Consider the following 57,372-nt stretch of genomic DNA (forward strand, 5'->3'; position numbering starts at 1 on the left):
GCCTGCTTGGTGATTTTGTCCCAGCTCGTCAGCATTGCCTGACGCCAGGAATTGCCCGCGTAATTGTTCGAAAGCGCGATTTTTTTAGCCGAGGTATCGGCGTGAGCGGTGATCGGCAAAGCTGCGCATGCGACAGCGGCCGATGCCAGAAGCATCTTTCTGAAAGCCATTGATTTTCCTCCCTGGTGGCTTGCCCTTTTTGAGCTCGGAACCCGCTTTCCCGCAAATCTCCTCGGCGGCAGGCGGAATTCCTTTGCACTGGAGCTCCTTTCCCCAGTAAAAGCGAGAATGACCAAGAAGGTTTGGCTTGTACAGGCGGATAACGGCAATCTTCCTGCGGGTTTCCGCAGAAAGGATGCGGGAACCCGCAGGACGAAACGCCACCGCCGGGCGCAGAATAGCCGATACGGGGCAGGTCGCGCCGCCACAAGTTGACAAGGCAGGCGCTTGGGAGGGTGTCCGCACATGCTGGATACGCCGAAAAGCGCTCTTTTCCATCACTACATGGGCATTTCGCGGCTGCTCGCCGGGCAGCTCGAATTCAACGCCATCATTCAGGCGGTCGCTACCGAAATCACCCATATAATTCCTCACGTCCACATGGATGTCTGCATCAAGCAGCTGGATGACAAATTTCACATCGCCTATGAAAGCGGTCTGGCAAGCGCCTGGAGCCGCCAGCCGCCCGCCCTTCTGTCCGGCAGTCCCATCCGTTCCGTGCTCTCGGGCGAGGTGGAATATCTTTTGAGCGGCGATGCCTGCGCCGATCCGCGCTTCCATTTCGAAGGCGCATTTTCCAGCCCGATCATCGAGCTTGAACTGCATAGCCGCCTGCACGTGCCGATGAAGGTGCATGGCGACATTATCGGCGCGCTCAGTTGCTCCTCGCACCAGTCGGATGCCTATACGATGGAGGATGTCGCCAATGCCCGCGCGGTTGCGGATTTGCTGGCGCCCTATTTTTACGCCATCCGCGCCGCCGAACAGGCCAAACGGTCTGCGATCGAGGAGGCGCGCGCCAATGCCCGCGAGGAGGGGTTGCGGCTGGGTGCCCTGCAATTGACCGAAGCGCTGGAGGCCGAGCGACAGCGGATCGGCATGGATTTGCACGACCAGACGCTGGCGGACCTGACGCGGCTTGCACGGCGCATCGAGCGGATGAGCCACGCACCGGACGTGTCGGGCGAGATGCTGGAACCGGTGGTGCGCAGCCTGCAGCACTGCATGCAGGATCTGCGCGAGATCATTGAGGAGGCGAAACCCTCCATCCTGCAATTGTTCGGCGTCGTGCAGGCCATCGAGACCTATGTGGATCGCTCCGTGCGCGACAGCGGCTCTTCTATCGACTGGTCGGTTACGGACGAGACGGACGGTCTTGTTGAGACACTCGACAAGACCGTTGCCATCTCGCTGTTCCGCATCGTGCAGGAGGCGGTCAACAACGCCATCCGTCACGCGCAGCCGGAAACGATTGCGGTGACACTGTCGTTAACGGATGGCGGGTTGCGGGTGACCGTGAGCGATGACGGTAGCGGCCGTGGCGAGGGGGCTGTCTCTGGTGGACTAGGCATCGGCAACATGAAGACGCGGGCACGGCTGATTTCAGCCAGATTCGATATTGGTGGCAACGGCAAAGACGCTGGAACCCGCATTACCGTGACGTTGCCGGAAGGCGCTTTCGACCGGCGGGAGGAAATATGACATGGATGTGCTGATCGTTGAGGACGATGCGCTACACCGCGCCTATCTGAACGAGGCGGTGAGAGCCGCCCTGCCGGAATGCGACAAGGTGCTGGAGGCGGCAAACGGCAGAACCGGCGAAAAGCTGGCGCGGGAAAACCGCGCCGCCCATATCGTCATGGATTTGCAGATGAACGAACGCAACGGCATCGAGGCGGCGCGCACCATCTGGAAGGAGCGGCCGGACACCCGCATCCTGTTCTGGTCCAACTATTCCGACGAGGCCTATGTGCGCGGTGTTTCCCGCATCGTGCCCGAAGGTGCTGCCTATGGCTACGTGCTGAAATTAGCATCTGACGACCGGTTGCGGCTGGCGTTGCGCAGCATCTTCATCGAGGCGCAATGCGTGATCGACAGGGAAGTGCGCGGCCTACAGGAAAAAAGCCTTGGCAAGGCGCATGGCTTCACCGATTCCGAATATGAAATCCTTGTTGATGTTGCGCTGGGCCTGACGGACAAGGCGATTGCGCGCCGCCGTAACCTTTCGTTGCGCAGCGTGCAGAACCGGCTGCAAAGCCTCTACGAAAAGCTGAACGTCCATCAGGCGGCCGGTGATGACGAGGCGGAAGGCCGTTATAATCTTCGAACCCGCGCCGTCACCGTCGCTTTCCTGCGCAAGCTGTTGAATTACAGCGCGCTCGAAAGGGCCGAGCGGGAATTGGGCGAATGGGCGACTGGCCGCTGATTATCACGGCAGGAAGGCAAGCAGACGTCTTTCATCGGCCCTGAGGCCCGAGACCGGCTTTGCGCGCACCTTCAGAATACGGCCAAGCTTCTTCTGCGCCTTCTCCTCCGTCGCTATATCGAGAACGGTAGGATGTACGTAGCTCTTGCGGCAAATGGCGGGTGTGTTGGACAGTTCCGTCGCCGCTGCCTGACACATACCCTTGATGCTGGGTTTTTCACCCGCAGCCACATGTTCCATCGCATGACAGAAGGCCGCAAGCGTTCCGCCCCAGGTACGGAAAGTCTTGGCAGAAATGCCTTGTCCGCCGATGCGGGAAAGATAGGCGTTGAGATCGCTTGAATCGACGGAGTGAACCCGGTTTTCACTGTCCTGCCAGACAAACAGCTCCTTGCCGGGCAGATCGGCGATTTCCTCGAGGATTTTTTGAAGGCGCGGGTGGCGCAATTGCCGTTTCACCTTCTGCCCGCCCTTGGCTGCAAAGCGCAATTCGATTGTCTCGCCGAAGGACACGTGGCGCTTGAGCAATGTGGTTGCGCCATAGGTACCGTTGGTTTCAAGATAAGAACGGTTGCCGACGCGCAGATAGGCGGCATCGAGAAGCAGCGTCAGGGCCGCCAGTGTCATGTCCTGACCGTGATCCTGTTTTGCAATGTCAGCCATGGCGCGTCGCCGGATGGCAGGCAGCGCCTTGCCGAAGCTTTTCAGCTGAAAGAACTTCGTCTCACCGCGCAATGCGTGCCAGTCGGGATGGTAACGATATTGCTTTCGCCCGCGCGCATCAAAGCCCGTTGCCTGCAAATGCCCGGATGGGTCGATGCATATCCAGACATCTTTGTAGGCAGGCGGGACGCCGAGCGATTTGATGCGCTTCAACTCCACGTTATCGGACAGAAGTTCGCCGCCCGGCAACCGGTAACAGAAACCGCGCCCGCGCCTTTCTCGGGCTATGCCCGGCTCCTGATCGTTGACATAGGCAAGTCCGATTTTGGCAAGAAGGCGGGTGGGCGGTTGTGGCATCGTTTTTTCCGGCAGGTTTAAGGTTGCAGGAAACGAGAAACAGGCCGCCTTCGTTCCGGCGGCCTGCTGTTCCGGTCATGACTTTCTCAGCCGGCCTTGGCGATCCGCAAAATTTGCGAGTTGCCGCCGCCGCGCTCTTCGGTCACGGCATAGACGGCGCCATCCGGACCCACTTTCACATCACGAATGCGCGCTTCCAGCGGCAATCGGCTTTCCGTCGCAACCTTGTCGCCGTCAATGTGCAGGATGACGAGGCCCTGGCTCACCAGACCGCCTACGATGAAGGCTCCCTTCCACTCGGAAATCTGGTCGGCGTCGTAAAAGGCCATGCCGGACGGGCCGATGACGGGGTCCCAATAATAAACCGGCTGTTCCATGCCTTCCTTGGCGGTGGCACCTTCGCCAACGGACCGACCGCTATATTCGACACCGTAGGTGATGACCGGCCAGCCATAATTGAGGCCCGCCTTCGGCAGGTTCATCTCGTCGCCGCCTTTCGGGCCATGTTCCACTGTCCAGAGCCTGCCCTGTCCATCCAGTGCTGCCGACTGGAGGTTACGGTGGCCATAGCTCCATATCTCGGGGAGGGCGTTCTGCTGGCCGGCGAAGGGGTTGCCCTCGAAGGCCTTGCCTTCGGCATCAATGCGGAAGACCTTGCCAAGCCCGCTCGACAGGTCCTGCGCCTGCACACGCGGCGTTGCGTCTGAACGTTCACCGACGGTGACGTAGAGCTCGTTGTTCTGGCCGAAGACCAGGCGGGAGCCGAAATGCTTATCGCCATCATAGGTCGGCATCTGGCGGAAGATCACCGAGACGTCTTCCAGTTTTGCTGCTCCACCCTCTTCGGTCAACTTGGCCGATGCGACGGAGGTGCCGTTGCCGCCATCCCGTGGCTCGGAAAAAGAGAAGAAGATTTTACGGGAGGTTTCGAAATCGGGAGCCAGCGCGATGTCGAGCAGACCGCCCTGTCCGTCGGACGCTACCTCCGGCACGCCTTCGATCGCTGGGCCAGCTTTGCCGTCTGCGACGATGTGCATTGCGCCTTCCTTGGCCGCCACGATCATGCGGCCATCGGGCAGGAATTCCATCGACCAGATATGCGGTAGGCCCTCGGCAATGACGGTTTTTTCGACATCCGGCTGAGTGGCGGCTTGCGGCGCACGGGTCTGACCCTCGAAAGCCGGTTTCTGATCCGGCGCATTGGGCCGTTTCGTCTCGACTGCCGGGGCGGTCTGTGCGTGGGCGCCGCCGGCAAGTGGTACGGCCAGCAGCGCGAATAGCATCGTCGAACTCAGAAATCGGTTGTTGCGGAACATGGGTCTCCCTTCCTTTGTCTGCATCGGGCAGAGAACCATTTGGGGAGGAATTCGTTTCTTGCGATAGTTTCAAGAAAACTTGATGAGGCCGTGTACGGGCGGCATCCTCTTTTTTCATCCATGTAAACTTACAGGGAACCGCAAGCCCACGCCTACGTTTTCCCCTTGGTTACACGGAGGGCGCCGCCATGCAGATCATCGACAACAAGAACATAGACGGGAACAGAGCCAAGCCAATTCTCAATGTTGCGGAGTTTTGCCGCCGTTACCGGCTGGACAAGGCCGAGGAGACACGGTTGAGAAGGCTGTTCGGAGAATTCGCATCCCGGCACGAGCTTTTAATGAACGCTCAGCGCAAGCCGAACTTCCGCTGATCAGTCCTCCGGATCGAGAGATTTTCCGAAAATCATGAAAACATCATATCGGGTGTTCTTTCCCGTTATCTGGTGCGAAGGCTTGCGAATGCCGGGCATAGGTTCGGCGCGCAGAGGCCATTTTAGAACCACCCGCTTCGTCGCATGTTCAAGCGCAGCCTCCATAAGCTCTACCTGATCGGGATCGGATCCCACCAGTTCCCGCAGCACCCGCATCTCCTTTTTCACCAGCGCCGTGTTGTGGCGCGGCGGATGCATTGGGTCGACGATCACCACCTCCGGTGAAAGTTCTTTCAGCAGAAGCCGGGAATCGCCCTGCAGCAGCGTCATGCGGGAGGCAGCCTCGGCATAGGCTCCACCCGCCTCCAATGCGCGGCGAATGCCGTCAGCAAGGTGGGCGTGCATACCGGGTGAACGCTCTATCAGCGTAACTTCGGCTCCGAGTGACGCCAACAGAAAGGCATCGCGCCCGAGCCCTGCCGTAGCATCGACGATTTTTGGCGTGCGGCCTTTGGTGAAGCCCGCGGCCTTCGGCAGAGCCTGTCCGCGCCCCTCGCCGGAGCGGAAACGGTGACCGACCGCACCGCCAACAAAATCCACCACGAAGCTTTCGTCTTGTTCTTTCATCGCAGGCCTCAGAAGGGGCAGGGCACGGTATAGGTGACGTCGCGGCCATCCGGGTGACGAAAGCCCACCGCCTCGGCATGCAGCATAAGACGCGGCGCGGCGGCGAGCGCTTCACCTTCTGCATAAAATTCATCGCCAAGGATAGGGTGGCCGAGAGCCTTCATATGCACCCGCAATTGATGGGTGCGGCCGGTGAGAGGGGCAAGTGCGAGCCTCGTAGCGGGAAGCGGCAATCTTTCCAGCACGCGCCAAAGGCTTTGCGCCGGCTTGCCATGGTCGTGGTCCACCCGGTGGCGGGGCTTGTTCTCGGGGTCGATCGCAAGTGGCAGGTCCACCTTGCCCTCTTCACCCTCGACTTCACCCCAGACGACGGCAACATAGGATTTGCGGGTCTGGCGGTTCTCGAACTGGGCGGCGACGGTCGCGTGCGCCTTGCGGTTCAGGGACATCAACACGATGCCTGATGTATCCTTGTCCAGCCGGTTGATCATCAGTGCTTTTGGAAACTGTTTCTGCACGCGCGTCAAAAGACTGTCGGAGAGCGCGGGATCGCGTCCCGGCACCGAAAGAAGTCCGCTCGGCTTGTCCAGCACCAGTAGATCGTCATCCCGGTGCACGATAGTGAGCCACGGTTCGAGCGGCGGATTATAGACGGGGTTGGAAAGCTCAGATGACATTGCGCTTCCTTAGCACAAATCGGGCATGGGGCCAGATGCCCACCGCGCAATATGATTAGTCCGGAATATGAAGATTGACGCGGCCACTGGTCAGATCGCTGATGAGCCGTGTCAGACGCTCGGCTTCCTCTACGGGAACCGAAAGCTGCATATCCGCGCCGGTGCCGGTGAAGTCCTCCTTTTCCACTCGCAGGTTTTGCGTGGCGGCGAGGCGCGATTTTACCAGGGCCAGATCGGAGAACGGGCAGCTCAAGGTCGCGCTGACATAGGCGATGACCGGTGACGTCTCGCCAAGCCGAAGGCAGGCCGCCGCCGTGCCGCCATAGGCGCGCATGAGGCCGCCGCTGCCGAGCAGAATGCCGCCGAACCAGCGGATGACGAGGACCGCGACATTGTCCAGGGCCTGACCGTCGATAGCCTGAAGGATTGGCTTTCCCGCCGTGCCGGAAGGCTCGCCGTCGTCACTGAAACGATAGGTCTGGCCGGTTCGCCATGCCCAGCAATTGTGGTTTGCGTCGAAGTCAGAATGCGCCGCAAGGAAGCTTTTCGCATCCTCCTCGCCAGTGACAGGTGCTGCAAAGGCAATGAAGCGGCTTTTCTTGATATCCTGCGAAAAGGTGACGGGTCGGTCGAGCGTGAACATGCGCGCTTCAATATCGCATATATTCGCGCGCGGAAATCGGTATAAGGCCACAATGGCAAAGATGCGATGGAGCGGGTTTTGAAGAAGGCAAGGCAGGTCGCGATTGTCGGCGGCGGGCCAGCGGGCCTGATGGCGGCCGAAGTGCTGTCTGCGGCTGGCCATGCCGTAACGGTGTTCGAGGCCATGCCGACCGTCGCGCGCAAATTGCTGATGGCCGGAAAATCCGGTCTCAACATCACCCATGCCGAAGACTACGACATTTTCCTCCACCGTTTTGGCGACGCGGAGCAAAAGCTGCGCGCCGCCCTCGATGATTTCACGCCCGGCGCGCTGCGTCACTGGGCGCAAGGTCTGGGGCAGGAGACCTTCGTCGGCACGTCAGGTCGGGTGTTTCCGACGGTCATGAAGGCCTCGCCGCTGTTGCGGGCATGGCTTGCCCGGCTGGAGGCACACGGCGTTATCATCAAGACGCGGCATCGCTGGATGGGTTTTTCCGCAGACGGGCTGGTTTTCGCGACACCGGAGGGCGATGTCTTCATGAAGGCCGATGCCGTTCTTCTGGCGCTCGGCGGCGCAAGCTGGCCGCGTCTGGGTTCGGATGCGGCATGGGTGCCGGCACTCGCGGCTGAAGGCGTGGAGCTTAACCCTTTCCGCCCCGCCAATTGTGGCTTTGATGTCGATTGGAGCGATGTCTTCCGGCAGCGTTTTGCCGGTGAGGCGTTGAAATCCGTCACCACCATTTCCCCGGCCGGAGCGTTTCAGGGTGAGTTCGTGGTGACGCAGCACGGCATTGAGGGCAGCGTCATCTATGCCCATTCCGCCGCACTTCGCGACCAGCTGGAACACACGGGAAAGGCGACACTCGCTGTCGATCTGGCGCCGGGACGTACCGTGGAGCGCCTTGGCCGGGATCTGGCAAAGCTTGGCCGCAAGGAGAGTTTTGCAAACCGGTTGCGGAAGGCCGTGGGCCTCTCCGCCGTCAAGGTCGGACTTCTGCGGGAAATCTTTCACGATATCTCGGCGATGCCGGATGATCTGGTCGCCGCAAGAATCAAACATGCGGAGATACCGCTTGCACGGACGAGACCGATTGCCGAGGCGATTTCATCGGCTGGGGGCGTTGACTGGCAAGGTATCGATGAGAACTACATGCTGAAAAAACTCCCCGGCATTTTTGCTGCCGGGGAAATGCTGGACTGGGAGGCGCCGACCGGCGGTTATCTGCTGACCGCCTGTTTTGCCACTGGCAAGGCCGCCGCCAAGGGCATGACCAAATGGCTCGACGGCTTGGCCTAACCGGCCTCGGCCAGTTTTTTTTCCGCGCTTGGCGTGGTCCTGACGAGGCAGCGCATGATGGCATCCGTGGTGACGGAGCCGAGTGACTTGCCGTTTTCGCCGATGATCACGGCACTGCCGACATCCTCCCTGACGAGCGCGCGCAAGCCTTCCTCGACGGTCATGTCCGCATCGAGCTGAAGACGCGACTGGCCGGTAAACTCCGGCTGGACGATGGCGCCGAGACGAATGACCCGGCCACGGTTGACCTCTTCCACGAAGGCTTCGATATAGCTGTCTGCCGGACTCATGACAATTTCGGCGGCCGTACCCTGCTGGATGATCTCGCCGTCGCGCAGAATGGCGATCTTGTCTCCCAGCCGAAGAGCCTCATCCAGATCGTGGGTGATGAAGACGACGGTTTTCTTCAGCTCTTTCTGCAATTCCAGCAGCACTGTCTGCATGTCGACGCGGATGAGTGGATCAAGTGCCGAATAGGCCTCGTCCATCAGCAGGATTTCGGCGTTGTTGGTCAGCGCGCGGGCGAGACCCACGCGCTGCTGCATGCCGCCTGAAAGCTGGTTCGGATAATGGCTCGAAAAGCCTTCCAGCCCCACCCGCTTGATCCAGACGTCGGCTTTTTCTTCCCGCTCGCCCTTGTCGACGCCCTGCACCTCAAGGCCATAGACGACGTTTTGCAGCACGTTGCGGTGCGGCAGCAGGCCGAATTTCTGGAATACCATCGCCGTCTTGTGGCGGCGGAATTCCAGAAGTTCCGCTTCGTTGAGGCGACAGACATCCGTTCCGCCATAAAGGATTTCTCCCGCTGTCGGGTCGATCAGGCGGTTGACGTGGCGGATCAGCGTCGATTTTCCCGAGCCGGAAAGGCCCATGATCACGGTGATCTGCCCGCCCGGCATGGTGATGTTGATGTCGCTTAGGCCGAGCACATGGCCGTGCTTGGCGTTCAGTTCCGCCTTGGACATGCCGCCCTTCACGGCGTCGATGTAGTTCTCCGCCTTGGAGCCGAAAATCTTGTAAAGGCTGCGGATTTCGATCGATTGACTAGCCATGCGCCACTTCCCGGTGTTTTTGCAGGCGAAGGCCGTAGGCCTGGCTGATGCGGTCGAAGATGATGGCGATGCCGACGATTGCCAGGCCGTTGAACACACCGAGCGTGAAATACTGGTTGGCGATGGCCTTCAGAACCGGCTGGCCAAGGCCCTGAACACCTATCATGGAGGCGATGACGACCATGGCGAGCGCCATCATGATTGTCTGGTTGATGCCCGCCATGATGGTGGGGAGTGCAAGCGGCAGCTGCACCTTGAAAAGCTTCTGGCGCTTCGAGGAACCGTAAGCGTCTGCCGCTTCCAGCACGTCCCGGTCAACCATGCGGATGCCGAGATTGGTAAGCCGGATCATCGGCGGAATGGCGTAGATCACCACGGCGATGACGCCCGGGACACGGCCGATGCCGAGCAGCATGACGACGGGAATGAGATAGACGAAACTCGGCATCGTCTGCATGACGTCGAGAACGGGGTTCACGATACTCTGCAGGCGGTTGGACCGCGCCATGGCGATGCCAATCGGCAAACCGATCACGATCGAGAGCACGGCGCAGACGAAGATCATCGAGATCGTCTTCATCGTGTCTTCCCACATGCCGAACCAGCCGATGGCAAAGAGAATACCGCAACATAGTCCAACAATGGTGGCGCTGCGGCTGGCAAACCAGGCGAGTACGCCGACAATAAGAATAACGACCGGCCAGGGGGTGCCGATCAAAAGCCTTTCCGCCCAGATGAGGAAGCTTTGGAGCGGTGTGAACAGCCCCTCTATCGTGCCGCCATAGGCTCTGGTGAAACCCCGAAACCCCTCGTCGATCACTTTCTTCAGCGCACGCAGGGCATCGTCATTCATGGTCGGAAATTTGAAAAGCCAATCCATATCCTGTTCTCCACGACGAACCGGGGCCGGCGGGCAATATCCGCCGCGCTCCGGAACTTAAAAACGGCCGGGCGCCGCCATTGGCGGGCCAAGCTGTCGACCACATATGTCGTGCCACCCTTTTAGAGGGCAGCCTTGACCTTTTGCGCGACGTCGGGGGAAACCCAGCCCGTCCACAGAGCCTCGTTTTCCTTCAGGAAGTGTTTCGCGCCATCTTCGCCGGTTGCCTGATTGTCGGTCATCCAGGCGATCAGCTTGTTGACGGTGTCGTTGGTCCAGGCGCGTTTGTTCAGATAGTCCATGGCCGGGCCGGCGCGGTCGGCAAAGGTCTTGCTGACCAGCGTCTGCACGTCGTCAACCTGCCATGCATTGGGCTTCGGGTCCGCGCAATCGGCAACCGAGGTGCAGCGCTTCCATTCGGCAGAGTCATATTCCGTGCCGAAGCCGAGCTTCACCATCTCATATTTGCCGAGCAGCGAGGTCGGAGCCCAGTAATAGCCTACCCACGGCTGTTTCGCTTCGTAAGCCTTGGCGACCGAGCCGTCGAGACCTGCGGCGGAACCGGTGTCCACCAGGGTGAAGCCGGCCTTTTCACCACCAAAAGCCTTGAAAAGCTGGGCGGTGACGACGGTGCCGCCCCAGCCCTGCGGGCCGTTGAAGACGGCGCCCTTTGCCTTGTCTTCAGGCGAGGGGAAGAGCTCGGGATGTTTGAAGAGATCAGGAATGGTCTTGAGATCGGGGTTGGCATCGGCGACATATTTCGGGATCCACCATCCCTGCACAGCGCCGTCCGACAGAATCTTGGCGGCCGCCACGACCTTGCCGCCCTCAAGTCCCTGTTTGACGATTTCCGGCTGCAGGCTGACCCAGGCCTCCGGCGCGATATCAGGCTGGCCCTTTTCGGCCATGGAGGTCAATGTCGGTACGGTGTCGCCTGTGACGATTTCAGCGCTGCAACCGTAACCCTTTTCCAGAATGATCTTGTCGAGATTGGCGGCGACTTCAGCGGATTGCCAGTTCATGCTGGCGATCGTGACGTTTCCACAGTCCGCAGCAAAGGCTGCACCGCCTGTAAGGGCGAAGCCGGCGGAAAGAATTGTGGCACCCAAAAGTATTTTCATTTTTGTTCCCTCTGGTCGCGGTGTGCGAAGACCCGGGCGCTGACGGCACCGCGACCGCCAGCACCCGCATTGAGCGTTAATAATTACTTTGTTGCCGTTCCGTTTGCGGCAGTTTTTGGCGTATTGAGGATGGCAATCGTCAATCAATCATCACGCTTGTGGGGTGCTTCTGCGAAATTTGCGGCGTGCGAATTCCCCAGTCTTGCCGGTCGCGCTTCTGAAAAGCCGTGAACAACAAGCAGAAGTTTCTGTTTTCTTGGACATTTATTCCGTTCTGTACTACGGAAAATTTCGTCTCTTTTTTGTGGTGATATTGAATGACCAATCTTCGTGCTGCCCCGGTATGGCCGATCGGCGGCGGTGAAACGGGTGAGCTTGTGCGTGGCTTCGACTGGTCGAAGACATCGCTCGGTCCGATTAGCGACTGGCCGCAGAATTTGAGGCAGAAGGCCAATTCCGTCGTCAACTCTCCCATTCCGCAGGTGCTGATGTGGGGTGCGGATCATGTGATGATCTACAATGACGGCTATGCGGAAATTGCCGGCAATTATCACCCGCGGGCGCTGGGCGGAACGGTGCCAGGTATCTGGCCCGAGATCTGGGACTGGAACAGCCGCATTCTGGAGGCTGGCTTTCGTGGCGAGGTCATGGCTTATCGCGACCAGCCGATGACGCTGATGCGGCACGGTCAGCCGGAAGAGGTGATCTTCGATCTGTTCTATACGCCGATCTACAATGATGGCGGCGCGGTGGACGGCGTCCTGTGCACGGTGCTTGAAAACACCGAAAAGGTGAAGGCCGTGGAGGCGCTGGAGCAGAGCCGCAAGGAGCTGAGCCGGCTTACCAATGCCCTGCCAATCCTGGTGGGATATGTCGATCGCGACTATGTCTATAAATTCGCCAATGACGGTTATCTGGAGTGGTTCGGCCGCAGCGCCGAGGAGGTGATCGGCCGTAGCGTTCCGGAAATTGTTGGAGACGCGTTCTTCAGTTCGCGCAGGGCCTATCTCGATCGTGCGCTCGGCGGCGAAAAGATCGTTTCGGATACGGTGATCAGCAGGCCGGATGGCAGCAAGCGAGCCGCCGAAATCCGTTATGTTCCCCGCTATATCGCAGATGGTTCGGTTGACGGCATTTATGTGCTGATCATCGATATCGAGGACCGGAAACGTTCCGAGCACGAAATCGTGCTTAGCAATAACCGTTTCCGCGCCGCTGTTGATGCGGTCCACGGCGTGCTTTGGACCAATACCGCCGACGGCATGATGCTGGGTGAGCAGCCTGCGTGGGGTGCACTTACCGGGCAGAGCTTCGACGAGTATCAGGGGTTCGGCTGGGTCGAAGCGGTTCATCCCGAAGACAGGGACCATTCGCTGGAAAGCTGGACAAAAGCCGTTTCCGCGCGGGCGACCTATATTTGGGAGCATCGCGTTCGCCGCCATGACGGCGTCTACCGCACATTTGCGATCCGTGGCGTTCCGATTTTCGACAATTCCGGTGATATTGCGGAATGGGTGGGTGTCCACACGGATATCACCGAACAGCGGCTGGCCGAGAACACGCTTAAAGAACATGCCAGCAATCTGGAACGCGAGATTCGCCACCGCATAAGAGCGGAAGAGCAGCTTCGCCAATTGAATGAAGGGCTGGAAGCGCGGGTCGAGACGGAAATCGCCGAGCGCCGCCAGACCGAAAGAGCGTTGCAGCAGGCGCAGAAAATGGAATCCATCGGCCAGTTGACCGGTGGCGTCGCGCATGATTTCAACAATCTTCTTCAGGTAATCGCGGGCAATCTGCAATTGCTGTCAAAGGACGTGATTGGCAACGAGCGTGCCGAACGGCGGCTGGAAAATGCGCTGGCCGGCGTTCATCGCGGTGCCAAGCTTGCAAGCCAGCTTCTGGCCTTTGGCCGTCGTCAGGCGCTGGAACCGCGCGTTATCAACATCTCCCGCTTCGTTACCGGCATGGACGATCTCCTGCGCCGTTCGCTTGGTGAGGCGATCGAGGTTGAGGTCATCACCTCCGGCGGCCTGTGGAATACCTATGCCGACCCCAACCAGGTGGAAAACGCTCTCCTTAATCTGGCGATCAATGCGCGTGATGCCATGGAAGGGCACGGCAAGCTGACAATCGAGGTCGGCAATGCGGTTCTCGATCGCGATTACGCGCGCAAGCATTCGGAAGTCTCGCCGGGGCAATATGTCATGCTGGCTGTTACCGATACCGGATCGGGCATGTCGCCGGACATTCTGGAAAAGGTGTTCGAGCCGTTCTTTTCGACGAAACCGGAAGGCAAGGGCACCGGTCTCGGCCTTTCGATGGTTTACGGTTTTGCAAAACAGTCCAGTGGCCATGTCAACATCTATAGCGAGGTGGGGCAGGGCACGACGGTGAAGATGTATCTACCGCGATCCGCCGCCGACGAGGACAGGGAAGTGGTGATACCGACCGGCCCCGTCGAGGGTGGCACGGAAACGATCCTTGTGGTGGAGGATGACGAGGAGGTGCGCAGCACCGTCGTCGAGACACTGAGCGATCTCGGTTACCGCGTGCTCACTGCCCGCGATGCGCAGGCTGGTTTGACGGTGGTCGAAAGCGGCATTCCGATTGACGTAATCTTCACCGATGTGGTGATGCCGGGACCTTTGAAAAGCCGGGAAATGGCGCGCCGGGCGCAGGAAAGGTTGCCTAATCTCGCCGTTCTCTTCACATCCGGTTATACGGAAAACTCCATCGTGCATGGCGGCAAGCTGGATTCCGGGGTGGAACTGCTCTCCAAGCCTTACACGCGCGAAGCGCTGGCGCGGCGCATCCGCCATGTCATCGCCAATCGCAAGCAGGTTTCTCTCGCCAAGACGAGGCCGGTATCATCACCGCGTCATTCCAAAACCCCCGAATCCGCGCAGGTCGTCGGAGACGAGACCAGATCGGTTTGCGTGCTTCTTGTTGAGGATGACGAGTTGATCCGGATGAATTCGACCGAGATGCTGGCCGATAACGGCTTTGCCGTCGTCGAGGCCGGAAATGCTGTGCAGGCGCTAAAGGCGATCGAGACGGAAGAGATCGATGTTCTCGTTACCGACATAGGCCTGCCGGACATGAAGGGCGGCGAGCTGGCGGTTGAGGCATTGCGCCGGAAACCGGGACTAGCCATCGTGTTTGCCACGGGAGACAACCAACTGCCGAACGGGGCGCCGGAAACGGCAGTGCTTTTGACCAAGCCCTATGACGAACAGCAGATCGTCTCAGCTGTCGAACTGGCCCATACGGCAAACACGATGGCGGGCGAATAAACCGCCCGCCATCCTGTCTCAATAACCGCGCGTCATATCGACCGTTTCCGGCAGCGTACCTGTTTCACGCCATGTCTTGACATTGCCTGCCACTATTTTCGCTGAACTTTCCCGGCTTGTCGGCGCGGAAATATGTGGCAGGACGGTCACTTTCGGGTGCTGCCAGAATGCGGAAGCGTGAGGTAGCGGCTCCTGTTCGAAGACATCGAGAACCGCATGCGAAAGCTGGCCGGAATCAAGCGCCGCGATCAGGTCATCGGCGACGACGACGGCTCCGCGGGCGAAATTGATGAGTGCGACTCCCTTTTTCATGGCGCCGAGACGGTCGGCATTCAGAAGGCCGCGCGTCGCATCGGTCAGCGGCACCAGACAGACGAGAATGTCGCTTTTTTCCAGCAAGTCCCCCAGCCCGTCATCGCCCGTCAGCGTTGCCACTCCCTCGATTGCCTTGGCCGAGCGGCTCCAGCCGGAAACGTTGAAGCCTGCATGAAGCAGGCGTTGCGCCGCAGCCGTTCCGAGCGCGCCGAGGCCGAGGAGGCCGACGGTCATCTCGCCCGGATGCCGATAATCGAGTTCCTGCCAGAGGGCTTTTTGCTGGTTTACGCGATAGGCCGGCATGTCGCGTTGCAGGTAATATGTCCATGCCAGCACGGCTTCCGCCATCACGCGTGAAAGCTCCGGGTCTTTCAGCCGCACGATCGGCGGCGCCTTGTCTCCCAGTTCCAGAACGAGCCGTTCGACACCCGCCCACAGGCTGTGAATCCACGAAAGACCCGGCAAGGCTGCAATATCGGCTGGATCGGGATTGGCGACGATGGCGAAGTCCACCGCGCGTTTCTGCTCCCCGCTTAATTCGGAAAAGGAGAGGATTTCCTCTTCCGGCATGGCGTCGCGAAGCGCTTGCTTCCAGATGGCTTCCGCTTGCGCATTCATCCGCGAAACAAGGGCGATGGGTGATGGCATGAAACTGGTCCTGCTTGCTGGCGATTGGTTGGTCGCCATCAATGCGTAATTTTGCGGGCAACGCCATAGGCTGGATAGCAAAATTTGAGCTGCAAAAAAAAGCGGCCCGGTTTGCACCGGGCCGCTACACCATTCAGGCGTTTTCCTTCACCGGCGGTTTGGCGTCGCCGTAATAGGCCGCGAATGTCTCGTGATAGTGCTCAGAACCACCGGGGCCTGCATAACGCTGCAATTCCGTCATATCGGTCTTGTTGAGCACGATCCCCAACGTCTTGTTGGCAATCTGCGGTTCGTTGGCCATCAGGTTCTGCACCATCTGGATCGGCGTCTTGCCCCATTCCGTAACGAAGACGAAACCATCGACCTGCGGTGCGAAGGCTTTAGCGTCGATGACGGGAACGACGGGTGCAAGGTCGACAATGATGTAGTCGCAGGCCTCACGCGCCGATTCGATGAATTTGCGCATGCCGGAGGAGGCAAGAAGCTCGCTTGAATGGGCAAACTGGTTGCTGGTGGAAACCGGCAGGATGCCCATTTTCGTGCGGGTATCGACCTTCACTGCCTGCGTCCACGGTATCTCGTCAAGCACGACCTCCACCAGACCGGCGGATTGCCGCGTTGTCAGCATGCGGCTGAGGCCGGGGTTGCGGATGTCGGCATCCACCACAAGCGTGCGCTTGCCGGTGGAGGCGATCAGACCGGCGAGATTGAGCGCCACGACCGATTTACCCTCGTTCGGCAGGCATGAGATGACGCCGATTACCCGGCACTGGCGTTCCTGGATAACGACATCAGCCGTCAGCTTCACGTTGCGCAGCGTCTCGGCAAAGCTTGAGCGCGGGCTGTCGACGGCAAGGCGCAGCATTTTCTGGAACGAGACCTGACCGTTTTCGTCGATGGTCGTGCTCTCGCTGCCGGGGGTGGCGGCAGGGGTACCCGACTTTGCGGTTTCTGCACCCCGTTCCCCGATAAAGGGCAGGTAGCCCAGAAAACGCATGCGCAGATTGTCGCGCACATCGTTGCCGGTGTGGAAAAAGCGATCCCGGAACTCAAGAAGCGCTGCGATGCCGCCGCCCAGCATAAGGCCGAGAATGACGGAAAGCGCCATGGTCATCGTCTTTTTCGGGCTGGACGGAGCTGTCGGCAGACCCGCTTCGGAGATGATGCGGGCCTTGGCGATCGGCAGCGACTGCTTCTGGGATGCTTCTTCGAAGCGGCCGAGGTAGGACTGGTAGAGTGTGCGCAGAGCGGTTGCCCGCTGCTCCAGCTCACGCAATTGCACCATAGTGATATTGGCTTGCGAATTGCGGCCCGCCACGCGGTCGATATTGTCGCGAAGCGATTGCACACGGGAATTGGAGACGTCGTATTCGTTCTTCAGGCTGCCCGTAACCTGCTGCAGTTCCTGGAATATCTGCCTTGCAATTTCTTTCTTCTCACTCTCCAGCGCTACCGCCTGAGGGTGGTCGGCGCCGAATTGCTGGACGACGCCCTGCAATCGGTCAGAGATCGTGATGTAGCGCTTGCGAAGGTCCTGAATGACCGAGTTATCGGCATCCCGTGCGGAAACGACTGCATTGTCAACCGCTGCATCCGGTCCCCGGTCGATGATGGATTTGTACTGGCCATAACGTGCAGCAGCCGTCGCGACATCCGCCTGCGCGGCAATCAGCTGGCCGTTGAGATCGGCCAACTGGCCTTCCGACATGAGCTCGCCGCGCGAAGAAACGATATTATTGTCCGTCTTGAATTTTTCGACGGCAAGCTGGGCGGCCTGCGCACGCTGGTTCAGGTCGCTCATGCGCTCCTGAAGCCACACAGAAGCGCGCTCGCTGGCGTCGAAATTGGCGTTCAGCTGTTCGGTCAGATAGGCCTGCGCATAGGTCTTGGCGATGAGCGCGGCAAGCTGCCGATCCGTCGAACGGGTGGAAATGGCGATGACCGAACTGCGGCCGACACGCTCTACGATCAGCGATTGTTGCAGCACGGCGGCTGCCTTTTCGCGGCGTCCGGCGCGGATTGCCGCTTCGGAGGCCGGCGGATCTCCGGGCAGGATGAGATCGACGATACCGCGCACGGAAGATTTCACGAGATCGACCGGCGACAGCGACGGATTGACGATGGTGTCGTTCTCGTCGAGCTTGGCCTTGTCGACCACGGTCAGCGCCATTTCCTTGGATTTCAGAATTTCCACAGCACTGGCGATACGGTTGTCGACGATCTGGGCGGCAGGTACCGGCGATTCCTCTTCCGCGTAACGGGAAAGGCTTTCATCCAGAAGCACCTGAGTCATCGCGGTGTAAACGGGGGTTGCAAGCACCAGATAAAGGCCGGCCAGAACCACAGCGGCGATGACCGAGGCGGCAATGACATTGGCGCGGCGCACCACGGCTGCCCAGAGGCGATCGAGGTCAATAAATGTGTCGGCATCCTTGCCGGGATCCGGAAAACCGATGCTGGATTTAAAGGTCTTGTGGTGCATGGACCTACCTTGTGAATTAAAAATGGTACGCGGGAAGCCGAGCAACGCTCGGCTTCCCGCCCCCCGTTATTGATGTGCCGACCGCCTCCCCGGCAGCACGATTAAAGTCAGGCCGCCTGAACGCGGCTTTCATGGTTTGCGACGAGTTCCTTGACGGAAGCGAGAACCTGCGCCTCCATGTCGGCACGCATCAGCGAGAAAGCGACATTGGCGGCGATGAAGCCCTGCTTGCTGCCGCAGTCGAATGTGCGACCGCTGTACTTCTGCGCATGGAAGGCCTGCTTCTCAGCGAGCCGCTTCATGCCGTCAGTCAGCTGGATTTCGTTGCCCGCGCCACGCTCCTGTTTGGCGAGAATGTCGAAGATTTCCGGCTGCAGAATATAACGGCCGTTGAGATAATAATTCGAAGGCGCCCTGGATGGTTCCGGCTTCTCGACCATTTCAGTCACCGCAAAGCCGTGATTGACCTTCTGGCCGACACCAACGACGCCGTAGGATGACACTTCTTCCGGCAGGCATTCCTCAACACCGAGGATATTGCCGCCGACTTCGTCGTAGAGTTCCATCAACCCGGCAATGCAGCCGCGTGCGCCATAGGAAACCATATCAGGCAAAAGCAGCGCAAAAGGCTCCTTGCCCACCAGTTCGCGCGCGCACCAAACCGCGTGGCCGAGGCCGAGCGGCACCTGCTGGCGGGTGTAGCTGACTGTGCCTGCGACTGGCAGCATCTTTTCAAGCTGCAGCACCTGCACCGTCTTGCCGGAGCGGGTGAGCGTGTTGATAAGCTCGGGCGCGCTGTCGAAATAGTCTTCGATGGCGGTCTTGTTACGGCTGGTTACGAAAATAATGTGCTCGATGCCGGCCTGCATGGCCTCATCGACGGCATATTGCACGACCGGCCGGTCGACGATCGTGAGCATTTCCTTCGGCATCGCCTTGGTGGCGGGCAAAAACCGCGTGCCGTTGCCGGCTACGGGAATGACGGCTTTTCTGACAGTTTTGTTCAGGTCCATCGCGTTCTCCTTCATCAAGGTTTGATCTGTCCCCAGTCCGCTTGCAGATTTTTCGCGTACAGATTTGTCCGCTCACAAATTTTACGAAATCTGCCTTTTCACCCCAGTATTTGCCGCGGGCGCAAACATCGCGTTCCGCAACCTCTTCAGCCGCACGGCAATGGGCATTCTCAAATGCCCCAGCACGGCGGGATCTCTGATCGTTGTCTTCAGCGCGCCGATAATCGAGCGGCGCTTGATGTCTTCCACCAATGTCAGGAAGTTACGGGCCAGTTGCAGGCTACGGCTTCTGGCCTGCTGCGCATCCATGGCGGCGGGCAACAGCGCGTAGTGGCTCAGAAACTCCTGGTCCGCCCGCATCATTCCTTCGACGTGGTGGATTTCGAGGACGCGCGAGATCGAACCCTCGCGAATATTATAGATGTAGCCCGGTTTCGGCTCGATGACGCAAAGGCCGCCGGCGGCAAGCGCCGAGGCAAGCAGGATGTAATCCTCGCCGATGCGGATGTCCTCGCGAAAACGCAATCCCTCGCTATTTAGGAAATCGCGCCGGAACATCGGCTTCATGTAGCCGAAGTTGAAGGTGGAGCGGAAAAGGATGTTGGAGGAAATGAAGTCCTCAAGGGTAAGGACGGGTCTTTCCTCCAGAAACTCCTCTGCGAACATCGTTTCCATCGGCCTGCCGTCCGTATAGGCGACATCGAGATTGTCGACAGCGATCACCGCATTGGCCGCATCTGCCCGGCACATCATGCAGGCGGAACGGTCGGGGCGGATGACGTCGTCCGAATCGAGAACTGCGATAAAGCGTCCGGTTGCTGCGTCGATACCGGCATTGCGCGCGCCTCCCGGTCCGAGGTTCTGTTCAAGCGCAAGCAGCCGGACACGCGGATCGTTGGCCGCAATGGCCTCGACGAGCGAGATCGTCTCGTCGGCGGAGCGGTCGTCCACGACGATCACCTCCAGTGTCACGCCCTGCTGTTCAAGCGCACTTTGAATGGCGGCTTCGATCGTCTCTGCGGCATTATAGGCGGCAATGACGAAGCTGATATCGGGCTGAGGGTTAAGGTTCTCCATCAGGTTGCCTCCACCGCGCCGTATTGGCGGATTTCGCGCACTCCGAAGGCGCCGCTTACCGAGCCGAGATGCAAGGCGCCGCGCAGGGCATAGCGGTTGCGGCGCACGGCGTTGAAACCGTTCAGCGCGGCAAAGACGGCGCAATAGAGAACTTTCGATCCTGCCTTCAGCACCTGCATCACGCGTCTTGCGCCGGGTTTCTTTTCGGCAAGCACACGGCCATGGGTCTGGCCGGAGCGGAAGCGACGTTTGGCAAGCCACATGAAACGGGCGCGGTTTTCCGGCACCGGCTCGGAGAGCACGGCCTTTTGCGCAAAGACGATGCGACCGCCCGAAGCATGGAGATGCGAGAAGAAATGCGTGTCCTCACCGCCGCTCTGGCCGAGCGCCAGCGCAAAACGCCGGTCCTTTACCGATGGGGCGTCCATCTTGAGAAGCGTGTTGCAGGTGTAGCCGGTGATGATCTCGCCATTCACCCAGACGGGCACGGTCGAGTGAAAATCGCCACGTTTCATCCAGCCCGGCGCATTCTCACGGTAAACCGCCGTCACTGGGCCAAGAACGACATCCGCGCCGGTTTCGCCTGCCTTTTCCATAAGTGCGGCCAGCCAGTGCGGCGGGGCGGTCTCATCATCGTCGATAAAGGCCAGATAGTCCGCCCGGCTCTCAGAGAGGCAGGCGTTGCGGGCAATCGAGATATTCGATTTCGGGCAATGGACATAGGCGATCTCGAAAGGCGAAGTTTCGCGCAGCCGATCCACACTTGCCTTGGCACTTGGTTCCTCATCATTGTCGGCAACGATCAGGCGAACTGTCACGCCTTCGGGCACTTCCAGTTCGAACAGTGACAGAAGTGTGGCGACCAGCGCCGGACGTCTGTAGGTACAGATGCCGATATCGACGGTCTTTGAATTGTGTGGTTCGGTGACGATGAGGTCGGTCATGAGACAGCCTTTTTTCCCCGGAATTTCAGGAGTTCCAGCCAGAAGCCGGTGGACCACGCCAGATGCATCACCATTGCGGAAAAGGCGGCGAGCGGGCCGTATGGGTTTTTCTGACCTATTGCCATCCACAAGCCATAACCCACACATGCGGCGATCCAGAGGCCAAGCGGAATAAGTGCTGCCCAATGCACAAGCGACAGCAGGGCAAGCACGAAGACCGGCAGGACAGCCAGCGGAATCATCTGACGGATCTTCGGGATCGAGCGATGTTTCAGCAGGTTCTTTGCCCGGCCACGGCCATAGGCGAGATATTGCCTGAACAGAGGCATGACGCTAGCGCGCGGATAATAGGTCATGCGGGTCTTGTCGGTCATCCAGATACGGAAACCGGATTTGCGCAGCCGGAAATCCAGTTCGGCATCCTCGTTGTGGCTGAAGCTTTCATCGTAACCACCGACCGCGTCGAAGGCGGCGATCCGCATCAACGCGTGGTGGCCATGGTCGATCCAGTGTCCCTTGGCGCCTTCGCGGTGCTTTGAGCCGCCATTGCCGAGTTTGGAATTCTGCGCAATCGCCGTCGCCTTCTGGAACAGGCCGTGCCCGACCGTATCCATGGCGACCACGACGGAATCCGCGCCGGTGCGATCCGCGTCTTCAATCAGCCGCTGGCAATAATCATCCGGATAATCGCCATGGGCGTCGATGCGGATGAGGTAGTCGAAATCCTCGCCGAAAGTGGATACGGCCAGGTTTATGCCGGCGCTCTGGATGCGCTTGGGATTGGGAAGGAGCGTAACGCGGTCATCCGTTACGGCGAAGGCGGAAACGATGTCGCGCGTGCCGTCCGTGCTGCCGCCATCGGCAACAACGATGCGGAAAATACGCCCATCCATCGCGCCGGTGAATTTTCGCAGCAACGCCTCGATCGTCTTTGCCTCGTTGAGGCAGGGAATGACGATCAGAGTTCTGATGCCGGAATGACCAAGACCTTCCATGATTTGCCCCCTACGCACTACACGGGTGAAAACGCAGCTTCACGGGCATGGCCGGAAGCGGATTTTGTAAGAGAGGACAATTGCTGGACCAGCTGACGGCAATCGTCGCGGTCGGTCAGCCATTGTTTCTTATCGAGTGCCGAGAGGGCGTCGAAGGCGTCCGTATACGTTTGTGGAGTCATAGTGTTGAAAAGAGCGGCCAGATCATCTGCACCGGCATTTTGCAGAACAAAACCGATATTGCGCTTTTCGATGAAACGAGCCGTTTCCGTGCCTGCAAGTGCAATCGGCAGGGTGCCGTAAAGGCATCCCTCATAGAGCCGATTGGGCAGCAGCCAGCTTGAATTCTGGCCTTCCTCGAAGAAGTCGATCGCCCAGGTGAACTGCACTTCATTATAGATGGTGGCCAGATCTTCAGGGTTTTTGTAGGCCCCGTGGAAATGCACATGCGGCGCGGCAGCCACGAAACCATCGAAATCCGCAAATTCCGAATAGGCCGGCCGGCCGCGCAGGATGATTTCGACCTTGCCATCCATGCGCCTTGCAAAATCGGCGAGGATTTCGAGCGATTTGCGGCAGCGAAGCGCCCCAAACCAGCCGATTTTCCACGGTTCGCCGGGGGCAGGTGGGCGCGGTTGTGGGGTGGCTGCTACAGCGGCATCAAGCGCCAGCACCCTGTTTTCCTGCAACAGCACGGGAAGGTTCAGGCCGGAAACGGGTTTGAAATAATGCTCGACGAAAGCTGGAGAACTCGTCACCAGCAGCTTGGCATCCCGGGCGAAATAGCGCTGGGCCGCATTGAGAAGCTGCCCCGGCTTGCCCTCATTTAGAAGCAGGCGGTGAATGTCGAGACATTCGTAAACCAGTGCCGGCTGGCGGTCGTAAAGCGACATGGCCCGTTTTGCGAGAGCCAGCATTTCCAGGTTTCTGGCAAGAATGACGTCGGGCATGGGGATGCCGCGTAATGTTTTGCCGAGCGAGAGGCTGGCTTTGGCGACGGCTGCCATGCGCTGAAGAAACCGCCCATCGGCGGTTTCTCCGAGAATGACCGGCACCACGCCCTCGATCTCTGCAAGCCGGTTCTGTCCGCGCCGGAAGCCCGCCAGCGTGACCCGCGCGCCGCCCGCAAGCAAGGTCAACACCCGCCGGCGAATGGCGGGGTCCGACAGATCATTCGCGAGATAAAGAACATGGATCATGCATGGGTTCCGGTTGGTTTCATACGTCAAGGACGCCGAGGCTCAGGTTTAAAAAAGCAATCAGTTAAGGGCGCAGGCGATGGATTCGGGAAACTGGCATTTGTCGCCGAGCGCCGTGAAGGCGAAGCGGTCAACAATCATCTGTGTTGCGCCGGAATAGGAAAAGGCACCCATCCAGTCCTTCAACGTGTCGGTTCCCCACAGGCTGAAGAAAATCTTCTGGGCATTCTGCGGAATCTTGGTCTCATCCGTGACTTCGTGAACGAGCTTGCCGTTGACGTAGTAACGCAGGCGCTGAGGCTCCCACACGAAGGCGTAATCGTTGAAGCCAGCATCAGCTCCGCCTTCTACCGGCACCAGTTTCTCATTGCCGCCCTTGGCGGAAATATACTGGTTCAGCTGTACCTTGCCCGTATTCTTGCCCAAAACCTCGAAGTCGATTTCATCATGGGGCTTTTTGTCGGTCGGGCCGATATAGGTGAAGAAGGCGGAGTTCAATCCGGAGCCGGTAGCGGCTTTCATCCGTGCTTCATAGGTGCCGTAGCGATAACGCCCCTTGGTCTGGATTTCACCGCAGGCGAAGTTGCGGTCGCCGGACTTTGCTTCCTCAAAACCAAGCGTCAGCTGGCCGTTTTCCACCGTGGCCAGTTTCTTCGACCAGGTGCAGTTCTGATGCGCACCGTTGTTCCAGCCGTCGGAGACGTACCAGAACGACCGGTCCATCTGATCGAAATTCTCGATGAAGGATGCACCGTTGCCTTCTTGTGCCTGGCTCGGTGTCGTGAAGGGTGTCGCCAGCAGGGCGGCGGCGAGAAGAATGCGTGTCTGAACGCGGGTGACAAATGTTGTCATTGGTTCACCTCTGTCGTTGCGAATAAAGTGTTTCGGATGTGGGCGGGCCGATCATGGAGGCCCGTTTTGCAGCGAATTCGGACGTTGTCTTGCGTTTGCCGTTCCGGCTTCCGGTCAGCACGGCATAGACGGCCGGCAGGTATTTGCGGGTTTGTGCATTGCTCACCACCAGAATGACAAAGGCGGACAGCGTGGCGATGACATAGAAGGCGGGGTAGAAATCGGGTCCGCCCTTGTTCCAGACCATCCACATGATGACGAGCAACGGATAGTGAGCGCAGAATATCCAGAAGCTGAGGCTTCCGGTTTCGGAAAGCCGCTTGCCGAGCCTGCTGCGGATCAAAAGCGCCGACGACGCCCAGAAACCGAGCGCGCCGAAAACAGCGAGCAAATTGCGAGACATGTTCAGCCAGAAGGTAAACTCCGGGCCGGTGAAATAGAGGCCTGTTGCCAGCATGGCCGCAGCGACAAAGGTCAGCGCCATGATCGGGAAGGCGTAGGGATCGAGTGCCTTGACATCGACGCGGTGCAGCGCAAGTGCGATGCCCAGTGAGAAGCTGAACAGGATCGATTTCTTCTGGACTATGAAGATCGTCAGATCAGGCATGGCGGTTATGAAGAGCAGGATAGCGAGCGTTGGCAGCGCAAAGCGGCGCATGAGAAATGCGAGCACCGGCGACAGCAGGATGCAGACGAACAGGTCGCGCAGGAAATAAAGCGGCACGTTTACCGGCAGTTCTTCGAGCGCCGTGCCATGGCTGATGATTTCACGCGGGCTGGCGTTCCAGAGGTCCGGGAAATAACCCACACCAACGTCAAACAGCTGGATAAGCAAAATTGCGGCAAACAACGCGCCATTCCACAGCAGGAAGGGCAGCAGCACCGTTTTCGACTTCGAACGGATCGTCGCCGGATAATCGAACCCGCTCATGCCGCGACGAAACAGCAGATAGCCGGATATCGCGCTGAGACAGGGCACACCGATGCGAAACAGGGCGTCGCCCAGAAAAACACGCAGCCAGTCGAAGAAGCCGTAAAGGCCAAGAAAAGGGCTGGTTTCGGCATCGTGCGGCACATGGACGAACACGATTCCAGAGATCAGCAATATACGCATCAAATTGATACGGGAGGATAGGTTCTGATCGACAGTCACATCAGTCACCCCTATTGGGCGGCGTCCACCCACGCCGCGTTGCAACCAGAGCGAACTTAAGCCCGCACTCGTAAGTCTGGTTTCGACTTTAGGGTAAAATGTGGCGACGCGGGAAAAACACAAGCTTAGATATTGCGGGTGATTGTCTGGCGTTCCGGCATTCCGTGCGACTTTAAAAAATTAAGCAACTGAAAATATTTAATTTTTTCTAGATTTAAGTCGTCACTAAAAATCGCCAAAGGAAGCGATATTATCATTGTACGCGATATTGCACCGCAAAAAAATGGCTTTGCCATGCCGTCACGAAACACATATCCGTGACGGGTGAGACCTGTTAACGGCCGAAATGAGGCGCTTTCGGTTACGAGACACTAACCTTGGGTTGCGTTTTCACGCATTCGCCGCGATTTGACCATCCCGAGGATTTTTCCAAGCAGGGCGCGTTCGGTCAGCAAAATCAGCGCCGCATAGATGACGCCGCCGACTGCGGCGCCAACGAGCACCTGAAGCGTTGCGCTGGGGATGCGTTCGGCAATGATGTGAAGCAGGTAACGCACCGAAACGGCCATGACCAGCGCTGCAATCATCGGTCTGCTGCTGACATAGAGGCCGCTGAGAAAGGGTGTATCGCTTGCCTTGAACACCGCCCATGAGTAGGCAACCAGCGTCACCGCATTGACGATGCAGAGCCAAATCATCGCGTCGATCAGGCTGCCGTAGACGGCTGCAGCCCAGACGGCAACTGTGGTGACGATGGCGCGGATCGTGGCCGACCAGAACAGAACACGCCCATAGCCGGCACCCTTGAGATAGGGGATAAAGGTGCTGCATGGGGTCAGAATGGCTTTCGAGAGGGCAAGGAGACCGAGAACCTGCCAGGCATAAGCCCAGTTCTGCCCGAAAATCACCAGCATGGCCGGTTCGGCCACCGCCCAGAGGCCGAACATCATCGGCGCAAGCAGGACGGTCAGAACCTGCGTGCTGAACATCAGGGCATCACGCCGGCGCTGCGGATCGTCCATCATACGGCTGAAGGCGGGAAACAGCACGCCCATGACGGCCGACAGCACGACCTGATTGGGAATGCTGGCAAAACGGTTGGAGGCGGAATAGGCGCCCGCATCGGCAAGGCCGAGATGCCGGGCGATCACCACCATCGGCGACTGGAAGGTGACGAAATTGGCGATTTCCGATCCCATCAGGCCGGAGCTGAAACCGAGAAGCGGCACCAGACGGCGCGGTTTCATGACGAAACGCGGGCAATAGCGGGAAACGGCATATAGCCCGACAAGCCTGATGAGTGCGGCGGCGAAAAGCTGGATGATGAGCGCCCAGACGCCGAAGCCGAGAAGCGCCATAGCCACGGCGACAACCGCCGCGATGCTTTCAGACGCCATGCTCCACAGCGCATCCTGGCTGAAGTTCATGCGCCGGGCAAGCAGTGAATAGGCGACATCACCCGCAAGTTGCAACGGAATGAGAAAGGCCATGATACGCAGCAGATAGGCACTTTCCACCGCACCCAGAAGCCCACCGAAGAACTCCGCGAAAATGTAGAGCGCAGCGGCCATGGTGCAGGAAATCGCCAGATTTGCCCAGAAAACGGTATGGATTGTATCCATATCCTCTTCTTTCTCGACGATCAGCGCCGAGGTCAGCCCCGCTCCGGCTATCATGGTCAGGAATTGTACAACCGTTAAGCCGACTGCAACCACACCAAATTCTTCCGGTGTCAGCAGTCGTGCAAGAATGGGAACGGTGACAAATTTAAGCCCGAATGTCCCTGTCTTAGACAAGACGCTCCAGCCGACATTCGTGGTGATGGTCTTTACATTTGGAGCTGGGGGCATACAAGCATCCTGTTTCTGGAGGCCGGCGGGGAGGAACGCCGGTGGGGAGTTGCCGATACCATCGGGGCCGCTTTTAGGATCGGGCCCGACACTTCTTGATCAACGCAAGGGGCGAAACAATGGCAAGATTTACTGTCGTCATTCCCTATTACCAAAAGCAGCACGGAATTCTTGGACGTGCGCTCGCATCGGTTTTTGCGCAGACTTACCAGGATTTCGATCTTGTCATCGTCGATGACGAATCGCCATATCCGATAGACAATGAGCTTGCAGAACTTTCGCAAGCGCAGAAAGAGCGGATTCTCGTCATTAAGCAGGCCAATGGCGGGCCGGGTGGTGCGCGCAATACCGGTCTCGACCACGTTCCTGCTGGCAGCGATTACGTCGCATTTCTTGACTCGGACGACATCTGGACGCCCGATCATCTCCAGAATGCGGCCTTCGCGCTGAAGACATTTGGCGGTGAGTGCTATTGGGCATCCATGCAGGCAAGTGACGAATTTTATTATCATTTCGCCATTTCCGAGCTGGAGAAGAACGAGGGCGCCGCAAGGCTTTCCGAGCGGCCTCTGGTGATCGAGCTGCCGGATCTGGCGAGCGTGATGCTGCGCAACTGGAGCTTCTTGCATCTCTCCTGCATGGTGATCGGCCGCCCGCTTTTTGAAAAGATACGCTTCGATCCGGCGCTCCGGCTTGCGGCGGAAGATGTGCTGTTTTTCTGCGATTCCATCCTCGCATCCAAGCGCACGCTTCTGTGTGACGATGCCGGTGCCATGCGCGGAATGGGCGTCAATATCTTCCACAGCATCGACAATACCTCGCCGGAATTCCTGCGCCAGCAGTTCAATACCTGGGTTGCGCTCGATACGCTGGAGGGGCGATTTTCGCGGCGGCCGGACGATGTGGCCTCGATCGCTTCCTATAAAAATACGGCGCGCAAACAGGCGCTCTGGAGCCAGGCGGGCAATCTGAAACGGCGCAAGGTGCCCGAATTCGGACTGCTGCTGAAGTGGGCGATGCGCGATCCGGCACTCCTGCGAGCGGCTTTTGAGCTCGGCGCAGGCAAAATAGTGCGGACAAGATGATCGAATTCTTGCCTGCAAGAATTTATATGTTTTTCACCCAGGAGTGACTTCATGAAACCTTACCACTGGGAATCGCATCACGGAAATTTTGGCGACGATCTCAATCTGTGGCTGTGGGACTTTCTGCTGCCCGGGCTGCGGGACGTGCATGACGATGTGATGCTCGTCGGTGTCGGCACGGTTCTCAATGATACATTGTTGCCCGCAAAGCAGCGCAAGCTTGTGATCGGCAGCGGTTATGGCTACGGCGCGGTGCCGGATACAAGCACCGGATTTTGGGACATTCGCTGCGTGCGCGGCGAAAAAACCGCAGCCAAATTGGGACTTTCTCCCGAAAAGGGCATTGTCGATCCCGCCGTGATGGTGACCGAGATGCCGGAGTTCAAAGGCCTGCAGAAACTCTACAAGAAAACCTTCGTTCCCCATTGGGAATCGGCGGAATTCGGCATGTGGGAAACGGTTTGCGAACCGGCGGGACTAACCTATCTCGACCCGCGCGGCGAGGCGATGTCGGTCATCCGCGCCATCGCCCAATCTGAATTTATCGTGGCCGAATCCATGCATGGCGCCATTCTTGCCGATGCGTTCCGCGTGCCATGGGTGGCGGTGAGCACATCTCCCTCGATCAACAGTTTCAAGTGGAGCGATTGGGCAGGCACGGTCGGTGTGGAGTATCAGCCGCGTTACGTGCCAGTTTCCACCCGCGCCGAGGCGGCGAAAAAGGGGTCGCGTTTCTGGGGTATGAGCTTCCCGCCGCCGCCAGCCCCCGTCATTGCCGAGGCTGGATCCGGTCCGGCGCATGAGGGCGATGTGCTGGTGCGGCCGCAGGCAAGCCAATCCCTGTCGCTGCGCAAACTGGCCAAGCAAGTGCTGGCAGCACCTTCCACGCTGGCGCTCTGGCAGGCAAGCCGTGCCGAACCGCGTCTCAGCCCGGATGGCAGGCTGGAGGAACGCAAGGAGCGTTTTTCCGCTGTTCTGGAAACGGTCAAACGCGATTATCTCTGAGGGCGGGTTGCCTCAGCAATTTCGGACACAGTCACCCCGGCCTGGGTCCGGGGTCCAGCGCGCTCAAGTCCTTGATCGCAAAAGACTCTCTTCATGGCGCAGACGCGCCATGACTGGATGCCGGATCTAGTCCGGCATGACGAATGAGAGAATATCGAACTTGCTATCATCCTCGCCGCTGGAGGTTTTCCCTCAGGAAACCGGCGTACCGTCCAGCAGATAACGAATATCCCGAACCGGCGCCGGTTTGCGAAAACGGGCGGTCTTGTCGGTCCAGATGCCGCGCGTGATGGCCGGCAGGGCAGGCAGGCGCGCAAGAGCGTGGCTCAACGCGCCGCCCATCCCTTTCTGCTTTTTCGCATCGAGAAAATGGCGAAGCTCGAATTTCGCGCGGATGTGTTTTTCGTGCTCGAGCAGGATCGCCGTCTCGCTGGCCGACAGCTTGCAGCTGGTGAGAATGTCCCTGTCCGCTTCGTATAAACGGCGAAGATCTTCCGTGCTGTGACGGCCGCTCAACGAATTGCCGCGGACAATCGCCCCGTAACCGCAATGACGGATGACCTTGTAACGGGCACCGGCGGCAAGCGCGCGGGTATAAAGTTCGTAGTCTTCGCCGAGACGCAGACGCTCGTCGTACCGCAACGCATGTTTGTCCAGAAAGGCGCGGCGGATCACCGGTTTCAGAAAGCCGGTTTCCCCGCGTTCCACGCCGGGTCTGGAAATATTGCCTTCCACGAACTCCGTCAGCGACAGAAACCGGGCCTGTGGTTCGAAGCGGGCCGGCTGCATGGACGACGCGCCCGGAACCGATTGCTGGATGAAGGCGATATTGTCGGCCACCAGATCCCAGTCGTCATTTTCCAGCATGGCGGCAAAACGGCCTTTGAAAAAAAAGTCGTCCGCATCGAGAATGCTGATGAGCGGTGCGGATGAAATCGAGATCGCATGGTTGCGGGCGGCCGAAGGGCCACGATTGACGTCGAATCGCACGACCCGCAAACGGCCGGTACCGTCATCCGCCGCATGTGCGACATCGCTGGTCGTATCGGTGGAGCCATCGTCGATCACCATGACTTCGGCGACCTCCGGCTCCACAAGGGCGGAGCGGATGGCGATATCTATCGTATCAGATGCATTTTTCGCAGCGATGATGACGCAAATGGGCTGTGAACCGCTCACCATGTGTTGTCCTTCTGCTGTGACGAACCGTCAGGATTTGGTCAGCAGAAAGTGTCAGGGGTGTGGATGCAAGTGATTTTTTTGCGGCGCAATAAAAGAATGTGCGTGAGAGGTCACATATCGGTCAGCTTCGCGCCATGTGGCGGGGCGCTGCTTACCGTGTCCGGCGTCATGATCTCGGCGCTGCGATCAAGCGCGAAGGTTTCGCGCATCCGGCGTTTCTCCCGGGCGACCAGAACCAGAAGTGCAATAAAATAACCGGTTTGCAGAATGACGGCGCAGATGAGGGTCTGGATGAATGCCGTATAGAACGACCCCTGGATGAAATATGTAGCGACCGCAAAGGCAAGCAATGCACCAATCATGCTGAAAAATACACGAGGTGCATACATGGTGCTCTCCTCCCGAGAACGATTTCTCCGTTTTTGGCTGCGCTGCGGCATTTTTTTTCTTTGCAAGAATATACGATGAGACCGGTGTTGTTTCAACACACATATACTTCTTCTATCTCCCACGGCATGAAATTTCGGTAATCTTGATTGGTAAATTCCTTGGTAATCGGCGATTTGCCCGAATCGGTGTCCTCTGGCACCGCAGATTCTTGCGTCTGACAGGCTGCAGAACCCGTCCCTGCAAGGCGTTAGCGGCCTTCTCTCCTGCGTAGCAGACTTCGTTAACCATCCAGCCTTTAAAAAGTCGGTATTGATTCCTCGAAGAGCAAGGTGCCCGCGTGACGACGAATTCGGAAGTAATCGCCTTTCCGGCAAAGAACCGTATTGCCAACGTAAAACGGTGCGCAACCATGCTCGACCGGCTGCATGGTGTGGAGGCGAATGATTTCTGGCGCAGGGAGTGCCGTGAACTGGCCGCCTATCTGACGGGCCTCGGCTATGAGGACGCCGCCATGCGGCGCGAGGTCATGGAGTTTCAAAATGCGGTGCAGGCGGAGTTGTGGGCGGGGGATGCCACGCCCGAGGCGCGCCGCGACAGCCATTGAGGCTTTAAAAGTTTCCCATAAAAAAGCCGGCAGGTGTCGCACCGCCGGCTTTTCTGTTCGTATCTGTTTTTGATCAGGATGCGCCGGCACCGCGCGTGCGGGCAACGCCGTCGAGCGCGGGCTTATATTTCGGATCAAGCCGTGCCGCATGTGAATAGGACTTTGCGGCTTTCGCCATCTCGCCGCGGCGCTCATAGACCAGTGCCTGGTTGGCCCATGATTCTGCGACGTTGCCATCAAGCGAAATGGCGTGGTTGAAATCGGCGAAAGCGTTTTCGTCGTCGTTCAGCGCGACATAGGAAAGGCCACGGCCGTTATAGGGTTCCGGCGAGGTTGAGGACAGCGAGATGGCCTTGGAGAAGTCCTCGATGGCCTGGGCATGCTGGTTGCGCAGCTGGTAGATCAGGCCACGATTGTGCCACGCGCGGCCATCGGTGGTTTCGAGTTCGATGGCGCGGGAGAAGTCGTTGAAAGCTTCGTTGACGCGGCCGGACTGGCGGTAAAGATTGCCACGGCCGATCAGGGCTACGTCATAGCTCGCATTGATCTGTAAAGCGGCGTTGTAATCCTGCAAGGCCTGCTGCTGCTGGCCGGAATTGCGATACACGAGCGCGCGGTTGGCATAGGCCTGATAAAAGCGCGGGTTCAGTTGCAGCGCCTTGTTGAAATCCTCGATAGCGCGGCGCGAATCGCCGGCGCGGCCGTAAGCGGAGCCACGGACGTTATAGCCTTCCGGATCCTGAGGATTGGCGTTGATGACCGAGGTGAGCGAGGCAATGTTTTCCTGCGAGCCCTGGGCACGGTCGATCCTGAAGACATCGTCAGTCTGGTTGGACGTAGCGCAGCCGGAAAGACCGGCAAGGACGGTACAGACGACAAGGGAAACACGGAATCTCTTGTTGTTTTTCAGGAGCACCCGGCGCGTGGAGGCATCGGAGTTTTTCACAACACAGGCATCAACAGCGGTCATTCGGTGGGGGTTCCCTCGCAGGCCGGTCTCAAGATCATTCTCCGGCCACAAACACAAAGAGCGGCGGCGAATTGATCGCCCCCGCCCAACAAGCATTCAAAAACGTCCAAAAGACGGCCTATTAACGGCCTGCGCGCGGAGCTGCAACCAGACCTTCGCGCTGTGCGCGCTTGCGTGCCAGCTTGCGAACGCGACGAACAGCTTCAGCCTTTTCGCGGGCGCGCTTCTGGGAAGGCTTTTCGTAATAATCGCGCATTTTCATTTCACGGAAAATGCCTTCGCGCTGCATCTTTTTCTTGAGAGCGCGAAGCGCCTGATCAACGTTATTGTCGCGGACTAGTACCTGCACGTGAAACCCGTTCCTTTTGTTTGGTTGTCTTGCTGTGAGAATAAAGGCATTCGCACGCAAATAAAATCGTTCGTTCGGCCGTCGAGCCTAGCGATTGGTGACGTGCAATATCAGAACATTTGCAGCAAGTCCATACGGTACCGCATATTCAACAGCCAAAATCCAGCTATCCCGGCATTCTGCCTGCAATGTCGAAACAAAAGCATTGCGGCGTCGCAAAATGGATATTGCCTCCGATGCCGATTTGCCATGTGTATAATATGTGCCGGAGCTATGCTTTCGGCTTCTGGCCGGTTCTTGAGGAGCAGACTGCGAATGCGCAAATATTCCGTTTTTGCCGTGGCGCGCGAGGCGTTGCGGGGTCATAAGGGGTGGGATGCGCAATGGGCGTCGCCCGAGCCGCGCAAGGAATATGACGTCATCATCATCGGTGGCGGCGGCCACGGTCTTGGGGCCGCCTATTATCTTGCCAAGGAACACGGCATTACCAATATAGCGGTGCTGGAAAAGGGCTGGCTAGGCGGTGGCAATACCGGCCGCAACACCACCATCATCCGCTCCAATTATCTCTATGAAGAGAGCATGGATATCTACGAGCATTCCCTGAAATTATGGGAAGGGTTGAGCCAGGATCTCAATTACAACGTCATGTATTCGGCGCGCGGCGTTATGATGCTGTCGCACAACATTCACGACCAGCAGTCCTTCAAGCGCCATATCAATGCCAACCGTCTCTATGGCATCGACAATGAATGGCTGACGCCGGAACAGGCCAAGGCCTATTGCCCGCCACTCGAGATTTCCGGCAATGCGCGTTATCCGATCAACGGTGCTGCCCTCCAGCGGCGCGGCGGCACGGCGCGTCACGATGCGGTGGCCTGGGGCTATGCGCGTGCGGCTTCCGATCGCGGCGTGCACATTATCCAGAATTGCGAAGTCACGGCCATCAGGCGCGGACCTGATGGCGCGGTCACGGGCGTCGAGACCAATCGCGGTTTCATTGGCGCAAAGAAAATCGGCGTTTCCGCCGCCGGTCACTCCTCCGTTCTGATGAAAATGGCGGATGTGCGTGTGCCTCTGCATTCCAACCCGTTGCAGGCGCTGGTATCAGAGCCGCTGAAGCCGATCTTCCCCTGTGTCGTCATGTCCAATACGGTGCATGCCTATATCTCCCAGTCGGACAAGGGCGAGCTGGTCATCGGTGCTGGCACCGACCAGTATAATTCCTACTCCCAGACTGGCGGCCTGCAGATCATCACGCATACGCTTGACGCCATCTGCGAGCTGTTCCCGATTTTCCGCCGCGTCAAGATGATGCGCCAATGGGGCGGCATTACCGACAACACACCCGATCGCTCCGCCATTCAGAGTGTGACGCCGGTGCCAAATCTCTTTGTCAATTGCGGTTGGGGCACGGGTGGTTTCAAGGCGACACCGGGCTCGGCCAATCTGTTTGCGCATCTCATCGCGCGCGGCGAACCGCACCGTCTGGCGGCGGGGCTGACGCTCGATCGTTTCCGCACCGGACGCCTCATCGACGAGGCCGCTGCCGCCGCCGTGGCGCACTGATGCTGGCGGCGGTTATGCTTTCGGCAAACATGGGTGTTGCGGCGGCGGTCGTGCCGGCGGGCAATCTCATCCCCGAGATGGGGGATTTTCGTAGCCAGAAAATCCAGAGAATGCAGGGTGAACGCGACTGGCCTTTCGTGGCGGAAAAAGGCCTTTTGCTCTGCGCGCCGAGTCTCGCGGACAAGCTGGTCTATTTCGTCGGCGAGAAGGAAAATGGTGCGCAGGACGAGCCCTTCGCGATCGACACCGACATGATGGCGGTTGCCATCATCAATATGGGTCGGGCCTCGGCGCTGAAACCATTCGATAATTTCGAGCAGCTCTTGAAGCGGCTTTCCCCCTTCGTTGCGATGGGAAAGCGGCTGTGTGACCAACCCGCCGGAAGCATGCTTCCGGAAAGTTCTCTTTGAAGGTGGAGCCACGATGCTTCTGATCCATTGCCCTTATTGCCGGGAAGACCGTTCCGAACTCGAATTTCGCTGGGCGGGCGAAGCCCATATCGCCCGGCCGGAAAACATTGCCGATATTTCGGACGAGGCCTTTGCCGAATATTTCTTCATTCGCGACAATGACAAAGGTCTCGTTTTCGAGCGCTGGCGCCACATTCACGGTTGCGGCCGCTTTTTCAACGCCGCCCGCGATTCCGTCAGCGACAAATTCCTGATGACCTACAAGGCAGGCGAGCCGAAACCGGATGCCGACGCGGTTCTTTCCGCCCAAAAGGGAGCTGCGCAATGAGCGGCGATTATCGTATCAAGGGCGCCGGTCGCCTGACACCTGCCAGAACGGCACGCTTCACCTTCGACGGCAAGATCTATCAGGCGCTGGAAGGCGACACCGTTGCATCCGCACTTCTGGCGAATGGCGTGCATCTGATTGGCCGTTCGTTCAAATATCACCGGCCGCGCGGTTTCCTTTCCGCCGGCCCGGAGGAGCCGAATGCGCTGATCGACGTATCGCGTGACAGCCTGCGCAAGCAGCCGAATGTGCGCGCCACGGTGCAGGATGTATTCGACGGCGCCATCATCGCCTCGCAGAACCGCTTTCCGTCGCTGTCCTTCGATATCAGTGCGATCAACGATTTCCTGTCGCCGATGTTTGCGGCTGGTTTCTACTATAAGACCTTCATGTGGCCGAAGGCCGCGTGGCACAAGATTTATGAACCGATCATCCGTCGCGCAGCCGGTCTCGGCAAGGCGCCGACCGAGCCGGATGCGGATCATTATTCCGGCCGTTATGCCCATTGCGACGTGCTGGTGGCCGGTGGCGGTGTGGCCGGGCTGACAGCGGCGCTCGCCGCTGCAAAAACTGGCGCCAGCGTCATTCTGGTTGATGAGAATGCCGAAGTTGGCGGCGCGCTGCGTTTTGATACCGGTGCGGTCATCGACGGCCTGTCCGGATATGACTGGGCGCAAAAAGTTTTCACTGAACTGAAATCGCTGCCCAATGTGCGTGTTCTGACCCGCACGACAGCGTTCGGTTATTACAACCACAATTTCGTGGCGCTGGCCGAGCGTGTGACCGATCACCTCGCCACGCCGGCCAAACACCAGCCACGTGAAAGACTGTGGCAGGTCCGCGCCAAGAAAGTCGTTCTGGCGGCAGGCGCGATCGAGCGGCACATGGTCTTTGCCAATAATGATCGTCCCGGCATCATGCTGGCTTCTGCTGCGCGCATCTATCTCAACCATTACGGCGTGACCGTCGGCAATAATGTCGGTGTCTACACAGCCCATGATTCTGCCTATGAGACGGCATTCGATCTCAAGAAAGCGGGTGTGAAGATCGCCGCTATCGTGGATTGCCGCGAGAACCCCGATCGGCGGCTGCTGGACGAGGCGCGGGCGCTGGGCATCGAGGTACTGGCGGGTCACAGTGTTTACGATACGTCAGGGCGGCTGCGCGTTTCTTCCATGAGCGTTGGCCGCAATGGCGGCTCTAACAAGCGCAAGATTGCCATCGACGCGCTCGTCGTTTCAGCGGGCTGGACGCCTTCGGTGCATCTCTTCTCGCAATCGCGCGGCAAGCTGAAGTTTGACGCGGCAAACCAGCGGTTCCTGCCTGACATCCATGTGCAGAATTGTGTGTCAGTCGGCGCCTGCAACGGCACGGACGATCTCGCCGCATTGATCGCCGAGGCTGCTGCCGCAGGTGGCGGTGCAGCGGAATTCTCCGGCGAGAATGCGCGCGCCTGGACCGGCGGCATGATCGGCGCCGCGGAAGGGGCAGGCGAAGGCACCGGCGTCAAGGCCTTCATCGATTTCCAGCACGATGTCTGCGCCAAGGATATTCGCCTGGCCGTGCGTGAAGGCATGCATTCGGTCGAGCATATCAAGCGCTTCACCACCAATGGCATGGCGTCCGATCAGGGCAAGATGTCCAACATGCATGGCCTTGCCATTGCCTCGGAAGCGCTTGGGCGGGATCTGCCGAAAGTCGGTCTCACCACTTTCCGCCAACCCTATACGCCGGTCACTTTCGGCACGCTCATCAACCATTCGCGCGGTGCGCTGTTCGACCCGACCCGCAAGACGCCGATGCATGACGAAGAGGCTGCGGCAGGCGCCCTTTTCGAGGATGTCGGCAACTGGAAGCGCGCATGGTTCTTCCCGCGCGGCGGCGAGGATATGCACGAAGCGCTCAACCGCGAATGCAAGACGGTGCGGACAAGCGTCGGCGTGTTCGATGCCTCCACGCTCGGCAAGATCGAGGTGGTCGGCCCCGATGCGGCTAAGTTCCTGAACCTCATCTACACAAATGCCTGGGACACACTGAAACCCGGCCGTTGCCGCTATGGCATCATGACGCGCGAGGACGGTTTCGTTTACGATGACGGTGTTGTCGGTCGTCTTTCCGAGGACCGTTTCCATGTGACGACGACGACGGGCGGCGCACCGCGCGTTCTCCAGCACATGGAGGATTATCTCCAGACCGAATTCCCCGAGCTGAATGTCTGGCTGACATCGGCGACCGAACAATGGGCGGTGATTGCGGTGCAGGGACCGAAAGCGCGCGAGGTGATCGCACCTTTTGTCGAGGGTATCGACATTTCGCCCGAAGCCTTCCCGCATATGGCGGTCGCGGAAGGCACCTTCTGCGGTGTGCCCACGCGTCTCTTCCGTGTATCATTCACGGGTGAGCTTGGTTTCGAAATCAACGTTCCGGCCGATTACGGCGCTGCCGTCTGGACCGCGATCCGTGATCGGGCCGAAGCGGTGGGCGGATGCCTTTATGGCACCGAGACCATGCACATCCTACGTGCCGAAAAGGGTTACATCATCGTCGGACAGGATACCGACGGCACCGTGACGCCTGACGATGCGGGGCTTGCCTGGGCCGTTTCCAAGAAGAAGACGGATTTCGTCGGTATCCGCGGTCTGAAACGCCCGGATCTCATGCGCTCCGGTCGAAAGCAGCTTGTGGGCCTCAAGACGAAGGACCGGCTGACTGTTCCCGAAGAGGGTGGCCAGATCGTTGCTGATCCAAACCAGCCGAAACCCATGACCATGCTCGGCCATGTCACTTCCGCCTACTGGTCGGAAAATCTCGGCCACTCCATCGCCTTTGCGCTGGTGGCGGATGGCAGGGCGCGCATGGGCGAAACGCTCTACATCCCGCTTGCCGATAAAACAATTGCCGTCGAAGTGACCGACATGGTCTTCCTCGACAAGGAAGGAGCCCGTCTCAATGGCTGACACACTTCACGCAAAACGCAAATCCGTACTCGAGGATTTCCACGGTGGTTCGCCCTTCGTCTCGCTGAAGCCCGCCGCCTCGGCGTCGCGGCTGTCGCTGCGCGCAAGGGAACGCGCACTGCCGGCCCTCTCGGATGCACTCGGCCTGTTATTGCCCAACAGCCCGAAAAGCTCTGTCACATCGGGTTTGCGCTCCGCTCTCTGGCTTGGTCCGGACGAATGGCTGGTGATCGATCAGGGCGAAAGCGACCTGATGGCGGCGCTCGCCACCGTTCCCGGCCTGTTTTCGGCGACCGACGTTTCCCACCGCAACACGGCTGTCATCGTTTCCGGCCCCGGCGCGGAGGCAGCCCTGAACGCCGGTTGCCCGCAGGATCTGTCTATCGCACAGTTCCCGATCGGCGCCTGCTCGCGAACGGTTTTCGGCAAGGCGGAAGTGGTGCTGCTGCGCGTGGCTGACGATACGTTCCGGGTAGAGTGCTGGCGCTCCTTCGCCGAATATGTCGGCGGCCTGTTGCAGGAAGCGGCGCAGGACGTGGCGGTCTAGCTTTTCCACCCCTGCCATTCCACCCATCGCCCATGGAAATCGGCGCGGCCGATTTCCTGTTTCTTACCGGTCGGCCAGATTTGCAGGGTGATTGCGGCGCTTCCCGGCGTCGTATCTGCCTCCATCTGCAGGCGGGCAAGCGGAGCCTCAGGGGTGGCACGGCTTCCAGCCTCGGCGATCAGCGTTTCGCCGGCCTCTTTCAGCGCATCGGGCAGATATTGCCAGGCGACAGAATGGTAGACCACATGGGCAGCGCCCGAATGTTGCGCGGCAAGGCGGCGTTGCAGCCAGTCAATTGCGTCAACCTTTTCAACGTGCAAGCCGTTCTCCACCGCAATACGCAGGGCGGCCGCCGTGCGCTCCAGCCTGTCGGTCTGATCGGCCCAGACATATGACATCAGCCGCAACCGGTCCTCGGCAGACGACGGATCGAGAGGGTTAAGATCGCAGCCGGCGCGCTCGATGACCTCTATCCGCTTGTCGGGCGGGGTGTCTCCGCGCCATTCCGGCGACATGGACACTTCGGATTGCCTGCCCCAGGCAAGATCGCCAAGACGATACTGGTAGCGGTCAAATTGCAGGTTCAGACCGGCGCTGGCGCCGACCTCTGAAAGGACCAGCGGCTTGCCGAAAAGCTCCGCAATGGAAAGAAAACCCGGCAGCAGCACAGCGGAACGGCGGACTTCGTTGGTCTGCGGCGGCGATTTCAGCCTTTCGAGGATGAAGCCCGAATGGAAGCGCAAGGCACTTGCGCAAGCCTGCCAGAGCGCATTCTCGTCTTCGGGTGCTATATCGACAAGAGGAGTGATCTTGTCCTCGATGACAAGCGCATGCAGGGCACCGGCAAGCCGCAGTGGGACGGAATCGCCGGACGGGCCGACATCGCCAGGCCAGGACAAAATCATCTCGCCAACGTCCGTCTGGCGATCCAGCCGCGCCGCCACCGCGCGGCAAAGCCGTGCGGTAAAGGGCGAACCGAGGCTGTCGCAGGCTCTTGCCTGTGCGAGAAACGCGTCTCTTACGGCTTCATCATGCATTGGGCCGTCTCCTTTGCGCAGTCCGGCGTTACTTTGCCAGACTGGCCTCGCCGTTGACGAGGGCTTGATCATCAAAACCAAAATTGCGCATCAGCACACGGTGCTCGTCTGATCCGATATAACAAAGAAGCGCCGCATCGACCGCGCTCTGGAGTTCCCGGTCGGATTGGCGGAAAGCAAATGCGCCTGAGGCTGCTGGTCTCTCTTTCGGTAAAACAGAGACAACTTCCAAATCGAGCTCTGGATTTTGCTGCATAAAACCGAGATGGGCCATGGCCACGCTGGCATAGGCGTCGGCACGCCCATCCAATACGGCCTGAGCGGCCTCGTCGTAGGTCTCGCAAATGAGAATGCGGTCATCGGGCACGCCCGCTTCCATAATTGCGCGATGTTGGATCTGATCACGGATCGCGACCAGCGTACATTCCGGATTTTTTGCTGCCGATGCGTATCCGTCCAGATCTCTGAGGTTGCCCTTCCTCACCAACAGTCCATCAGGCAACGCCCAGATGGGATGGCTGAACGTCACGATCTTTCTGCGTTCAGCGGTATCGAAGAGGCCAGTAGTCATATCCCAAAGGTTTTCGTTCAGCCCAGGCAACAATTGCGAGAATTCGGTTTCGATGAATTCAATGTCATGAATACTGATCATGGCTAGAATGACTCGCGCCAACTCCACATCGCACCCGGTCACATCGCCGCATTCGTTCCTGTAGTTGAACGGAGGTTCTATCAAATATGCGAATCTCACAGACACTCCGATCTCAAATTGGGATTTACTTCGCCATCAGGCGTCTTGCGGCCTGTCCTCGGGGTTGAACTGGGTGATGGTTGTCCAGCGGGCAGTGAGCGCCGGTTTTTTCTCGTTTTCTATCTCCACCGTCACATCATAGGTCGTCACCAGCATGGCGGCGCCGCGAAACCGCGCCTCGGCCAAAGTGAAACGGCCACGCACCCGTGCTCCGCTTTTGACCGGCGTGACGAAGCGGACGGCGTCAAAGCCGTAGTTGATGCCCATGGTCGTTTCGCGAATGCGGGGCAGGGCATCGTAATTCAGAGCCGAAAGCAGCGAGAGCGTCAGGAACCCATGCGCGATAGTGCCGCCAAAGGGGCTTTCCGCCTTGGCGCGTTCCGGGTCGGTATGGATGAACTGTTCGTCCAGCGTCGCTTTTGCGAAGGCGTCGATCATTGTCTGGTCGACGGTGATCCAGTCGGAAACGCCCAGCTCCGTGCCGACGAAATTTTTCATTTCCGCCAGCGCTATTTCCTTTGCCATGTTACCTCTTCTCGATTGCCTTTCGGAACTTATAAAGGTGCCGGGGCCAAGCGATCAACCGCGCAGATAAAACACCACCGAGCGGGCAGGCAGGAAGGCCGGATTGCCGAAATCCGTGCCGATCGCTTGCCAGTCGTCGCCCGGCAGGGTGAAGGGCACGATCTCATGGCTGCGGTTGATGAGCACGGCAAGCTCAGCGTCGTTTTCGGTCTCGTGGTCCGGCGTGGCAAACACCATGGCGAAAGCCGGCATGTCCGGCCTTTCCCATTCCGCGACCGTCATCGGTTCTCCGCCGGGGGCAAGCCATGCCACATCGCCGTTGCCGGAGAAAAACTCTGTTTGCGAAAACACGCCGAAGCGTTTGCGAAGTGCGGCAAGAAATGCCGTGTGGTCAGTCAGCTCCTGGGAGAGCGACGACCAGTCGACCCACGTTATCTCGTTGTCCTGGCAATAGGCATTGTTATTGCCATGCTGGCTGCGGCCACCCTCATCGCCGGCGGTCAGCATCAACGTGCCGCGACTGACGAAGAGCGTGGAAAGCAGCGCTTTCACATCCGCGTGGCGGGCGGCCACGACGGCAGGATCGTCCGTCAATCCCTCCAAACCATTGTTCCAGGAATGATTTTCATTATGCCCGTCGCGATTGTTCTCGCCGTTTTTCTCATTGTGCTTGTGTTCGTGGCTGACGAGATCGAACAGGGTGAAACCGTCATGGGCGGCAAGGAAATTGACGCTGCGGCTTTTCGAACGTCCATGGCGGGAAAAGATCGGCGAAGAGCCGGAAAGCGCATTGGCCAGCGCCCCGGTCGTTCCCGCATCGCCGCGCCAGAACCGGCGCATGTCGTCGCGGGCGCGGTCGTTCCATTCCAGAAAGCTCTCGGGAAAATTGCCGAGCTGATAGCCGCCGGGGCCGATATCCCATGGTTCGGCGATCAGCACGCGGTCGTATAGTACCGGGTCAGAGTGCATGGCGGCAAGCGTTTCGCTGGCCATGTCGAAGCCACTAGCCGTTCGTCCCAATATGGGCGCGAGATCGAAACGGAAGCCATCGATACCGGCATTGAGAACGAAATGCCTGAGGGAATCGATAATGAGCTGGCGCACATAGGGATGATCGCAGGCCACCGTGTTCCCGGTGCCGGTGTCATTGACCAGCACGCCCGGCTTTTCTTCCGGGTGACGGAAAGCGGTGAGATTGTCCAGTCCGCGCAAAGACAGGATGGAGCCTTCGCTGTCGCTTTCACCCGTATGGTTGAAGACCAGATCGAGAATGACGCCGATGCCTTGCGCATGCAGGGCTGCAACCGTGTCGCGCAGCTCCCGCACCCCGCCGGGGCAGAGGCGCGGATCGAGCGCCATGAAGCCGACGGGATTGTATCCCCATGCATTGGAAAGGCCAAGCGGCGGCAGGTGGCGCTCGTCGATCCAGGCGGTGATCGGCATCAGCTCCACCGCATCGACACCGATTTTTTTCAAATGCGCGATTATGGCAGGATGAGCCAGCGCTGCAACCGTGCCTCTCAGCTCTTCCGGCACGGCAGGATGCAATTTGGTGAAGGGTTTAACCGCGAGTTCGTAAATCAGCCCGCCCTCGGCAAAGCGTGGCGGCTGGCGCTTGACCGGCTCATATTGCGACAGGATCGCCTTCGGCACGATCGCGCCTGTGTCTTCGCCATAGGCCAAAAGCGCGGCATCATGCCGGAACGGCCGGTCTATCTCCGTGGCATAGGGGTCGAGCAGCAGTTTTGCGGGGTCGAACCACAGGCCATGTTCGGGGGCATAAATACCGTCGGCGCGGTAGCCATATCGCGCACCGGGGTCGGCCTCGGCAACTGTCAGCCGGTGAATGTCATTCTCATCGCGCGTCATTGGCAAACGCGCCGTCTCTTTTTCGCCCGTCGCATCAAAAAGGCAAAGGTAGATTTGTGAGGCGTGCCGGGAATAGACCGCAAATTCCGTTCCGTTTTCCGTCTGGGTTACGCCTTTGGGGAAAACGGCTGGTTTCTGCATGGTCTCTCTCTCCGGAAGATGATGATATCGAGTCTGGCGGTGAGGTCAGTCACTAACCTCAGGCGGCCGCTTGGCCGCCTGCCAAGTTTTTCGCTATCGCGCCCGTTGCCGGAAACGGTGCGTGCAATGCAAAACCTTACGTGATGACGGTCGGTTCGCTACGGCCGGTATGGGCCTTGATGCCGGCGATCGTATCGGCAACAGAAATAAGGTCGGCAAGCGCCGCCTGCGTTTCGATGCCGTGACGGGCCGCATCCGGCTCATAGCGCTCGACGTAAAGTCTGAGCGTTGCGCCGGCAGTGCCCGTGCCGGAAAGGCGCAGCACGATGCGCGAACCACCTTCGAACAGGATGCGGATACCCTGGTTCTTGCTGACGGACTGGTCGACCGGGTCGAGATAGGCGAAATCATCCGCAGCGGCGACCTTAAGATTACCGTAGCTGGTACCGGGAAGTGTTGCGAGTTTTTCGCGCAGGATGGCCACCAGAGTGTTTGCGGCGTCCGAATCCACTTCCTCATAATCGTGGCGGGAATAATAGTTGCGCCCATATTCGGCCCAGTGCTTGGTAACGATGTCCTTCACGCTTTCCTTGCGGGCGGCGACAATGTTCAGCCAGTAGAGCACGGCCCACAGGCCATCCTTTTCGCGCACGTGGTTGGAGCCGGTGCCGAAGCTTTCCTCACCGCAGATTGTAACCTTGCCGGCATCCATGAGATTGCCGAAAAATTTCCAGCCGGTTGGCGTCTCGTACATGCCAAGCCCAAGTTTTTCTGCGACGCGGTCGGCTGCGGCACTTGTCGGCATGGAACGGGCGATGCCGGAAATGCCGGCGGCATAACCGGGCGCGAGCCGCGCATTGGCGGCGATGATCGCCAGGCTGTCGGACGGGGTGACAAACATGCCCTTGCCGACCACCATGTTGCGGTCGCCGTCGCCATCCGACGCCGCGCCGAAATCGGGACCTTCCGGGCTCATGACATCGTCATAAAGCTCCTTGGCGTGCACCAGGTTGGGGTCGGGATGGTGGCCGCCGAAATCGGGCAGCGGCGTTGCGTTGCGGACCGAGCCCTTCGGCGCGCCGAGACGCTTTTCGATGATTTCCACCGCATAGGGGCCGGTGACGGCACTCATGGAATCGACGACAACCTTGAAGCCGCCGGCAATCAGGGCGCGAATGGCGGCAAAATCGAACAGTTCTTCCATCAAAGCGGCATAATCGGCGACCGGATCGATGACGTCGACCGTCAGTTCATCCACCTTGAAGCTGCCCACCTTGTCGAGATCGACGTCTGCAGCGTCGGAAATCTTGTAGCTGTCGATGACCTTCGAGCGGGCATAGATCGCGTCGGTGATCTTTTCAGGCGCAGGGCCGCCATTGCCGATATTGTATTTGATGCCGAAATCTTCGGTCGGGCCACCGGGATTATGGCTGGCGGAAAGCACGATGCCGCCGAAGGCTTTGTATTTGCGGATGATATTGGAGGCGGCGGGGGTTGAGAGAATGCCGCCCTGACCGACCAGCACCTTGCCGAAACCGGCGGCGGCCGCCATCTTGATCGCCTTCTGGATGACTTCGCGGTTGTAATAACGGCCATCGCCGCCAATCACCAGCGTCTGGCCCTGAAAGCCCTCAAGCGAGTCGAAGATCGACTGGATGAAGTTTTCGGCATAATTTTCCTGGGCGAAGACGGGCACCTTCTTGCGCAGGCCGGATGTGCCCGGCTTCTGATCCTGAAAGGGTGTCGTCTGAACGGTCTTGATCATTGTTTCAATGGCCTCTCGAAATAAGCTGGCTGTAAAGCGCGGCATAGAGCGCAGCGCTTTTTTCCCAGGAAACATCGGATTTCATTCCGAGTTTCTGCATTTGTGTCCAAAGTTTCGGGTCGTGATAATAACGTACGGTCCGGCGGATCGCCTGTTTCAGACCGTCGAGCGTGACGGGTGAGAATTGTACACCGGTCGCCGATTTATTGGCGATGGCGGCATGGTTGGCGTCGATCACCGTATCGGCAAGGCCGCCGGTTCGGGCAACCACGGGAACGCAGCCATAACGCAGCGCGTAAAGCTGGGTAAGGCCGCAGGGCTCGAAGCGCGAGGGGATGATGATCGCATCGCAACCCGCCTGCATCAGATGCGACAGCGGCTCATTATAACCGATGGCGACACCGACGCGGCCATGGTGGCGGGATGCCGCCGCCAGTAGCGCGCCTTCCAGCGCCACATCGCCGGCTCCCAGCACCACGAGACGGCCGCCGAGCGAAACGATCTCGTCCACGGCTTCCGCCATGAGATCGATGCCCTTTTGCCAGGTCAGCCGGGAGATGACGCAGAAAAGCGGGCTGTCATCCTGGTCGATGCGGAAATGTTCTGCGACGGCCTTCTTGTTCAGCGCGCGGTTCTTGAGATTGGCGGCGGAATAGTTGTCGTGGATCAGATGGTCGGTGGCCGGGTTCCAGACATCGGCGTCAATGCCGTTGACGATGCCGTGCAGCACATGGGCGCGGCTGCCGATCACCCCTTCAAGCCCCATGCCGAATTCCGCGGTCAGGATTTCTTCCGCATAGGATGGGCTGACCGTGCTGAGCGCGGTTGCCGTCTGCAAGCCGCCTTTGAGGAAGCTGACATCGTTATAATATTCGATGCCTTCCATGCCGAAAGCGTGGGCGGGCAATTCGAGCTTGCTGAAGATGTTGGCCCCGAACTGACCCTGAAAGGCGATGTTGTGGATGGTGAGAAGGCTCGGAATCTCCGGCGTTTCGGCATAACGCATATAGACCGGAGTCATCGCTGCCTGCCAGTCATGGGCGTGCACCATATCCGGCCGCCAGCCGGGAAGCACACCGGCGCCGATTCGTGCAGCTGCCAGCGAGAGCGCCGCAAAGCGCTTCCAGTTATCAGGATAATCCTTGCCGGTCTGGCCGAGATAGGGGCCGCCGGAACGCTCGTAATAGGCGGGCGCGTCGAGGATCAGAAGGTCTAGCCCCTCGTGTTGGACTTCGAGCAGATCGGCCTTTTCGCCAAGCAGATCGGTGAACTCAAAACATTTGACGGGGTCCGTCACGGCGGCTTTCACCGCCGGATATCCGGGTATCAATGTACGCGTTCTCACACCATAGGCTTCGAGCGCGATGGGGAGGGCGCCGGTAACGTCGGCGAGCCCTCCGGTCTTGATCAGGGGATAAATTTCGGATGAAACCGAAAGGACATTCATGGGCTCTACAGGTCCAGCTTGTCGATCATCGATTGGGTGATAAGGCAAATGCCGTTTTCCGTGCGGCGAAAACGTTTGGCATCCAGTTCGGGGTCTTCTCCTACAATCAGTCCTTCCGGAATGACCACTCCATGGTCGATGACGACGTTGCTGAGTTGGGCGTGGCGCCCGATCTTCACACTCGGCAGTACTACGGCATTCTCAAGGCGGGAGTATGAATTGGCGCGCACGCCTGTGAACAGAAGGCTACGGTTGAGGGCGGCGCCGGAAATGATGCAATCGCCTGACACGACCGACGACACGGCAGAACCGCGGCGGTCCTCATCGTCATGCACGAATTTCGCCGGCGGAGTGATTTCCGCATAGGTCCAGATCGGCCAGGACTTGTCGTAGATATCGAGGTCAGGCACCACATCCGTCAGGTCGATATTGGCCTGCCAATAGGCATCGATGGTTCCGACGTCGCGCCAGTATGGTCCGTGCTCGAAATCCGAACGCACGCAAGAGTCCGCGAAACGGTGGGCGACGGCTTTGCCGTGCTGGACAATATAGGGAATGATGTCCTTGCCGAAGTCACGGCTGGAGGTGGGGTCGGCGGCATCGCGACGCAGCGCTTCCATCAGGAATTTCGTGTGGAAGACGTAGATCCCCATTGAGGCAAGCGCGAAATTCTCATTGCCGGGAATGCCGGGCGGATCGGCCGGCTTTTCGATGAAGTCGATGATCTCGTCTTTTTCGTTCACATGCATCACGCCGAAGCCGGACGCTTCCTTGCGTGGCACTTCAAGGCAACCGATCGTTACATCCGCGCCGGAATCGACATGCTGTTGCAGCATGTATTCGTAGTCCATCTTGTAAATATGGTCGCCGGCCAGAATGACCATATATTCAGGCGCATAGGGCTCGATAATGTCGATGTTCTGGTAAACGGCGTCGGCGGTGCCTTCGTACCATTGCGTTTCGGACACGCGCTGCGAGGCCGGCAGAATGTCGAAGCTTTCGTTACGCTCGGGACGGAAGAAGTCCCAGCCGCGTTGCAGGTGGCGGATGAGGGAGTGAGCCTTGTATTGCGTGGCGACGCCGATGCGGCGAATGCCGGAATTCAGCGCGTTCGAAAGTGCAAAATCGATGATGCGGGCCTTACCGCCAAAATAAACCGCTGGTTTTGCCCGGCGGTCCGTCAATTCCTTCAAACGGCTTCCTCTACCGCCCGCGAGAACATAGGCCATTGCATCACGCGCCAGGGGCTGAACTCTTTTTTCCGACATGGTGTCCTCCCGTTCTGTCTGTCAGTTTTCCGGTTCGAGCATGATCGTTGCCAAGGGCGGCAGGACGAGCATCGCCCCGATTTCCCCACCGGCATTGACCGCCTGAACGCGTCCGCCATTTCCCTTGCCGCTGCCGCCATAAATTTCGGCATCGGTGTTGAGAATCTCCCGCCACCGCCCCGCAACAGGAAGCGGCACATAATAGTTTTCCCGGTAGACCGGGGTCAGATTGCAGATAACCGCAACCGGTTTTTCGCCGGGCGCCGAGCGCAGCCAGGCGAAGACCGAGTTTTCGTGATCATCGACCACCAGCCACTGGAAACCTTCGGGTTCGCAGTCACGGGCGTGCAGAGCGGCTTTCGAACGGTAGGTGAGGTTGAGATCGCGCACGAGGCGGCGCATGCCCTCATGCATCGGATATTGGCGAAGGTTCCAGTCGAGCGATCCCTTTTCGCTCCATTCGCTCCACTGGGCGAACTCCTGCCCCATGAACAGCAGCTTCTTGCCGGGATAACCCCACATGAAGCCGTAATAGGACCGGAGATTGGCGAATTTCTGCCAATCGTCGCCGGACATCTTGGCGATCAACGATCCCTTGCCGTGCACTACTTCGTCATGGGAAAGTGGCAGCACGAAATTTTCGGTGAAGGCATAGAGCAGCCCGAAGGTCAGTTCCTGATGGTGGAACTTGCGGTGCACCGGCTCACGCGAGAAATAGCTCAGCGTGTCGTGCATGAAACCCATGTTCCATTTGAAGCCGAAACCAAGGCCGCCCTCGTGAACCGGCTGCGACACTTTCGGCCAGGAGGTGGATTCTTCAGCAATGGTCATGACGCCCGGATGGGTGCCATAGACGAGCGAGTTCATCTTCTGCAGGAAGCGGACGGATTCCAGGTTCTCGCGCCCGCCATATTCGTTGGGGATCCACTCGCCTTCCTTGCGGGAATAATCGAGATAGAGCATCGAGGCGACTGCATCGACTCGCAGTCCATCGAGATGGAATTTTTCGGCCCAGTAAAGCGCGTTGTTGACGAGGTAGGACAATACCTCGATGCGGCCGAAATTGTAGATGGCCGTGTTCCAGTCGGGGTGAAAACCCTGACGCGGGTCGGCATGTTCGTAAAGCGCTGTCCCGTCAAACAGGCCCAAGCCGTGCTCATCGGTTGGAAAATGCGCGGGAACCCAGTCGAGGATAACGCCGATGCCGACCTTGTGGGCGCCGTTGACGAAGCGGGCGAAACCTTCCGGATCGCCGAAACGGGCGGTCGGGGCGTAAAGCCCGGTCGTCTGGTAACCCCAGGACGGATCGTAGGGATGTTCGGTGATCGGCAGAAACTCGATATGGGTGAAGCCCATATCCGTGCAATAGGGAATGAGCTGGGTGGCCATTTCATCCCAGCTTAGGAAGGTGCCGTCTTCGCGACGCCGCCAGGAACCGGCGTGCACCTCGTAAATGCTGATCGGCTGCCGGCGCTGGTCCACTTGCGCCCAATGTTCGCGGTGGGCCTGGTCTTCCCATTTCTGCGCCAGTTCCGGTGCGGTGACGGAGGCGTTCTTCGGCCGCAGTTCACCACGCCGCGCATAGGGGTCGGCCTTCAGCGGCAGAAGCTCGCCGTTTGCGCCGAGAATCTCGAATTTATAGGCGCAGCCGGCATAGACGTCCGGTGCGAAAATTTCCCAGATGCCGGTATCCTTGCGGAAGCGCATCACATGCCGTCGGCCATCCCAATTGTTGAAATCGCCGACGACGGAGACGCGCCGCGCATTGGGAGCCCAGACGGCGAAGTGGAAACCTTCGACGCCTTCAAGCTTGAGCGGATGAGCGCCCATTTTGTCGAACAGCCGCAGATGCGATCCCTCGCGGACGAAATAATCGTCCATCGGTCCAAGAACCGGACCAAAGCTGTAGGGGTCGGTCACTGCCCATTCCGCATCGTCACGACAGGCGCGATAACGCACCGGCTGACGCGAGGTGAGATCGACCGGGCCTTCGAAAAAACCCTCCGGATCGAGCTGCTTCAGTTCGCCGACGAAAGATCCGTCCAGTGTGAGGACAGATACTTCTTCAGCCCCCGGAATGAAACACCGTGCAGAAAAACCTCCCGGCGTTTCGTGAACGCCGAGAAGTGCAAAGGGGTTGGAATGCAAACCGCTCTTGATCGCCTCGATTTCAGCCTTCGTGATTTCGCCAGTCTTTTTCTCTTCGGCCGAATTGAGCGGTTTTTTCATCAGGCTCTCCAGATATCGGCGGCGTATTGCCGGATCGTCCTGTCGGACGAGAACCAGCCCATACGCGCAGTGTTACGGACTGTTTTCGCATACCAGCTTTCCGGATCGCTCCAGATCGCATCCACCTTGCGCTGCGCTTCGGCGTAGGCGTCGAAGTCGGCCGCGACCATGAACCAGTCGCTGTTGTAAATGCCGTCGATCAGCCCGGCAAAGCGGGAGCGGTCGTCGGGTGAGAATACGCCGGAGGCGATGGATGACAGCGCCTGCGACAGTTCCACCGACTGTTCAATAATCGCGCGGGGGTTGTGGCCCTCGGCGCGCGCTTTCGACACCTCTTCCGCCGTCATGCCGAAGATGACGATGTTGTCCTCGCCGACATGTTCGAGCATTTCGACGTTCGCACCATCCAGCGTGCCGATGGTGAGCGCGCCGTTCAGCGCGAACTTCATGTTGCCGGTGCCCGAGGCTTCCATGCCCGCCGTCGAGATCTGTTCGGAAAGATCTGCGGCCGGAACCATGATTTCCGCAAGCGAGACGTTGTAGTTCGGAATAAACACCACTTTCAGAAGCCCGCGCACGGCCGGGTCATTGTTTATGACCCGGGCAATATCGTTGGCAAGTTTTATGATCAGCTTCGCGTTGTGATAACTCGGCGCTGCCTTGCCTGCGAAGAACTTAACGCGCGGTACCCAATCCAGTTCCGGGTGAGAACGGATCTGGTCGTAAAGCGCCACCGTTTCGATAAGGTTCAGAAGCTGGCGCTTATATTCGTGGATGCGCTTGATCTGGATGTCGAACATGGCCGAGGGATCGACACGGATGCCCATACGTTGCGCCACCGTATTGGCAAGCCGCACCTTGTTCAGACGCTTCACCTCGGCAAATTTTTCGCGGAAACCGGCATCGTCGGCGAAGCGGTCGAGCGCTGTCAGCTTTTCCGCATCGTCGAGGAAATCGTCGCCGATCGCTTCCCGGATCAATCCGGTCAGGCCGGGGTTGCACTGCATCAGCCAGCGGCGCGGGGTGATGCCGTTGGTCTTGTTGTTGATGCGCTCGGGATAAAGGCTGTGCAGGTCGGCAAAGACCGTTTCCTTCATCAGTTCGGTATGAAGTGCCGAGACACCGTTGATGGAATGCGAGCCGATGAAGGCGAGATCGCCCATGCGCACGCGCCGCTCACCGTTTTCGTCGATCAGCGAGATGGACCGGATCTGCTGATCCGGCATCTTCTTTTCCTTGCGGGCGTATACCAGCGTATTGGCATTGATCGCATAGACGATCTGCATGTGCCTCGGCAAAAGCCGCTCGAGCAGCGGGACGGGCCAGCTTTCCAGCGCTTCGGGCAAAAGCGTGTGGTTGGTGTAGGAGAAGGTGCCCTGCGTGATCTTCCAGGCTTCGTCGAATTCAAGGCCGTGGACATCGCATAGCAGGCGCATCATTTCGCAGATGGAAATGGCCGGATGCGTGTCGTTGAGCTGGATCGAAACCTTGTCGGGCAGCGAGGTGAAATCCGGATATTGCTGCAGGTGACGGCGCAGAATGTCCTGCAGGGAGGCGGAGGAGAAGAAAAACTCCTGCCGCAGACGCAATTCCTGGCCGGCCGGGGTCGCATCGGCGGGGTAGAGAACGCGCGTCAGGCTTTCGGCCTTGTTGCTTTCCCGCAGCGCGCCGATGTGGTCGCCGGCATTGAAGGCGGCAAGCAGAATGGGGTCGATAGGCTGCGCCGACCATAGGCGCAAGGTGTTGACGCGGGTGCCGCGCCAGCCGACGACAGGCGTGTCGTAAGCCATGGCAATGACGCGTTCGGCCGGTTTCCAGACGAAGCGCTGCGGCTCCTCATATCCACCGATGGTTTCCACCGATCCGCCAAAGCCGATTTCATACGAGCTTTCGCGACGTTCGAATTCCCAGGGATTGCCGTGCGCCAGCCACGTCTCCGGCAATTCCACCTGCCATCCGTCCGCCATCTGCTGGCGGAAAAGGCCGTGCACATAACGGATGCCGTAGCCATAGGCGGGAATATCGACGGTTGCCATCGATTCCATGAAACAGGCAGCGAGACGGCCAAGGCCGCCATTGCCAAGTGCCGCATCCGGTTCCAGTCCGGCAATGACATCGAGATCGACGCCGAGCGAAGAAAGCGCGTCCCTGATTTCGTGCATCAGCCCGATATTGGAGATCGCATCGCGCATCAGGCGACCGATCAGAAACTCGAGCGACAGGTAATAAACGCGCTTGGAATTGTTGGCATAGGCCTTGCGGGTGGAGGCCATCCACTTGTCGATGATGCGGTCACGGACGACGAGAATGGTCGCGGTCAGCCAGTCATGCGGCTTGGCAACTTTTACGTCCTTGCCGATACGGTAGGTGAGGCGCTCGATGATTTCCGCTGCCATGATTTCCGGGTTGGAACTGCGCGGGGCGGGACGGGGAAGATCGGCGGCGTTTAGATTATTGATCATTGGTCGGTCAGCACCTTGGTGGGAGGAGAGGGTCTGATGAGGTCGATCCGGTTTGCCTTTACTGATGCCAGTTTATGCATCGATATGGAGGCGTGGCAACAGCATTTTTTGTGGAAATTTGAACAGCTTAGGGTAATGAAAAATAACACTTTTTCTTCAGCGTCCCGAGGATCGCCAAAGGCATTGCCTGCCCATTGTCCGTCATTCATGAACGGGTTTGCATGGTCGTTGCGATGCAGGGCATCGTTCAAGAAAGGGAGAGGGGCTGCAACACTTCTGAAATGGTTCACCGGTCCTGAAATCTGTTTCGGTCTATCGGATCACACACTAGCCTTCGCGGCGGAGATAATTCAATGAAAATAAACACGACGCTGCCGCAGCCGCGCCCACCGGTGGCGGCCAAACTGAAAAAAATGGCCTCGGTCGTCATGAAATGCGACGTTTACGGCAGGGAAAAAGGTTCAGTGGTCATACCGCCGGCGCGGATCGTCACCCGGGTATTTGGCGGCACCGCACACCACGGGGTGCAATCGAAGGAAAAGGGTTCCGAGCTTAGCGCGATGCCCTCTTCAAGCCCGCGCCAGTAAAGCGTTGGCGGCTTGTCGTCGCTTGACCAGCGGAAGGCGTGCAGGCAATCGCCATCCATCAACACGGCGCTGAACCGCAACGCGGAAGAAACACCCGCCGCGATCATCTTTTCCAGGCAGAGGCGCAGCGCGGTGGAAATGGCCCGAACCGGGTCCGCATCAAGGCCGTGGCCGGCGGCAATCAGGAAGATGGCTTCGCTGTCGCCGGTGCCGCGCCGGGCGGAATAAATATCATCGGGTATGAGGGAATCAATGTCGCGCCTGATCTGCTCGTAGCCGCCGATCTGGCCGTTATGCATGAACAGATATTGACCATGCGCAAAGGGGTGGCAATTGGCACGGGATACTTCGCCTGATGTGGCGGAGCGGACGTGGGCCATGAACATGCCCGAGCGGAGCTGGTGGCAAAGGGCGGCCAGATTGGCGTCGGACCAGGCGGGTCTGGTGTCGCGAAAAACGCCGGGCGTTCCGCGCTCGCCATACCAGCCAAGACCGCAACCGTCGCCGTTGACGACGGTTTTAGCTTCCCTTGCGGCCATGGACTGGCTGACCAGCGATGCTTCCGGCTCGATCAGAAGACTGTCGAGCCAGACCGGTTTACCGGAATAGGCAAAAAGGCGGCACATTCATGCAGCTCTGTTCAGGGCCTTGTTTTCGAGCGCGAAGCCGACAGCGGCCTGGGCGTGAATGGCGGTCGAATCGTAGCCCGGCAAAGGCAGGGCATCGGGATCGATCAGCAGGGAAATTTCGGTGCAGCCGAGAATGACGGAATCGACGCCGAGCGCACGGGCTTTCTCGATGACCGACATGTAGCGCTCGCGCGAGCACGACTTGATCTCGCCCTGGCACAATTCGCCAAAAATGATGTCGTGGATGGCGGCCCTGTCTTCCTCATCCGGCACGACCACATCGACGCCGTGGCGGCGCATGCGGTCGGTGTAGAAGCCATGTTCCATCGTGTAGCGTGTGGCGAGCAGAAGCGGCTTGCGGCGTCCATCCGCCTTCAATGCGGTGGCAGTTTCGTCAATGATGTCGATGAGAGTGACGCCCGACATTTTTTCAACGGTTTCCGCAACGAGGTGCATGGTGTTGGTGCAGATCAGCACACAATCGGCACCCGCATTGGCAAGACGCGCACCCGCAGCGCCCAAAAGCGCGCCGGCCTCATCCCAGCGGTTAGCCTTCTGAAGGGCGACAACCTCGGAAAAATCGAGCGAATGCATGACGATATCGGCGGATACGAGCCCACCGCGGCTGTCACGAACGGCCTCGTTGATCATGCGATAATAGGTTGCGGTGGATTCCCAGCTCATGCCGCCGATCAGACCGATCCGTTTCATAGGCGTTCCCTTATAAAAGTTTGATTGATGACAAGAATGCCATTGCCGCGATGAAAACGGCATGCGTTTTTTCAGGGATTTAGAAGGCAGATTGCAAATTCTGGGCGTGCATTATGCTCAGCTCGCAAATTTCTTGCGCCACTACGTTAACTGATGCATTCTTGAGCAATGATTGACGACCGTGACCGCCGAATCCTTGCGATTCTCCAGGAGAATGCAGAAACACCTCTCGCCGATATCGCGGATGAGGTGTCATTATCGCTTTCCGCCTGTTCCCGCCGTATCACGCGTCTGCGTGCGGAAGGATATGTGACCGGCACGATGGCGCTGCTCGACCGGCGGAAAATCAACCTGCCGACCACGGTTTTCCTGCTTGTGAGAACCGGCCTGCATGCGGAGGACTGGCTGGACCGGTTCCATGCCGCCGTCAGCACCATACCGGAGATCGTCGAGGTGCACCGGCTGACCGGCAATTTCGATTATATTCTGAAACTCGTGCTGCCAAATGTCGAATATTACGACACCATCTACAAACAGATCCTCCGGCGGGTCGAGCTTTACGACATGTCCGCCTATATCTCCATGGAGACGGTGAAGCTGTCGTCTTCACTCCCGACGACGCATATCTGATCGCAATATTTGGTCTTTTTTCAGCTCTCGGCTTCAAAACGGAAACCAAAGCGGAAACTTCGGGTCTCGCCCGGTTGAAGGGTGATGTCCGCTTCAAGTTGCGGCTGGTTGAAGGCGTTTGTCGGTGTTTCCACAGGTTCGAGCGCGATGGATTTTCGCCTGTCGCGGGCAAGCGTATCGCCGGTAAAGACATGCATGTGGCCGCGCTCCTGCCAAACGGTCAGGCTCGAACCATCGTTCCGGTTTTCGATCCTAGTCTCGTAAAGCCCGTTTGCGGATGGGATCAGATCGGTAAAGCAGACATCCAGCACATGGCCTGCGAGCGGCGCGGCAGAAAGAAACGCTGCATCGTCCCGTTTGAGAATGCCCGTCTCACTGTCGGTGAGTGGTATCAAATTCTCGTCCGTTTTGATCGCTGTTCGCGACGGTAGGGTGAGAAGGAGATCGTCGATGGAGGATATGCCGGGCAGACGGAAATAGGGATGCCAGCCGGCCGCAAAGGGCAAAGGCCGGTCGTCGCCATTGATGCCGCGTATATCGATGGTAACCGCATGGCCGGCAAACCGGTATTCCACCTCGATGGCGAGATGGTAGGGATAGCCCTTGAATTCGGCCGGCAATATCTCGGCACGAAAGACGATAATGTGCGCGTCGTTTTCCTCGAAAGACCGGTCGAGGGCGAAGGGCAGGGCACGGGCAAATCCGTGGAAGACGAGGTCCTCGTGGGCAAGCACCGGCTCGATACGGTGCATCTCCCCGCCAAATTTAAATTGGCCCTGAGGAATGCGATTGGTGAACGGGGCGAGAATGCCGTTTCTCACGCCGTTCTGCGACTGCAATTCCTGAAGCGACGAATAGCCGTCGACAAGGTTTTTTTCATTGCCATCGGCAAGTCGTGGCCGCCAGCTCAGAAGGGTCGCGCCCTCATAAGCGATCTCGGCGCTGAAGCCGTTTCCGGAAACGGTCAGGCTGGCAATCCCCGTGCCTGTTGCGGAAGTGGTCATCGGGAAATTGTCCTTCATGCAAGCGTCTGCGGCCGTCGGGCCGATTGCGCCGCCGATTCGCCCGATCATCTTCGCTGCGGAGACATTTCGCAATGGCCATGACGGTGGCACACCTTAATGACCTCGCGTCAGCTCGGCCTCTAAGGTGTTATTGCCCTGGCCATGGCGCAAATCATTCCGTGAAGGTGCGTTTCGCGCCGGTGAAAAATTCCATTAGGGCGGCCTGATCCTCGCCGCCAAGTCCCGCCGCTGTCAGCATGCGGTGCACCTCGGCGCAAACCGCCGTCAGCGGCATGGCCGTGTTGGTGCGTCGAGCCAGATCCTGCGCGCCGTTCAGGTCCTTGACCATATTGTCGATGCGGCCAGTCCGGCGGTAATCCTTCGCCACGTAACGTGGCATATATTCCTGAAGAATTGCGCTGTCGGCGCGGCCGCCTTTCAGCGCCTGCGGAATTTTGGCGGCATCGACGCCGGCATCCAGCGCAAGCTGCGTTGCTTCCGCTACGGCAAGGAAGTTCAGCCCGCAAAGAACCTGATTGATGAGCTTCGTCGTCTGGCCTGCGCCGCTTGGACCCATATGGGTGTAGTTGCTGGCCACGTGCCGCAGCACGCGATGGGCATCGGCCACATCCTTTTCCGTGCCGCCGGCCATCAGGGTCAGTTGCCCGACGAGTGCCTTCGGCGCGCCGCCGGAAAGCGGGCTGTCCACCCAGCGCAGCCCTTTTTCAGCCGCATCCGCCGCCAGTTCTTTTGTCGCTTCCGGATCGATGGAGGACATGTCGATGATCAGCGTGCCGGGCCTGGCCCCCGCCGCCACGCCATCTTTGCCGAAAACGGCGGTGCGGACGATTTTCGGCGAATTGAGGCTGAGGATCACGACATCGGAGACCGAAGCCGCTTGCGCCGCCGTCTCGGCGCTATGCGCACCAAGGCTGGTCAAAGCCGCCACCTTTTCCGCGTCCAGATCGAAAACCGTCAGGTGATTGCCGGTCTCGATCAGCCGCGTACCGATCGCGCCGCCCATCGCGCCAGCGCCAATGAGGGCGATTTTGTTCTTCTCGGTCATGGTGCTCACGGTCTCCTCCCAAAGCGTCGTGGTTACGGCTTCTTCAAAGCGAGGCGGTAATGCCGCCGTCGACGTAAAGAATATGTCCGTTCACGAAAGACGAGGCATCGGACGACAGGAAAATGCAGGCGCCGACAAGCTCTTCGACTTTGCCCCAGCGGCCGGCGGGCGTGCGTTTTTCAAGCCATGCTGAAAACGTCTCGTCGGCCACCAGCGCCGCGTTGAGCGGCGTGTCGAAATAGCCCGGCGCAATGGCGTTGCACTGCAGGCCATATTTGGCCCAGTCCGTCGCCATGCCCTTCGTCAGATTGCCGACGGCGCCCTTGGTGGCGGTGTACGGCGCGATACCGGGGCGGGCAAGAGCGGTCTGGACGCTGGCGATGTTGATGATCTTGCCACGTCCACGGCTGATCATATGACGCGCGACGGCTTGCCCTGCGTGGAACACCGAGGCGATGTTTGTCTGTAACAGGCGCTCGAAGGCGTCGGCCGGAAAATCCTCCAGCGGTGTGCGGTGCTGCATGCCGGCATTGTTGACCAGAATATCGATGGGGCCGACTTCCGCCTCGAAACCGTCGATGGCCTTGCGCACCGCATCATGAT

Annotated in this window: 51 protein-coding genes (2 of these 51 running past the window's edge); 14 read left to right on the forward strand and 37 right to left on the reverse strand. The window is 58.9% G+C overall.

Going from position 1 to position 57,372, the window contains the following annotated elements:
• A protein-coding gene (locus T18_RS19630; RefSeq protein WP_004431691.1) for an ABC transporter substrate-binding protein crosses the window boundary here: on the reverse strand, nt 1–170 show its 5' portion. Its footprint begins 847 nt before the window's first position; 170 of the gene's 1,017 nt are visible here — the first part of the coding sequence; the start codon lies at nt 168–170; its stop codon lies off the left edge, out of view.
• A gap of 295 nt (nt 171–465) precedes the next feature.
• On the opposite strand from T18_RS19630, the gene T18_RS19635 reads away from it, so the two are divergent.
• Together T18_RS19635 and T18_RS19640 are read left to right on the forward strand one after the other, a co-directional pair.
• Nucleotides 466–1,701 (forward strand): sensor histidine kinase, encoded by a 1,236-nt coding sequence (locus T18_RS19635; protein WP_004431694.1) that lies wholly within the window; start codon nt 466–468, stop codon nt 1,699–1,701.
• Between the two features lies 1 nt (nt 1,702).
• Nucleotides 1,703–2,425 carry a response regulator transcription factor gene (locus T18_RS19640; RefSeq protein WP_038494594.1) on the forward strand — a complete coding sequence of 241 codons (723 nt, stop codon included), beginning with the start codon at nt 1,703–1,705 and terminating at the stop codon, nt 2,423–2,425.
• Between the two features lie 3 nt (nt 2,426–2,428).
• On the opposite strand, the gene T18_RS19645 is transcribed toward T18_RS19640, so the two are convergent.
• Both T18_RS19645 and T18_RS19650 read right to left on the reverse strand, forming a co-directional pair.
• Nucleotides 2,429–3,445 carry a DNA topoisomerase IB gene (locus T18_RS19645; protein ID WP_038494596.1) on the reverse strand — a complete coding sequence of 339 codons (1,017 nt, stop codon included), beginning with the start codon at nt 3,443–3,445 and terminating at the stop codon, nt 2,429–2,431.
• Nucleotides 3,446–3,531: 86 nt separating this feature from the next.
• On the reverse strand, nt 3,532–4,761 hold the full coding sequence (locus T18_RS19650; protein WP_004431704.1) for a PQQ-dependent sugar dehydrogenase: 1,230 nt from the start codon (nt 4,759–4,761) through the stop codon (nt 3,532–3,534).
• A 188-nt stretch (nt 4,762–4,949) separates the two neighbouring features.
• Between T18_RS19650 and T18_RS19655 the strand changes: the two genes are divergently transcribed.
• Nucleotides 4,950–5,135 carry a hypothetical protein gene (locus T18_RS19655; RefSeq protein ID WP_004431706.1) on the forward strand — a complete coding sequence of 62 codons (186 nt, stop codon included), beginning with the start codon at nt 4,950–4,952 and terminating at the stop codon, nt 5,133–5,135.
• On the opposite strand, the gene T18_RS19660 is transcribed toward T18_RS19655, so the two are convergent.
• The 3 genes from T18_RS19660 to T18_RS19670 are packed head-to-tail and all read right to left on the reverse strand — an operon-like array spanning nt 5,136 to nt 7,082.
• Nucleotides 5,136–5,762 (reverse strand): class I SAM-dependent methyltransferase, encoded by a 627-nt coding sequence (locus tag T18_RS19660; RefSeq protein ID WP_004431708.1) that lies wholly within the window; start codon nt 5,760–5,762, stop codon nt 5,136–5,138. It abuts the gene before it with no gap.
• 8 nt (nt 5,763–5,770) lie between these two features.
• Complete coding sequence (locus tag T18_RS19665; RefSeq protein WP_004431711.1) at nt 5,771–6,439, reverse strand: pseudouridine synthase; 669 nt, start codon at nt 6,437–6,439, stop codon at nt 5,771–5,773.
• 55 nt (nt 6,440–6,494) lie between these two features.
• Complete coding sequence (locus T18_RS19670; RefSeq protein WP_019566553.1) at nt 6,495–7,082, reverse strand: IMPACT family protein; 588 nt, start codon at nt 7,080–7,082, stop codon at nt 6,495–6,497.
• 66 nt (nt 7,083–7,148) lie between these two features.
• On the opposite strand from T18_RS19670, the gene T18_RS19675 reads away from it, so the two are divergent.
• Nucleotides 7,149–8,378 (forward strand): TIGR03862 family flavoprotein, encoded by a 1,230-nt coding sequence (locus T18_RS19675; protein ID WP_013762049.1) that lies wholly within the window; start codon nt 7,149–7,151, stop codon nt 8,376–8,378.
• Here T18_RS19675 and T18_RS19680 read toward each other — a convergent pair.
• The 3 genes from T18_RS19680 to T18_RS19690 all read right to left on the reverse strand — a co-directional run bounded on the left by T18_RS19680 (nt 8,375) and on the right by T18_RS19690 (nt 11,431).
• Complete coding sequence (locus T18_RS19680) at nt 8,375–9,430, reverse strand: quaternary amine ABC transporter ATP-binding protein (RefSeq protein WP_025595241.1); 1,056 nt, start codon at nt 9,428–9,430, stop codon at nt 8,375–8,377. The genes T18_RS19675 and T18_RS19680 overlap by 4 nt on opposite strands.
• Complete coding sequence (locus tag T18_RS19685) at nt 9,423–10,310, reverse strand: ABC transporter permease (RefSeq protein WP_004431720.1); 888 nt, start codon at nt 10,308–10,310, stop codon at nt 9,423–9,425. Before T18_RS19685 ends, T18_RS19680 begins: the two co-directional genes overlap by 8 nt.
• A gap of 122 nt (nt 10,311–10,432) precedes the next feature.
• A complete protein-coding gene (locus T18_RS19690; protein WP_004431723.1) occupies nt 10,433–11,431 on the reverse strand; it encodes an ABC transporter substrate-binding protein in 999 nt (332 codons plus the stop codon).
• A 317-nt stretch (nt 11,432–11,748) separates the two neighbouring features.
• On the opposite strand from T18_RS19690, the gene T18_RS19695 reads away from it, so the two are divergent.
• The gene (locus T18_RS19695; protein WP_004431725.1) at nt 11,749–14,724 is read left to right on the forward strand and encodes a PAS domain-containing protein; all 2,976 of its coding nucleotides are present in this window, start codon (nt 11,749–11,751) and stop codon (nt 14,722–14,724) included.
• An 18-nt stretch (nt 14,725–14,742) separates the two neighbouring features.
• Here T18_RS19695 and T18_RS19700 read toward each other — a convergent pair whose 3' ends face one another.
• The 10 genes from T18_RS19700 to T18_RS19745 all read right to left on the reverse strand — a co-directional run bounded on the left by T18_RS19700 (nt 14,743) and on the right by T18_RS19745 (nt 27,252).
• A complete protein-coding gene (locus T18_RS19700) occupies nt 14,743–15,687 on the reverse strand; it encodes a 2-hydroxyacid dehydrogenase (protein WP_025595240.1) in 945 nt (314 codons plus the stop codon).
• 133 nt (nt 15,688–15,820) lie between these two features.
• Nucleotides 15,821–18,169 carry a polysaccharide biosynthesis tyrosine autokinase gene (locus T18_RS19705; protein ID WP_004431729.1) on the reverse strand — a complete coding sequence of 783 codons (2,349 nt, stop codon included), beginning with the start codon at nt 18,167–18,169 and terminating at the stop codon, nt 15,821–15,823.
• A 107-nt stretch (nt 18,170–18,276) separates the two neighbouring features.
• A complete protein-coding gene (locus tag T18_RS19710; protein ID WP_004431732.1) occupies nt 18,277–19,182 on the reverse strand; it encodes a UTP--glucose-1-phosphate uridylyltransferase in 906 nt (301 codons plus the stop codon).
• Nucleotides 19,183–19,263: 81 nt separating this feature from the next.
• The gene (locus tag T18_RS19715; RefSeq protein ID WP_004431734.1) at nt 19,264–20,259 is read right to left on the reverse strand and encodes a glycosyltransferase family 2 protein; all 996 of its coding nucleotides are present in this window, start codon (nt 20,257–20,259) and stop codon (nt 19,264–19,266) included.
• Complete coding sequence (locus T18_RS19720) at nt 20,259–21,203, reverse strand: glycosyltransferase (protein ID WP_004431738.1); 945 nt, start codon at nt 21,201–21,203, stop codon at nt 20,259–20,261. Before T18_RS19720 ends, T18_RS19715 begins: the two co-directional genes overlap by 1 nt.
• Nucleotides 21,200–22,198 (reverse strand): glycosyltransferase family 2 protein, encoded by a 999-nt coding sequence (locus tag T18_RS19725; RefSeq protein ID WP_004431741.1) that lies wholly within the window; start codon nt 22,196–22,198, stop codon nt 21,200–21,202. Before T18_RS19725 ends, T18_RS19720 begins: the two co-directional genes overlap by 4 nt.
• Before the next feature lie 17 nt (nt 22,199–22,215).
• Nucleotides 22,216–23,397, reverse strand: coding sequence for a glycosyl transferase family 1 (locus T18_RS19730; RefSeq protein WP_038494600.1), 1,182 nt, complete (start codon nt 23,395–23,397; stop codon nt 22,216–22,218).
• Nucleotides 23,398–23,457: 60 nt separating this feature from the next.
• On the reverse strand, nt 23,458–24,249 hold the full coding sequence (locus T18_RS19735) for a glycoside hydrolase family 16 protein (protein WP_004431747.1): 792 nt from the start codon (nt 24,247–24,249) through the stop codon (nt 23,458–23,460).
• Between the two features lie 4 nt (nt 24,250–24,253).
• Nucleotides 24,254–25,402 carry an acyltransferase family protein gene (locus T18_RS19740; RefSeq protein WP_004431750.1) on the reverse strand — a complete coding sequence of 383 codons (1,149 nt, stop codon included), beginning with the start codon at nt 25,400–25,402 and terminating at the stop codon, nt 24,254–24,256.
• Between the two features lie 371 nt (nt 25,403–25,773).
• Nucleotides 25,774–27,252, reverse strand: coding sequence for a lipopolysaccharide biosynthesis protein (locus T18_RS19745; protein WP_038494603.1), 1,479 nt, complete (start codon nt 27,250–27,252; stop codon nt 25,774–25,776).
• Between the two features lie 119 nt (nt 27,253–27,371).
• On the opposite strand from T18_RS19745, the gene T18_RS19750 reads away from it, so the two are divergent.
• Complete coding sequence (locus tag T18_RS19750) at nt 27,372–28,337, forward strand: glycosyltransferase family 2 protein (RefSeq protein WP_004431756.1); 966 nt, start codon at nt 27,372–27,374, stop codon at nt 28,335–28,337.
• 51 nt (nt 28,338–28,388) lie between these two features.
• The gene (locus T18_RS19755; RefSeq protein ID WP_004431759.1) at nt 28,389–29,342 is read left to right on the forward strand and encodes a polysaccharide pyruvyl transferase family protein; all 954 of its coding nucleotides are present in this window, start codon (nt 28,389–28,391) and stop codon (nt 29,340–29,342) included.
• A 192-nt stretch (nt 29,343–29,534) separates the two neighbouring features.
• On the opposite strand, the gene T18_RS19760 is transcribed toward T18_RS19755, so the two are convergent.
• Entirely contained in the window at nt 29,535–30,524 is a 990-nt protein-coding gene (locus tag T18_RS19760) for a glycosyltransferase family 2 protein (RefSeq protein WP_004431762.1), read from the reverse strand.
• 110 nt (nt 30,525–30,634) lie between these two features.
• Nucleotides 30,635–30,913, reverse strand: coding sequence for an exopolysaccharide production repressor protein (locus tag T18_RS19765; RefSeq protein ID WP_004431765.1), 279 nt, complete (start codon nt 30,911–30,913; stop codon nt 30,635–30,637).
• 338 nt (nt 30,914–31,251) lie between these two features.
• On the opposite strand from T18_RS19765, the gene T18_RS19770 reads away from it, so the two are divergent.
• Nucleotides 31,252–31,518 carry a DUF6074 family protein gene (locus tag T18_RS19770; protein WP_004431768.1) on the forward strand — a complete coding sequence of 89 codons (267 nt, stop codon included), beginning with the start codon at nt 31,252–31,254 and terminating at the stop codon, nt 31,516–31,518.
• 73 nt (nt 31,519–31,591) lie between these two features.
• Here T18_RS19770 and T18_RS19775 read toward each other — a convergent pair whose 3' ends face one another.
• Entirely contained in the window at nt 31,592–32,488 is an 897-nt protein-coding gene (locus tag T18_RS19775) for a tetratricopeptide repeat protein (protein ID WP_025595237.1), read from the reverse strand.
• A 121-nt stretch (nt 32,489–32,609) separates the two neighbouring features.
• Nucleotides 32,610–32,837, reverse strand: a complete 228-nt coding sequence (gene rpsU, locus T18_RS19780; protein WP_003498359.1) for a 30S ribosomal protein S21 — start codon at nt 32,835–32,837, stop codon at nt 32,610–32,612.
• A 315-nt stretch (nt 32,838–33,152) separates the two neighbouring features.
• Between rpsU and T18_RS19785 the strand changes: the two genes are divergently transcribed.
• From T18_RS19785 to T18_RS19805, 5 genes are read left to right on the forward strand one after another with little or no spacing between them, the layout of a single operon-like run.
• Nucleotides 33,153–34,406 carry a sarcosine oxidase subunit beta family protein gene (locus T18_RS19785; RefSeq protein ID WP_004431781.1) on the forward strand — a complete coding sequence of 418 codons (1,254 nt, stop codon included), beginning with the start codon at nt 33,153–33,155 and terminating at the stop codon, nt 34,404–34,406.
• A complete protein-coding gene (locus tag T18_RS19790) occupies nt 34,406–34,816 on the forward strand; it encodes a hypothetical protein (RefSeq protein WP_004431784.1) in 411 nt (136 codons plus the stop codon). Before T18_RS19785 ends, T18_RS19790 begins: the two co-directional genes overlap by 1 nt.
• A gap of 13 nt (nt 34,817–34,829) precedes the next feature.
• Nucleotides 34,830–35,144, forward strand: a complete 315-nt coding sequence (locus tag T18_RS19795) for a sarcosine oxidase subunit delta (protein ID WP_004431787.1) — start codon at nt 34,830–34,832, stop codon at nt 35,142–35,144.
• Complete coding sequence (locus T18_RS19800; RefSeq protein WP_038494608.1) at nt 35,141–38,101, forward strand: sarcosine oxidase subunit alpha; 2,961 nt, start codon at nt 35,141–35,143, stop codon at nt 38,099–38,101. Before T18_RS19795 ends, T18_RS19800 begins: the two co-directional genes overlap by 4 nt.
• A complete protein-coding gene (locus tag T18_RS19805) occupies nt 38,094–38,648 on the forward strand; it encodes a sarcosine oxidase subunit gamma (protein WP_038494613.1) in 555 nt (184 codons plus the stop codon). The genes T18_RS19800 and T18_RS19805 overlap by 8 nt, the downstream gene beginning before the upstream one ends.
• Here T18_RS19805 and T18_RS19810 read toward each other — a convergent pair.
• From T18_RS19810 to T18_RS19865, 11 genes are all read right to left on the reverse strand, one after another.
• Complete coding sequence (locus tag T18_RS19810) at nt 38,645–39,685, reverse strand: DUF2332 domain-containing protein (RefSeq protein WP_038494616.1); 1,041 nt, start codon at nt 39,683–39,685, stop codon at nt 38,645–38,647. The two genes, T18_RS19805 and T18_RS19810, sit on opposite strands and share 4 nt — an antisense overlap.
• Nucleotides 39,686–39,713: 28 nt before the next feature.
• A complete protein-coding gene (locus T18_RS19815) occupies nt 39,714–40,442 on the reverse strand; it encodes a transporter substrate-binding domain-containing protein (protein ID WP_323131576.1) in 729 nt (242 codons plus the stop codon).
• Between the two features lie 30 nt (nt 40,443–40,472).
• Nucleotides 40,473–40,961: a MaoC family dehydratase gene (locus T18_RS19820; RefSeq protein WP_004431798.1), complete on the reverse strand. Its 489-nt coding sequence runs from the start codon at nt 40,959–40,961 to the stop codon at nt 40,473–40,475.
• Nucleotides 40,962–41,015: 54 nt separating this feature from the next.
• The gene (gene glgX / locus T18_RS19825) at nt 41,016–42,971 is read right to left on the reverse strand and encodes a glycogen debranching protein GlgX (RefSeq protein WP_038494622.1); all 1,956 of its coding nucleotides are present in this window, start codon (nt 42,969–42,971) and stop codon (nt 41,016–41,018) included.
• A 136-nt stretch (nt 42,972–43,107) separates the two neighbouring features.
• Nucleotides 43,108–44,736 carry an alpha-D-glucose phosphate-specific phosphoglucomutase gene (locus T18_RS19830; protein ID WP_038494625.1) on the reverse strand — a complete coding sequence of 543 codons (1,629 nt, stop codon included), beginning with the start codon at nt 44,734–44,736 and terminating at the stop codon, nt 43,108–43,110.
• A 4-nt stretch (nt 44,737–44,740) separates the two neighbouring features.
• Nucleotides 44,741–46,183, reverse strand: a complete 1,443-nt coding sequence (glgA, locus tag T18_RS19835; protein WP_038494627.1) for a glycogen synthase GlgA — start codon at nt 46,181–46,183, stop codon at nt 44,741–44,743.
• 5 nt (nt 46,184–46,188) lie between these two features.
• On the reverse strand, nt 46,189–47,451 hold the full coding sequence (gene glgC / locus T18_RS19840) for a glucose-1-phosphate adenylyltransferase (RefSeq protein ID WP_004431809.1): 1,263 nt from the start codon (nt 47,449–47,451) through the stop codon (nt 46,189–46,191).
• Nucleotides 47,452–47,472: 21 nt separating this feature from the next.
• Nucleotides 47,473–49,680, reverse strand: coding sequence for a 1,4-alpha-glucan branching protein GlgB (gene glgB / locus T18_RS19845; protein WP_019566535.1), 2,208 nt, complete (start codon nt 49,678–49,680; stop codon nt 47,473–47,475).
• Nucleotides 49,680–52,142: a glycogen/starch/alpha-glucan phosphorylase gene (locus T18_RS19850; protein ID WP_038494630.1), complete on the reverse strand. Its 2,463-nt coding sequence runs from the start codon at nt 52,140–52,142 to the stop codon at nt 49,680–49,682. Before T18_RS19850 ends, glgB begins: the two co-directional genes overlap by 1 nt.
• A 442-nt stretch (nt 52,143–52,584) precedes the next feature.
• Nucleotides 52,585–53,355: a class II glutamine amidotransferase gene (locus tag T18_RS19860; RefSeq protein ID WP_004431819.1), complete on the reverse strand. Its 771-nt coding sequence runs from the start codon at nt 53,353–53,355 to the stop codon at nt 52,585–52,587.
• Nucleotides 53,356–54,069: an aspartate/glutamate racemase family protein gene (locus T18_RS19865; RefSeq protein ID WP_004431822.1), complete on the reverse strand. Its 714-nt coding sequence runs from the start codon at nt 54,067–54,069 to the stop codon at nt 53,356–53,358.
• Between the two features lie 168 nt (nt 54,070–54,237).
• Here T18_RS19865 and T18_RS19870 point away from each other — a divergent pair, with 168 nt between their 5' ends.
• On the forward strand, nt 54,238–54,699 hold the full coding sequence (locus tag T18_RS19870) for an Lrp/AsnC family transcriptional regulator (protein ID WP_003498392.1): 462 nt from the start codon (nt 54,238–54,240) through the stop codon (nt 54,697–54,699).
• 20 nt (nt 54,700–54,719) lie between these two features.
• Here the strand turns inward: T18_RS19870 and T18_RS19875 are convergent, their stop codons facing one another.
• The 3 genes from T18_RS19875 to T18_RS19885 form a co-directional block, all read right to left on the reverse strand.
• A complete protein-coding gene (locus T18_RS19875; RefSeq protein ID WP_035200637.1) occupies nt 54,720–55,703 on the reverse strand; it encodes an aldose 1-epimerase in 984 nt (327 codons plus the stop codon).
• A gap of 172 nt (nt 55,704–55,875) precedes the next feature.
• On the reverse strand, nt 55,876–56,769 hold the full coding sequence (locus tag T18_RS19880; protein ID WP_038494633.1) for an NAD(P)-dependent oxidoreductase: 894 nt from the start codon (nt 56,767–56,769) through the stop codon (nt 55,876–55,878).
• Between the two features lie 43 nt (nt 56,770–56,812).
• Nucleotides 56,813–57,372, reverse strand: the 3' portion of a protein-coding gene (locus T18_RS19885) for an SDR family oxidoreductase (protein WP_025595224.1). Its footprint extends 196 nt past the window's final position; 560 of the gene's 756 nt are visible here — the last part of the coding sequence; the start codon falls outside the window, past its right edge; it ends in the stop codon at nt 56,813–56,815.

Origin of the sequence: Rhizobium sp. TBD182 (assembly GCF_001950375.1) — a bacterium.
Taxonomy (GTDB): Bacteria; Pseudomonadota; Alphaproteobacteria; order Rhizobiales; family Rhizobiaceae; genus Agrobacterium; species Agrobacterium tumefaciens.

What these genes read in the sequence shown, in the direction of transcription:
- T18_RS19880 (WP_038494633.1), bottom strand. Translation starts at nt 56,769, where the DNA reads ATGACCGAGAAGAACAAAATCGCCCTCATTGGCGCTGGCGCGATGGGC.
- T18_RS19760 (WP_004431762.1), bottom strand. Translation starts at nt 30,524, where the DNA reads ATGGTGAGCGGTTCACAGCCCATTTGCGTCATCATCGCTGCGAAAAAT.
- T18_RS19680 (WP_025595241.1), bottom strand. Translation starts at nt 9,430, where the DNA reads ATGGCTAGTCAATCGATCGAAATCCGCAGCCTTTACAAGATTTTCGGC.
- T18_RS19805 (WP_038494613.1), top strand. Translation starts at nt 38,094, where the DNA reads ATGGCTGACACACTTCACGCAAAACGCAAATCCGTACTCGAGGATTTC.
- T18_RS19870 (WP_003498392.1), top strand. Translation starts at nt 54,238, where the DNA reads ATGATTGACGACCGTGACCGCCGAATCCTTGCGATTCTCCAGGAGAAT.
- T18_RS19865 (WP_004431822.1), bottom strand. Translation starts at nt 54,069, where the DNA reads ATGAAACGGATCGGTCTGATCGGCGGCATGAGCTGGGAATCCACCGCA.
- T18_RS19795 (WP_004431787.1), top strand. Translation starts at nt 34,830, where the DNA reads ATGCTTCTGATCCATTGCCCTTATTGCCGGGAAGACCGTTCCGAACTC.
- T18_RS19745 (WP_038494603.1), bottom strand. Translation starts at nt 27,252, where the DNA reads ATGCCCCCAGCTCCAAATGTAAAGACCATCACCACGAATGTCGGCTGG.
- T18_RS19775 (WP_025595237.1), bottom strand. Translation starts at nt 32,488, where the DNA reads ATGACCGCTGTTGATGCCTGTGTTGTGAAAAACTCCGATGCCTCCACG.
- T18_RS19705 (WP_004431729.1), bottom strand. Translation starts at nt 18,169, where the DNA reads ATGCACCACAAGACCTTTAAATCCAGCATCGGTTTTCCGGATCCCGGC.
- T18_RS19735 (WP_004431747.1), bottom strand. Translation starts at nt 24,249, where the DNA reads ATGACAACATTTGTCACCCGCGTTCAGACACGCATTCTTCTCGCCGCC.
- T18_RS19725 (WP_004431741.1), bottom strand. Translation starts at nt 22,198, where the DNA reads ATGGAAGGTCTTGGTCATTCCGGCATCAGAACTCTGATCGTCATTCCC.
- T18_RS19710 (WP_004431732.1), bottom strand. Translation starts at nt 19,182, where the DNA reads ATGGACCTGAACAAAACTGTCAGAAAAGCCGTCATTCCCGTAGCCGGC.
- T18_RS19655 (WP_004431706.1), top strand. Translation starts at nt 4,950, where the DNA reads ATGCAGATCATCGACAACAAGAACATAGACGGGAACAGAGCCAAGCCA.
- T18_RS19665 (WP_004431711.1), bottom strand. Translation starts at nt 6,439, where the DNA reads ATGTCATCTGAGCTTTCCAACCCCGTCTATAATCCGCCGCTCGAACCG.
- T18_RS19720 (WP_004431738.1), bottom strand. Translation starts at nt 21,203, where the DNA reads ATGACCGACCTCATCGTCACCGAACCACACAATTCAAAGACCGTCGAT.
- T18_RS19875 (WP_035200637.1), bottom strand. Translation starts at nt 55,703, where the DNA reads ATGACCACTTCCGCAACAGGCACGGGGATTGCCAGCCTGACCGTTTCC.
- T18_RS19800 (WP_038494608.1), top strand. Translation starts at nt 35,141, where the DNA reads ATGAGCGGCGATTATCGTATCAAGGGCGCCGGTCGCCTGACACCTGCC.
- glgC (WP_004431809.1), bottom strand. Translation starts at nt 47,451, where the DNA reads ATGTCGGAAAAAAGAGTTCAGCCCCTGGCGCGTGATGCAATGGCCTAT.
- T18_RS19810 (WP_038494616.1), bottom strand. Translation starts at nt 39,685, where the DNA reads ATGCATGATGAAGCCGTAAGAGACGCGTTTCTCGCACAGGCAAGAGCC.
- T18_RS19730 (WP_038494600.1), bottom strand. Translation starts at nt 23,397, where the DNA reads ATGATCCATGTTCTTTATCTCGCGAATGATCTGTCGGACCCCGCCATT.
- T18_RS19650 (WP_004431704.1), bottom strand. Translation starts at nt 4,761, where the DNA reads ATGTTCCGCAACAACCGATTTCTGAGTTCGACGATGCTATTCGCGCTG.
- T18_RS19660 (WP_004431708.1), bottom strand. Translation starts at nt 5,762, where the DNA reads ATGAAAGAACAAGACGAAAGCTTCGTGGTGGATTTTGTTGGCGGTGCG.
- T18_RS19820 (WP_004431798.1), bottom strand. Translation starts at nt 40,961, where the DNA reads ATGGCAAAGGAAATAGCGCTGGCGGAAATGAAAAATTTCGTCGGCACG.
- glgX (WP_038494622.1), bottom strand. Translation starts at nt 42,971, where the DNA reads ATGCAGAAACCAGCCGTTTTCCCCAAAGGCGTAACCCAGACGGAAAAC.
- glgB (WP_019566535.1), bottom strand. Translation starts at nt 49,680, where the DNA reads ATGAAAAAACCGCTCAATTCGGCCGAAGAGAAAAAGACTGGCGAAATC.
- T18_RS19785 (WP_004431781.1), top strand. Translation starts at nt 33,153, where the DNA reads ATGCGCAAATATTCCGTTTTTGCCGTGGCGCGCGAGGCGTTGCGGGGT.
- T18_RS19755 (WP_004431759.1), top strand. Translation starts at nt 28,389, where the DNA reads ATGAAACCTTACCACTGGGAATCGCATCACGGAAATTTTGGCGACGAT.
- T18_RS19860 (WP_004431819.1), bottom strand. Translation starts at nt 53,355, where the DNA reads ATGTGCCGCCTTTTTGCCTATTCCGGTAAACCGGTCTGGCTCGACAGT.
- T18_RS19695 (WP_004431725.1), top strand. Translation starts at nt 11,749, where the DNA reads ATGACCAATCTTCGTGCTGCCCCGGTATGGCCGATCGGCGGCGGTGAA.
- T18_RS19640 (WP_038494594.1), top strand. Translation starts at nt 1,703, where the DNA reads ATGGATGTGCTGATCGTTGAGGACGATGCGCTACACCGCGCCTATCTG.
- T18_RS19700 (WP_025595240.1), bottom strand. Translation starts at nt 15,687, where the DNA reads ATGCCATCACCCATCGCCCTTGTTTCGCGGATGAATGCGCAAGCGGAA.
- T18_RS19685 (WP_004431720.1), bottom strand. Translation starts at nt 10,310, where the DNA reads ATGGATTGGCTTTTCAAATTTCCGACCATGAATGACGATGCCCTGCGT.
- T18_RS19635 (WP_004431694.1), top strand. Translation starts at nt 466, where the DNA reads ATGCTGGATACGCCGAAAAGCGCTCTTTTCCATCACTACATGGGCATT.
- T18_RS19850 (WP_038494630.1), bottom strand. Translation starts at nt 52,142, where the DNA reads ATGATCAATAATCTAAACGCCGCCGATCTTCCCCGTCCCGCCCCGCGC.
- T18_RS19645 (WP_038494596.1), bottom strand. Translation starts at nt 3,445, where the DNA reads ATGCCACAACCGCCCACCCGCCTTCTTGCCAAAATCGGACTTGCCTAT.
- T18_RS19830 (WP_038494625.1), bottom strand. Translation starts at nt 44,736, where the DNA reads ATGATCAAGACCGTTCAGACGACACCCTTTCAGGATCAGAAGCCGGGC.
- glgA (WP_038494627.1), bottom strand. Translation starts at nt 46,183, where the DNA reads ATGAATGTCCTTTCGGTTTCATCCGAAATTTATCCCCTGATCAAGACC.
- T18_RS19790 (WP_004431784.1), top strand. Translation starts at nt 34,406, where the DNA reads ATGCTGGCGGCGGTTATGCTTTCGGCAAACATGGGTGTTGCGGCGGCG.
- T18_RS19715 (WP_004431734.1), bottom strand. Translation starts at nt 20,259, where the DNA reads ATGGAGAACCTTAACCCTCAGCCCGATATCAGCTTCGTCATTGCCGCC.
- T18_RS19750 (WP_004431756.1), top strand. Translation starts at nt 27,372, where the DNA reads ATGGCAAGATTTACTGTCGTCATTCCCTATTACCAAAAGCAGCACGGA.
- T18_RS19765 (WP_004431765.1), bottom strand. Translation starts at nt 30,913, where the DNA reads ATGTATGCACCTCGTGTATTTTTCAGCATGATTGGTGCATTGCTTGCC.
- T18_RS19670 (WP_019566553.1), bottom strand. Translation starts at nt 7,082, where the DNA reads ATGTTCACGCTCGACCGACCCGTCACCTTTTCGCAGGATATCAAGAAA.
- T18_RS19690 (WP_004431723.1), bottom strand. Translation starts at nt 11,431, where the DNA reads ATGAAAATACTTTTGGGTGCCACAATTCTTTCCGCCGGCTTCGCCCTT.
- T18_RS19675 (WP_013762049.1), top strand. Translation starts at nt 7,149, where the DNA reads ATGGAGCGGGTTTTGAAGAAGGCAAGGCAGGTCGCGATTGTCGGCGGC.